Source organism: Ancylobacter sp. IITR112, from assembly GCF_041415945.1.
Taxonomy (GTDB): Bacteria; Pseudomonadota; Alphaproteobacteria; order Rhizobiales; family Xanthobacteraceae; genus Ancylobacter.
Genome location: NZ_JBGCUS010000001.1, coordinates 1249137 through 1301908, shown reverse-complemented (window position 1 = coordinate 1301908; position 52772 = coordinate 1249137). Strand labels below are relative to the sequence as shown.

Sequence of the window (52772 nt, the reverse complement as noted above, 5' to 3'; positions counted from 1 at the left end):
CGCCCACATCGACTGCGACGCGTTTTATGCCGCGGTGGAGAAGCGCGACAACCCCGCGCTGCGCGACCGACCCGTGATCATCGGCGGCGGCAAGCGCGGCGTGGTGTCGACCGCCTGCTATCTCGCGCGGGTGACGGGCGTGCGCTCGGCCATGCCGATGTTCAAGGCCCTCGCCCTCTGCCCGGAGGCCGTGGTGATCAAGCCCGACATGGCGAAATATGTCGCTGTGGGCCGCCAGATCCGCGAGCGCTTCCTGCGACTCACCCCGCTCGTCGAGCCCCTCTCCATCGACGAGGCGTTTCTCGATCTCGCGGGTACCGAACTGCTCCATGGTGAAAGCCCGGCGCGGGCGCTCGCCCGGTTGGCCCGGTCGGTGGAAGCCGAGATCGGCGTCACCATTTCCATCGGCCTCGCCCCCAACAAATTTCTCGCCAAAATGGCCTCCGAGCTCGACAAGCCGCGTGGCTTCGCCGTGATCGGCGCACAGGAGGCGACGGAATTCCTCGCGCCGCGAAGTGTCGGCGCCATTTGGGGAGTCGGCAAGGCGACCCAGGAACGGCTCGCGCGCGAGGGATACCGCACCATCGCCGACCTTCAGGCTGCCGACGAGACCACGCTTGCCCGCCGTTTCGGCAATGAAGGGTTGCGGCTCTGGCGGCTGGCGCGCGGCATCGACGCCCGCACCGTCAATCCCGAACGTGAGACCAAAAGCGTCTCGACCGAGACCACCTTCGACACCGACATCGCCGATTTCCGGACGCTGGAGCAGGAGCTCTACCGCCTGACCCGCAAACTCTCGGATCGGCTGAAACTCGCCGACCTCGCCGGCCGCACCGTGACGCTCAAGCTGAAGACCGCCGATTTCCGGCTGATCACCCGATCGCGCTCACTTGAAGACCCGACGCGCCTCGCCCACCGCATCTTCGATCATGCCCGCGAACTACTCGTCCGCGAAACCGATGGGCGGCGGTTCCGGCTCATCGGGGTCGGCGTGTCCGAACTCGCCGACCCCGCGCTGGCCGATCCGGCCGATCTCGTCGACACCACCGCCACAAAGCGCGGGCTGGCGGAGCAGGCGACCGACGCGCTGCGGGCACGCTTCGGCAAGGCGATCATCGAGCGCGGCATCGCCCTCGACGCGGGGCGCCGGCACGGGCCGGAGCAGCCGCACCGCAACCGGCCGGACGATGAGGAGGGCGAGGGCGCGCCTACTGGGCGCACTCCTCCTTCGGCAGCGCCTCGTAGGAAATGAGCGTGCCGTTCAGCGCGAACTCGCCATAATCGAGCTTGAGCTTGCGGCTCACGCCATTGTCGAACATGTCGAAGCTTATGACGTAATCGGGGGTCTGGCTGGCGCCGCCGCGCTCGAAATAGCTGATGGTCACGGGAAAGCGGGGACGGCCCGCCAGGTCGCCGGTCATGGCCGCCTGTTCGAGCCCCTTGGCGTCCGTCGTTCCCCGGCCGATGACGGCGAGGGTATCATAGACCTTTTTCGCGTCCGGCGAGCCGTCGAAGACCGGAGCCTCCAGCACCGCCTCACCGCTTTCCGCGCTGGAGATCAGCCTCAGCACATGCTGCGTGGGCAGCAATATGTTCTTGCCGAGCATGACGGTCTCGGCCTCCGGCTTGGTCGCCCTCACCGTCAGTTCGCCATCCTTGCGCTCGGCCACGCCATCGGCTTCCTCGGTGGTTTCGCCATTGATGCGGTTCGAGACGCGGAAGCGATAGGATTTGCCCTCGCCATCCTCCCAGGTCGCGGTCGACACCGCGCTGTTGACCCGCCCGCCCTCGGTTGCCAGTTGGGTGTCCTGCCGCAGTTGGACGGAATAGCCGGCGCAGGCGCTGCCGCGCATCTCGTAGACGATGCGCCCTTCGGCACCATTGATCCGAGTGCCGGATTTACTGGCGTCGAGCGACACCGCGTAGGTGGCACGGTGCGGTGAAAGCTGGATCGCCATGGCCGGCAGGGCGGACGCGCCGAGCAGAAGGGCGGCGACGGCAAGGCGGGAGAGAGAGGCGGACGGCATAGGTGAAACAGCTCCTCGCAGACATCAGTCGCAGCTTGCGAATGGCGAACCGATCCGCCAAACATCACCGATCGAAAATGGCAATTGCAGGTCGGTTGCCGCTCATTGGCCGTCGCATGCCACGCCAGCATGCGCGCGTGAAGATAGCAGGAGAACCCCATGTCCGGAACGGTTGAGGCCAAGCTCGCGGCCCTCGGCATCACCATCCCTGCGGCCAGCGCCCCGGCCGCGAATTATGTGCCCTTCGTCATCAGTGGCAACCAGTTGTGGATCTCCGGCCAGATCTCGATGGCCAATGGCAACTTCATGACCGGCAAGCTCGCCGGCGAGCCCGATATCGAAGCGGGGCGCGCGGCCGCCCGCCAGTGCGGCATCAATCTGATCGCCCAGATCAAGGCGGCGCTGGGCGATCTCGACCGGGTGAAGCGGGTGGTGAAGCTGGTCGGCTTCGTCAATTCGGGACCGGACTTCACTGACCAGCCCAAGGTGGTGAATGGCTGCTCCGACCTGTTCGTCGAGGTGTTCGGCGATGCCGGGCGGCACGCGCGCTCGGCCGTCGGCGTGGCGCAACTACCGTTCAATGTCAGCGTGGAAGTGGAAGCGGTAGTCGAGTTCGCCTGAGGCATACACATGGCCCGCAACGGCGCCCCCAACGCACCGGACTGGCTTACCGCCCGGCCGATCGCCCATCGCGCGCTGCATGATGCGGCGCGCGGCATCATCGAGAACACGCCATCGGCCGTCGAGGCGGCGATGGCGCGGGGCTACGCTATCGAGGTCGACATCCAACTCGCCGCCGATGGCGAAGCGATGGTGTTTCATGATGACACTCTGGAGCGGCTGACACTGGCGGAAGGGCCGGCCAAGACCCGGACCGCCGCAGAGCTGAAAGCGATCGCGCTGCGCGGCACCACCGACCGGATGATGACGCTGGCGGAACTGCTCGCCCGCGTTGACGGACGGGTGCCACTGGTCATTGAGCTGAAGAGCCATTTTGACGGCGACACCGCCGTCGCCGCCCGCGCCGCGGAGATTCTCGCCGACTATGAAGGCCCGGCAGCGCTGATGTCGTTCGATCCCGCCTTGGTCGCCGCCATCCGCGAATTGGCGCCGCATATTCCGCGCGGTATCACCATGGAGCACCGCTACGACGACCCGGAGTGGGATATTCTCAGTCCACAGACCAAGCAGGAATGGGGCACGCTGCTGCACCTGCCCCGCACGCAGCCCGACTTTATCGCCCATTATGTGAAGGAGCTGCCGTCGGCAGCCGTCGACGCCGCCCGCCAGCAGCGCCCCATGCCGCTGCTGACCTGGACCGTGCGAACGGAGGAAGACCGGATGACAGCCGCCCGCCATGCCGACCAGATGATTTTCGAAGGCTTCCTGCCATAGAAAGCGGGGCCTCTTTCCCGATCGCGTGAGCGCCCTTGCCGCTGCCCCCGGGGGCAGCGCACAATAGCGATCCCGTCACTGCGCCGCCGTCGTCGAGCCCCTCCCAGAATGTCTGACGAAACGTTTCGCCTGCGCGTCGAGAGCGACATAGCTTCGCTTCGATACGACGCATGGGACCGCTGCGCCGCCGCTTCGGACAACGAGTCAGGATCGGTCGGCAACCCATTCGTCAGTCACGCCTTTCTCTCCTCTCTGGAGGAATCCGGCTCCGTCGGCGCGGCGACGGGATGGCTGCCGCAGCATCTCGTGCTGGAAGGGTCGGAAGGCGAGATTCTCGGCGTCTGCCCCGCCTATCTGAAGTCGCACTCACAGGGCGAATATGTGTTCGACCATGGCTGGGCCGAGGCGTTCGAGCGCGCTGGTGGGCGCTATTATCCCAAGCTTCAGGTCAGCGTGCCCTTCACTCCCGCCACCGGCCCCCGGCTGCTGGCCGCCAATGGCGCGCAGGCGGAAACGGTGCGGCAAGCGCTCGCTGGCGGTCTGGTCGCTCTGGCGAAGCTGCGGCAGGTCTCGTCCGTTCATGCCACCTTCCTCGCGCCGGCCGATAGTGAGGCTCTGGAGGCAGAGGGCTTCCTGCCGCGCATGGACCAGCAGTTCCACTGGCGTAATGAAGGCTACGCTGATTTCGAGGCGTTCCTGGACGCCCTCGCCTCGCGCAAGCGCAAGCAAATACGCCGCGAGCGCCGGGAAGCGCTGGAGGACGGCGTCACCATCCATTGGCTCACCGGCTCAGACCTCACGGAGGAGGTTTGGGACGCCTTTTTCCGCTTCTACATGGAAACCGGTTCGCGCAAATGGGGCCGCCCCTACCTCACCCGCAGTTTTTACTCGCTGATCGGCCAGCGCATGCCGGAACGCATCCTTCTGGTCATGGCCCGGCGCGCCGGCCGCTGGATCGCGGGTGCCATCAACTTCATCGGCGCCGACGCGCTTTACGGCCGGCACTGGGGCGCCATCGAGCATCACCCCTTCCTGCATTTCGAGGTCTGCTACCATCAAGCCATCGACTTCGCGATCCAGCATCGTCTGCTCCGGGTGGAGGCTGGCGCGCAGGGGGAGCACAAGCTGGCGCGCGGCTATATGCCGGTGATCACCCGATCGGCCCACTTCATCGCCGATCCTCAGTTCCGCGCCGCCGTCGCGCATTATCTCGAGCGCGAGCGCCGTTACGTCGCCGAGGCTGGCGCGGAACTGAGCGAGCTCGGCCCGTTTCGTCAGCAGGTCGAGGCCGAGCGCGGCGACGAGCCTTGACCGGCGCAGGGCCGCTTGCGATCAGGAGGTGCCTACAGGGAGGAACCCATGGCCTACGATCCCGCCAACATCTTCGCCAAGATCCTGCGCGGCGAGATTCCCGCCTACAAGATCCATGAGGACGATCACGTTCTCGCCTTCCTCGACATCATGCCCCGCGCGGCGGGGCACGCGCTTGTCATCCCTAAGGCGCCGGCCCGTAACCTGCTGGATGTGGCGCAGGGCGACCTCTCCGCCGTCATGGCGGTGGCACAGCGAATCGCGCAGGCGCAGATGAAGGCATTCGCCGCAGAAGGCATCACCGTGACCCAGCACAATGAGAAGGCCGGCGGTCAGGAGGTTTTCCATCTCCATGTCCACGTCATCCCGCGCCATGTGGGCGTGGAACTGCGCGCACCGCTTTCCTACAAGGAGACCCCCGAGGTGCTGGCGGCGCAGGCGGAAAAGCTGCGGGCCGCGCTCAGGGATTGATCCCGAGCCACCAGGCGCCCGCCACCAGAACCGCTTCGGCGGTGAGCACGCCGGCGAGCACCGAGCGCCGCACCGCCAGGAAACCGGCGATGCCGCTCGCCACGGCGCCGATGCGAAGCGCGAGCGGCAAGGCGACCAGTGCGCCGCTCGGCACCAGCAGCAGGCGCGCGACCACGGCCGCGAGCAGCGCGGTCGCCACCGCCTGCACCCACTGCATCCACACGCTCTCAGCGTCGATGCGGCGTCCGAACAGCACGCCCAGCACGCGCCAGACCTCATTCGGCAGAAAGCCGATGAAGATCACCAGCAGCATGGCGCCAGCCTCCGTGGAATGAAGGCTCATGCCTGTCGCCCGGGCAGATGGCGGGCAAGAAAGAAGGCCAGCGTGCCCCCGCCCACGCCGGCCCAGAACAGGTCCAGCCCGCCGGGCGAATTGGCGACCAGGGGGGAGATGGCGGCCCCCAGGCCGATGGCCAGCCAGTCGACCGCCTGCCGGGCGTTGCGCACCAGCAAGATCGCGAAGGAGATCGGCGTCAGCAGCAGCAGCGCCACCGCCAGCGGGCCCGGCAGGGCGCCGGTGAGGAAGTAGCCAAGAGCCGTGCCGGCCATGCTGAGTACCGTCAGGCCGAAGCCGAGGCCGGCCGCGTAGCCGGGCCGCCCGTCTGGCGCCACCTTCGGCAGGAGGCGGAAGCCCTCGACCCAGACCGTCATGGCGACGAAATGCGCGCAGAGCAGTTCCCAACCGAGACGCGGCCGGGGGCCGCGCATCAGCGGCATCAGCGAGACCACCATGGGCAGCAGCCGCACGCCGGAGAGGCAGACGGCGACGGCGAGCGCCGGGAGCGACGCTCCGGTGGCCAATCCGCCGACCAGGATCACCTGCGCCGGCAGCGCCCAGACCAGCAGCGTCGACAACAGGCCGGCACCGATGGGAAAGCCGAGATCATGCAGCAAGCCGCCAAATCCGATGAAGGTCGCGAGCAGAACCAGGCCGGGCGTGGATATGGCGCCTCGCATCCCGCGCGCAAACCAGCGCGCCGAACCGGCGGGGTCGAGAGATCGGGAATCCGGGGACGGCATCATGTGAACTCGCCACGGCGTTCTGCGGCGCCGCCCCCCGGGCGTCAAGCGAAACGATGGGTGGGCGCCGCATGGCTGCCATGAGCCAGCGCGCGCCACCGCAAGCCTCGCGCGGCACCCCACCAAGCGCGTCGAAAACGAAACCGCCCGCGACGAAATCGCGGGCGGTTGCTTTGTTCCCGTTACCTCGGCGCCGCGGTCACGCCTTGACCAGCGGCACCTTCGGCACTTTCGAACTGCCCGGCCGGGCGCGGCGCGCCGTTGCCGGCCCCGCCTTCTTCGCCTTGGTGGCCGGTGCCTTGCGGCGCGGCGCCCGCTTTTCCTCCGGCGGCTCGATCTTTTCCGGCTTGGGCGTCACCGGACCTTCGGGGAACTCGAAGGCCAGCGCAGTCTCGCCGTCATCGTCGGTCTGCAGCACCACACGGACATGACCGCCATTGCGCAGCTTCCCGAACAGCACCTCATCCGCCAGCGGCTTCTTGATGTGCTCCTGGATCACCCGGCCCATCGGCCGGGCGCCCATCTGCTGGTCGTAGCCACGCTCCACCAGCCAGGCGGTTGCCTCGTCCGACAGCTCGATGGTGACGTTGCGATCCGCGAGCTGAGCTTCGAGCTGCAGCACGAACTTCTCCACCACCAGCGCGATGATCTCGTTGGTGAGGTGGGCGAACGGGATGATCGCATCGAGGCGGTTGCGAAACTCCGGCGCGAACAGACGGTTGATCGCCTCCACATCGTCCCCCTCACGCTTCGAGCGGGTGAAGCCGAAGGCGGACTTCGACAGATCGGCGGCGCCCGCATTGGTCGTCATGATGAGAATGACGTTACGGAAATCCACCTGCTTGCCGTTGTGGTCGGTCAGCTTCCCGTGGTCCATTACCTGCAGCAGGATGTTGAACAGGTCGGGATGCGCCTTCTCGATCTCGTCGAGCAGCAACACGCAATGCGGGTGCTGGTCGATGCCATCCGTGAGCAGGCCGCCCTGGTCGAAGCCGACATAGCCCGGAGGCGCGCCGATCAACCGCGAGATCGTGTGCCGCTCCATATATTCGGACATGTCGAAGCGCAGCAGTTCCACGCCGAGGCTGGAAGCGAGTTGCTTGGCAACCTCGGTCTTGCCCACGCCCGTCGGGCCCGAGAACAGATAGGAACCGATCGGCTTTTCCGGCTCGCGCAGACCCGCCCGCGCCAGCTTGATCGCCGAGGCCAGCGCCTCGATCGCCTTGTCCTGGCCGTAGACCACGCGCTTGAGCGTCGTCTCCAGCGCCGAGAGGATTTCCGTGTCCGACTTCGAGACGGATTTCGGCGGGATGCGGGCGATCGTAGCGATGGTCGCCTCGATCTCCTTCACGCCGATCGTCTTCTTCCGCCGGCCCTCGGGCAGCAGCATCTGCGCCGCGCCCGACTCGTCGATGATGTCGATCGCCTTGTCCGGCAGCTTGCGGTCGTGAATGTAGCGTGCGGAAAGTTCGACCGCCGCCTTGATGGCGTCGTTAGTGTAGCGCAGCCGGTGGTAATCCTCGAAATAGGGCTTCAGACCCTTGAGGATCTCGATCGCGTCCGGGACGGTCGGCTCCGGCACGTCGATCTTCTGGAAGCGGCGGACCAGCGCGCGGTCCTTCTCGAAGTACTGCCGGTACTCCTTGTAGGTGGTCGAGCCGATGCAGCGCAACGTGCCTGCGGCAAGAGCGGGCTTGAGCAGATTGGAGGCATCCATCGCCCCGCCGGAGGTCGCGCCGGCGCCGATCACTGTATGGATCTCGTCGATGAACATGATGGCGTCGGGATAGGCCTCGATCTCCTTGACGACCTGCTTGAGGCGTTCCTCGAAATCGCCCCGGTAGCGGGTGCCGGCGAGCAGCGCGCCCATGTCGAGCGAGAAGACCGTGGCTTTGGCGAGGACATCGGGCACCTCGCCAGCGACGATGCGGCGCGCCAGACCTTCCGCTATGGCAGTCTTGCCGACGCCGGGGTCGCCCACGAAAAGCGGGTTGTTCTTGGAGCGGCGGCAGAGCACCTGAATGGTGCGCTGGATTTCGCTGTCGCGGCCGATCAGCGGGTCGATCTTGCCCTCGCGCGCCTTCTTGTTGAGGTTCACGCAATAGGCGTCGAGCGCATCGGCCTTCTTCTTGGTGTCCTCCCCGGTCTTCGTCTCCGTCTCCTCCTCGGCGCCGCGGACGGGTCGACTTTCCGACATGCCGGCGCGCTTGGCGATGCCGTGGCTGATGTAGTTGACCGCATCATAGCGGGTCATGTCCTGCTCCTGCAGGAAATAGGCCGCATGGCTCTCGCGCTCGGCGAAAATGGCGACCAGCACATTGGCGCCGGTCACTTCCTCGCGGCCCGAGGACTGCACATGGATGACGGCGCGCTGAATGACGCGCTGAAAACCGGCCGTCGGCTTGGAGTCCTCGCCAGCGTCCTGAACAAGATTATCGAGCTCGGTGTCGATATATTCGACCAGATTGCGGCGCAGCTTGTCGATGTCGACATTGCAGGCCCGCATCACCGCCGCAGAATCCTGGTCGTCCACCAGGGACAGAAGCAGGTGCTCCAGCGTCGCGTATTCGTGGTGGCGTTCATTGGCGAGCGCGAGGGCCCTGTGCAGCGACTGCTCGAGGCTTCGGGAGAAGGTGGGCATCGGGACCTCTTCGTTTAGCCGTCGCGGGGCGTCACTTTTTCTCCATGACGCACTGCAAAGGATGCTGGTGCTTGCGCGCGAAGTCCATCACCTGCGTGACCTTTGTCTCGGCCACTTCGTAGGTGAAGATACCGCACTCCCCCACGCCATGCTGATGCACATGCAGCATGATCTGGGTGGCTTCCTCCCGGTCCTTGCTGAAAAAGTGCTCCAGCACATGCACGACGAACTCCATTGGCGTGTAGTCGTCGTTGACCAGGAGCACCCGGTAGAGATTGGGCCGCTTGACCTGCGGCTTGGTGCGCGTGATGACCGCCGTGCCGGGCGCGTTGTCTCCCCGGCGGCGACGTTCGTCGTCGGCCATCATGATCTCACGCGGCGGAACATAGGCGTGGTCGGTCATTCATGCTTTCTCCAACCGGCGAACCGGCCTTTGTCAGCTATAATATGTATGCCCCCCCGCTCACGCCAGAGGGGCGGGCGGAACCGACTGTCGCATTCCGGTGACAATTCCATGAGGCCGGAGCCCTGAGCACCCCCCCGCAGCCCCGCAACCGCCCGCAGACTGGCCGTTCAGCGCAACGAAAAAAGGCCCGACGCAGCGGCCGAGCCTTTTGAAAATACCGGATCAGCCCGAACTCCCGTTCCGCGCCGCCCGCCCCGGACACTTGTCCGGGGTATGCCGTGTCAGGAGGGCTCAGCCGCCCACGTCACTTGGTGACGGAGGTCTTGGCGAGCACGCTCTCATACGGCTTGTAGGTTTCCTTGGCGAGATCGGCGTAGAGTTCGCCCATCTTGGTCGCCTGGGCGACGAAGCTCTCATAGGCACTCTTGAAATAGTCGGACTGAATCTCGACCGCCTTGTCGAGGGTCTTCGCCCCGAACAGCTTTTCAGCCGCGGCCGTGCCTTCCTCGAAGGACTTCTTCGAGTAGTCCGCCACCTCGACCGCAATGGTCTGGACACCCTTCGACACGGTGCCGAAGCTCTTGACCGCGAGTTCGAGATTGTCCTTGCCGACCTTCTGGATGTCGTCAAAATTCTGCAGCATGAGCCCGCTCCTGTGGTGTTCCGTCACGCGCCGCCGATCCGCTGCACGTGCCCGCCCGGGAATTCTCCCTTAAATTCAGATAATGCACCGCACCAAAAGCGTCAAGAAATTTGTGCGCCGCAACAAGACGCTGCGACACGCAGGCCCCGCACCATCTTCACGCCATATCAACAGGGTTGATGGGCCGTCTTTACGACTCTGTAACCCTGCGCTTTTTAAGCTTTGGGAAGTGATGGTTCGGCAGGGTTCCTTAACGGTCGGAGCCTTCGCAGGGGCAGCAACGCTTCCCCGCAGCGGCCTCCTGCCTGACGAATGGGTTGTGTTCCGGCACCTGTGCCGGCAGCGAGTAGCGGGACGAACAGATGCGGGTTCCGAAGATGGTCGGCACCACTTTCATGCGTGCCGCCGTGGCGGTTTTGGCAGTTTCACTTCTCGGCGCCGGCGTCGCGGAAGCCGCGGCCAAGAAGAAGAAGACCGTCCGCTCAAAGTCGGCGGTAACACGCACCGTTGCGAGCACCGGCACCTGGCAGCGCGGCTATTCGCACATTGTGGTCGACGCCAATACCGGGCGCGTGCTTGACGCCGACAATGCCGACTCGCTGCGCCACCCCGCCTCCGTCACCAAGGTGATGACGCTCTATCTGCTGTTCGAGCAGCTTGAGAGCGGCCGCATGCGGCTCAACACCCCGCTTCGCGTTTCCTCTTACGCCGCTGCGCAGCAACCCTCCAAGCTGGGCGTGAAGGCCGGTTCGACGATTGTGGTCGAGGATGCGATCAAGGCCCTGATCACGCGCTCCGCCAATGATGTCGCCGTCGTCATTGCCGAAAACATTTCCGGTAGTTCGTCCTCCTTTGCCAGCCTGATGACCCGCCGCGCCCGGCAGCTCGGCATGTCGCGCACGGTGTTCAAAAATCCGAACGGCCTGCCCAGCACCGAGCAGGTCACCACCGCCCGCGATCTCGCCACGCTCGGCCGCGCCATTCAGGAGCGTTTCCCGAAATATTACGGCTATTTCGAAATCCGCAGCTTCCAGTATCGCGGCGTCGCCATCCGCAACCACAACCGCCTGCTCGGTCGTGTGGATGGCGTGGACGGCATCAAGACCGGCTATACCAACGCTTCCGGCTTCAACCTGCTGACCAGCGTCAAGAAGAACGGGCGCTATGTCATCGCCGTGGTGATGGGCGGCTCCAGCGCCGCCTCGCGCGACAACCGCATGGTGGAGCTGATCAACGAGAATCTCGGCAAGGCGCAGGCCGGCCGCCAATTGGTGGCCCGCATGAGCAGCCCGCCGCCCGGCGCCTCGGCCGACGACGCCATCGCCCCAGTCGCGCTGGCGGACGAAGCCCCGGCCGCGCCCAAGACCATTCCGGTGCCGACCAGCAGTCCGCGCGTCGCCATGGCCTCCATGGTCGCCGATCCGGCGGTAACCGCCTCGATCCCGACGCCCGCACCCTCCCCGGCCCGTCCGCCTCAGGCCGTGGCGAGCGCGCCGGCCGCCGAAGCGCCGCCCGTTGGCTCTGTCGCCCCCATCGTGCCGGTGGCCGTCAAGACGGTGGCCGTGGCGCGTCCGAGCCAGCCGGTGGCCGGATTCAGCAACCAGCCCGGCATTCTCGGCACGCTGTCCTTCACCAATAACGGTTTCATTTCGGACGCCTCCGAAGCCCCGGCCGCGGCGCCGGCCCAGCGGGCAATCCGCCAGCAGGTTCAGGTGGCGAGCGCCGGGCCCATCGACATTCCCCGCCAGGATGCCGAGACTGCCGAACAGGCTGCCGCCCCGCGCGCGGGCTGGGCGATCCAGATCGGCGCCTTCGGCTCCGAGGCCGATGCCCGCGCCCAGATCGCCAAGGCGCAGAAGAAGGCCGGCCGCGTTCTCGCCAAGGCGGACGCCTATACGGAACAGGCTGTGAAGGGCTCCACCCGCATTGTGCGCGCCCGTTTCGCCGGCTTCGACGCCGAATCCGCCGCCCGTGCCGCCTGTGCGACCCTGAAGCGCAGCGACTTCGGTTGCATGGTGTTTCGCAACTAATCCGGGGGGATGAGGTCAATGGCGGTCGAGCAGGACATCCTTCGCTTCGTTTACCCGGGCAGCGAGATAGTTCGACCCGCCCTGGTCGGGATGGAGTTTCTTCATAAGGGAACGGTGAGCCTGGCGGATCTCGTCCGCCCCCGTCCCCGGCTCAAGCCCCAGGATCTGGTAGGCCTCCTCTTCCGTCATCGCACCGCGGCGCGGCGGGTCAGCGCGCCGCCTGCCCGCATGTCCGTCCACGTTCTCACGCCAGCCGGGCGACCGGCGGTCAAGATAAGCTTCGAGTAGCTGGCGGCTCTCGGTATCGACATCGAGCGCGAGGCGGGCAAGGCTCGGAACATCGAGGGCATCGAGCGCGGCACCGGCCAGCGGTCCGTTGATCACCTTGCCGCCGAGCCGGCCGCTGTCATGGTCGAGTTCCATGTCCAGAAACGCCGTTCGCACGGCGGACGTTCGCCCTTCACGAGGCTCGCTCCGCCCGGAGCTGAACACCTTGCGAAGGTCCCAGCCGAACAGCGACAGGCCGAAAATACCGAGCGGCAGCGCCGTTTCGAGATGGCCGCGCATGCCGAGAAAGCCTGCTATGAGAATGAGCGCCCCGCCCCCTACCCGTCGCCCGAGTTGGGCGAGAACCGCCGGGTTGGCACGGCCAAACGCCTTCAGAGCGTAATAGAGCAGCGCGACGATCGCCGCTCCGATCAGCAGATTGATCATCGCGTGTCCTGCATGGCGGAAATCAGCCGTCGCGCCCCCGGCGACGCCCCGGCCAGCGCCGCGAGGGCCTTAGCCCCGCCGGCGGCATAGGAGGCAGCGGCGCGCAACAACGCCCGCAGCTCCGCGGAAGCGCCGGCATCGAAGCGGCAAAAGGCGCCCTTGGTCAGGCGCGCAATCTCGCGGAAGGCGCGTTCGGCGGCGGGATCGCCCCCTTCCTGGAACATGAAGGCGGGCACGCCCCGCAGCGCCAGCGGACCGGCCTCGGCGCAGAGCGCGTCGATATTCTCTTCCATCGCGTCGCCGACGAAGACCAGCGCCCCGACGGGCCCCGTGGCAGCCTGCCCGGCAGCATGGTTCAACACCCGGCCGATCTGGGTCCGCCCGCCCTGGCATTGGATGCGCGCCATCAGCGCCCCCAGCTTCTTCCCGTCGCTCATCCAGGGTGAGGCGCGGCATTCGCCGAGGCCGCGATAATAGACGAGTTGCATGTCCAGCCCGCCGATGCGGGCCGCCTCCTCGAACATTTCCGCTTGCAAGGCACAGGCGAGATCCCAGGTCGCTTCCCGGCTCATCGTTGCGTCGAGGCCGAAGATCAGCCGGCCCCTCCGCTCGGCGGCGAGCGGGGCGCGACGCTCCAGTTCCGCGAGGAAGGCAGCCGTATCGGCGGAAGGCCGAGCCGGCTGCGTTGAAGCGCGGTTCGTCGGTGTAGTCTTCTCGTGCGCCATGCGGGTTCCCGATGCGGATTCGCGGCGAGTGTAGCGGCGGAGCGGGCGTGCCGAACAGCCCGCTCGCCAAGGCTTGACCGGCGAATCCTTGGCACGGACGCAAGTGGACCGTCCTGATTGACCCCGGTGCCGGCTCTGCTAGCTTCCGCCGCCCGATGACAGGGATGTTCGAGATGACCGAGACCCGTGCCCTGCGCAGCGTCCACACCGTCGCCGCGCTGCGCGACCAGATCAGGCACTGGCGGGCGCATGGGGAGCGCATTGCCCTGGTGCCCACCATGGGCGCGCTGCATAGCGGCCATGTCGCCCTGATGCAGGCAGCCCGCGAAAAGGCTGATCGGGTGGTGGTGACGATTTTCGTCAATCCCACCCAGTTCGCCCCGACGGAAGATCTCTCGCGCTACCCGCGAACGCTTGAGGCCGATCTCGACAAGGCCGACGCGGCGGGGGTGGCGCTGGCCTTTGTGCCCGATGTCGCGGCGATGTATCCCGCAGGCTTCTGCACCACCATCAGTTTGACGGGACCGGCGCTGGGTCTCGAAACCGATTTTCGCCCCACTCATTTTGCTGGTGTCGCCACCGTGGTCGCCAAGCTGCTGATCCAGGCGCTTCCCGATGTCGCGCTGTTCGGGGAGAAGGACTACCAGCAGCTTCAGGTCATCAGCCGGCTCGCCCGCGATCTCGATCTGCCGGTCGACATTGTCGGCGTTCCCACCCTGCGCGAACCCGACGGCCTCGCCCTTTCCTCGCGCAACATCTATCTGTCCCCGGCCGACCGGGCAGCCGCGCCGGCGCTGCATCAGGCGCTCAGTCGCGCCGCACAACGCATCTCCCGCGAGACCGTGATTGCCCCGGCGATCGACGAGGCCCGCGCCGCCGTTACGACGGCCGGCTTCGCACTGGATTATCTGGAGGCCCGTCACGCCGAGACACTGGCGCCGATCGCGTCGACGGCGGAGGGGCCGGTCCGCCTGCTCGTCGCGGCGCGGATCGGTACCACCCGCCTCATCGACAATGTCGCGGTCCCGGCCTAGCGTTTTCGAACGAAGCGGATACCGGTCCGCGTGGAGAAAACCGGTAAGAGCAAAATCCTTTCACCGTGTCCGTGAAGCAGTGAAAGTATCGAGCCGGCATTAAGCGATCGTTACGTAAGCGATCGCCATTCCGATGATGACGAGGCCCAACCCGACACCCAGCACATAACGCATCGGCTTCACTTCGGCCGCCTGGCGCTCCTGGGTTTCGGCCTTCACCACCACCTCGCCATTTTCGACCACGCGGCGATCATCCGCGTCGACATGGGTCATTCCTTCGGGGTTCGTCTGGCTCATGGCAGCATCCTTTCGCGTGTTCCTTTGGGAACAACGTTCGAAAGCGGCTTGGGGTCCATCAGCCGTCAGAGAAGCCCGAGCGCGCGCAACTCCCGCCGCAGATCGTCCGGCAGCGCGCGAGCGTCGCCCGTCGGGGCGAGGTCCGGCGGCGCCTCGCCGGCCGAAAGGTAGCGCCATCCCTGGAAGGGCCGGTTCGGCCGTGGCTCGACCCGATGCACCGTCGGATCGAGCACAAGATGGCAACGCCGGACACCGTCACCATCCACGAAAGGTCGGATGCCGGTGAGCAACTGCCGGCAGGCGACCTCCCCCTTGATCACCCAGTAGAGCGAGCCCCCCTGCAGCAGTTCGGCGGTGCGGGTCGGCACCATGCGCGTAGTGTGGACCTGCTCAGCCACCTGTCGGCGCGCCACCTTGTCAGCAAGCGATTCGGCGATCCAGGCTTCGAGATCTTCGACGGAGACGGCGCCGACGCACAGTTTCAACAGGTGGAGCGGCATGGCAGGGTCCGGATGCGGGCCTCGGTCTATACCCGTTTCACCACCGGCCAGTCGACCTCGTCTTCCGCCAGCGTGCCGGTCTCCTGCAGCGCCGCCTGTTTCCACGCCACAAAGGCGGGGTGGGCGTGGATCGCCTCGACATAGGCGGCGGCGACCGGATCGACCTCGATGGCATAGGTGCGCAGACGCGTCGCCACTGGCGCGTACATCGCATCGGCACCGGAGAAGGCGCCGAACAGAAAGTCGCCCCCGGCGCCGAACCGCGCCCGGGCCTCGCCCCAGCGACGCAGGATGCGGCGCACATCCTTCAGCGCCTCATCGGGAAAGGCGCGAGGCTCGACCGGACGCCAGAGATTCATCGGCGCCACGCTACGCAACGCGCCGAAGCCATTGTGCATTTCCGTGGCGAACGAACGGGCATAGGCACGGGCGGCGGGCGCGGCCGGCCAGATCCCCTTGTCGGGGAATCGTTCGGCGAGATGCTCCAGAATCGCGCTGGATTCCCAAACCACCGCGTCCCCGTCGATCAACACCGGCACCTTGCCGGCGGGAGAAAGGGCGCGGATGCGATCCTTGAAGTCCGGCGCATCGAGAGGCACCAGTTCTTCCTCGAACGGAATGCCCAATGCCGTCATCGCCAGCCAGGGCCGCAGCGACCATGACGAGTAGTTCTTGTTCCCGATGATGAGTTTCATTACCGCGCGCACTCCCTGATCCCGTTGCGGAGGCAGAGTCAGACATTTGATGCGGCGGTGCAAACGCAGGGAAATGATGGCCGCGATCATTACGGGTGATCGACAGAACGCATGTCCGACACGATAACGGCCCGGCCTTTGCGGGCCGAGCCGTGTCACGCAACATCTATGTCAGCCGTCGAGAGTTCCGGCGTCAGCCGGCGGCGACCTGGGCCGCCTGGAATCCCCCGAACAGGTAGATCAGGGCGATCGCCGTCAGGAAAGCAGCCACAGCCCAACGGGCAACTCCCCAACAGGAGCGCTCGGGAATGGAATTCATGATGATCCTCGGAACGTCACGTTCACCGCGATGCGCCAACCGACCATCGGTGTAAGGGCGCGATCTGAAACACTATTTAATAAATCGTTACGACGTTCGCAACCGCGAAATTGCCACATTCCGCCGCGGCGCATGCAGAACTGCCCTGCCCGGCCTGCATGGCCAGCCCCCTCGACAAGGCGGGCATTGACCGGTTGAAAGCCCGCTTCATGACGGGCACGCTCGCGGCGGCGCAACAGCGCGCGGGAACGGCCGGAAAATGCGGGACCATGATGCTCGGCTTCACCTCGACTGACGCGATCGCCGTCTCGGCCTTTTGTCTCGCCTGGGTCGCCTATCACGTGGTGATGGAGGGAAGCTGGGCGGAACGGCGCACGCTGAACCGGCGGATGGATGCCTATCGCCACCAGTGGATGCTGCAGATGCTGGCGCGGGAGAACCGCATCGTCGATGCGCAGATCATCGCGGCCCTGCAGAATGGCACCGCCTTCTTCGCCTCGACCTCTCTGCTGGCGATCGGCGCGTCGCTGGCGGTGCTGCAGTCGACCGAGGCGGTGATGGCGCTGTTCCGCGACCTGCCTTTCGGCCCCCAGAACCGCACAAGCTGGGAATTGAAGACGCTCGGCCTGACGCTGATCTTCGCCAATGCCTTCTTCAAATTCGCCTGGGCCTATCGCTTGTTCAACTACTCGACCATCCTGCTCGGCTCGACACCGCCGCCATCCGAGGCGGGAACGCCGCAGGCCCAGGCCCATGTGGTCAAACTGGCGCGGATGGCGACCATCGCCGGGCGGCACTTCAATCGCGGGCAGCGCGCCTTCTTCTTCGCCATCGCCTATCTCGGCTGGTACATCAATGGCTGGGCGCTGATGGCCGCAACCTTCGCCATCTTCCTCGTGATGATCAACCGGCAATTGGGCCGGGATTCGCAGTGGGTACTCGACAATGACGGATAGCTCTTCCCGCCCCTCCGAAGAGGCTGTCGAGGCGGCGATCCTGTCGGTCGCCGGCCAGCCCGGCGCGGCGAAGACGGTCACGCCGGAAGAGATCGCCCGCAGCGTCGCCACCGGACCCGACTGGCAGAGCCTGCTCCCCTCGGTGCGGCGCGGCGCCCTGCGGCTCGCCGAGGCCGGCCGTCTGATCCTCTATCGCAAGGGCAAGCCGGTGACGCCGGCGGAGCTGCGCGGCGTCTACCGGCTCGGGCTGCCGCCGGAGGCCTGATCCGGCAGCGGGGCGGGAAACGGGCTGCCGATGCGGCCGGTCAGGTAGTACACGGCCAGCCCGAGCCATTCATGCACGGCGAGGTCGAAAGCGTTCAAGCCATAGGCAACGGACCGGAACAGACGCCAGCGGTCTGACGGGCCGGCGGTACGGTAGTCGACGGGATAGGCGATGACGGGAAAACCGGCACGACGGAACACGCCCACTGCCCGCGGCATATGGAAGGCGGAGGTCACGAGCAGCCAGTTTTCGTCGGGCCGCGGCTGAACCAATTGCTTGGCGAATCGCGCGTTTTCCGCGGTGTTGCGGGCCAGAGGCTCGAACATGACCCGATCCTCCGGCAGGCCGATCTGCGGCAGCGCCAGGCGGACCACGCTCGCTTCACCGAGCCTCCGGTCCTCCGGGCCGCCGCCGGTGAAGACGACGCGCGCGTGCGGATAGCGGCGCGCCAGTTCCCCCATGGCCAGCACGCGCTCGGCCGAATCGGCGAAAGAGGGCTGGCCGCGCGCGGCGGTGATGCGCGCCTGTTCGCCTCCGCCCAGCACGATGATCCCGTCGATCCGGCGCCCATCCTCGACGTAAGCGGGAAAGCGCGATTCGAGCGGCAGGAGCAGCATGCGCGCCAGCGGGCTCAGGCCGAACAGGAGCAGCCCACCCACGCCAAGCGCCACCAGGGTCGCGCCGGCCGATGGCCAGCGCAGCCAGACGATGAGGCCGGCCGCCGCGAGCACGGTGAGAAAGGTCGAGGGAACGGCGACCAGCCAGATGGCCTTGGACAGGGTGTAAAACAACGGTGCCCCTCACTCTGCCGCGCCGCAACAGCGGCGCCTCTGTCGGTCGGCCATCAGAACCACAGTGACGCGATGCCGAGAAACGCGAAGAAGCCGACCACATCGGTAATGGTCGTCACGAACGGGCCGGACGCCACCGCTGGATCGACCTTAAGCCGGTCCAGCGCCAGCGGCACCAGAATGCCGCCAAGGGCTGCGGCCGCGAGATTGATGATCATGGCAAGGGCGATGACGAAGCCGAGATCGGCAAGCCCGAAACGGGCGAATACCACGGCCGCCATGATGACAGCGAACACGACACCGTTGAACAGCCCGACCAGCAGTTCGCGCGCGATCACCCGGCGGGCATTGCTGGCCCGGAGTTCGCGCGTGGCGAGCGCGCGCACCGCCACGGTCATCGTCTGCGTGGCGGCATTGCCGCCCTGGCTGGCGACAATCGGCATCAGCACGGCAAGCGCCACCATGCGCTGCAGCTCTCCTTCGAAGAGCGCGATGACGAAGGAGGCGATGTTGGCGGCAATCAGGTTCAGCAGCAGCCAAGAAAACCGGCTGCGGGCGATATACCAGAAGCTGTCGGACAGTTCTTCGTCACCAGCCACGCCGCCCAACGCCTTTAAGTCCTCGTCGGCCTCTTCCTGGATCACGTCGACAATGTCGTCGACGGTGAGCACGCCGACGAGACGGCCGGCCTCATCGACGACCGGGGCGGAAATGAGATTGTAGCGCTCGAACACGCGCGCCACATCCTCCTGGTCGTCTGTGGCATTGACGACGTGGCGGTCCGGCGTGACCACATCCCCCAGTTTGGCGCCGCGCTTGGTGCGCAGGAGACGGTCGAGCGGGACCGACCCGTCGAGCCGATAGGTGGCGTCGACGACGAACACCTCGAAAAAGGTCTCCGGCAACCCCTCGGTCTCGCCGATATAGTCCAGCGTCTGGCCGACGGTCCAATAAGGCGGCAGCGCGATGAACTCCGTCTGCATGCGCCGGCCGGCGCTTTCCTCGGGATAGTCGAGGCTGCGCTGCAGCGCCGCGCGCTCCGGGATGGAGAGGTTGGAGAGAATCTCCTGCTTGTCGGCATCGTCAAGGTCTTCGAGAATGTAGACCGCGTCGTCAGAATCGAGGTCGCGCATGCCCTCGACGACGGTCTGCGTCGGCAGCGCCTCCAGAATCTGGACGCGCGCAGTCTCATCAAGCTCGGTCAGGGCGGTGAAGTCGAAATCGCTGCCCAGCAGTTCGATCAGCTTCGGCCGGTCCGCCGCCGGCAGCGCTTCCAGCAGGCGCGCCACGTCGGTTTCATGCAGGTCGCGCAGGATAGCGCGCAGCGCCTCCACATCGGCGGCATCAATGGCACCGACCACCGCCTCGACGAAACCGGGCGCCTCAGTCGGATCGCTGTCGTGTTCCGGTCCGCGCAACGGGGTGGCGAGATCGGCCTCTTCGCGCATGCCCTACTCCGGAGCGGGTGTGTCAGGGGAAGGAACGGCTCGGCCCGCAGCGGAAACGATGCGCGTTCACATGTAAGTTGGTGTTACTGAAGAGTCGGCTGGGGGACAATTCCCCAAGCCGCTTGCGGTTTCGCGCTACCGGAACTTTGTTGAAGGAGCCCGCCATGGCGGAGAGGGCAGCGACCCGGTTGTTCGTAAGCGGCGGCGTGCAGGGCGTCGGCTACCGCGCCTGGCTGGCGCGCGAAGCCGGTAGGCGCGGGCTTGAGGGCTGGGTCCGTAACCGGCAGGACGGCCGGGTGGAAGCGCTGGTGATCGCCTCGCCGGCCGCCCTGGCGGAGTTTCTGGACCTCTGCCGTCGCGGCCCTTCGGCCGCGCGCGTTACCGACGTGGCAGCGCAGGAGGAAACAGCGCCCGAATCCGACGCGACTGGCGTTTTCGCCATCCGCCCGACCCTTTAAGCCGACCTGTCCTCAATCACCGTCGGCCCGAAAACCGTCTCAAAGCTGCGGCGCAAAGCGAGATCGGCGTCGTCCATCGTCACCGGCCGGCCGAGATCGACGAGGCTGGTGACACCATGCTCGCGCACGCCACAGGGCACGATGCCGCCGAAATGGCTGAGGTCGGGCTCAACATTCAGCGAGATGCCATGCAGCGTTACCCAGCGGCGGACCCGAATGCCGATTGCGGCGATCTTGTCCTCGCCGGAGCCGGCCTTCTCCGGACGGCGAACCCAGACGCCGACCCGATCCTCCCGGCGCTCGCCGCGCACATTGAACGAATCGAGCGTGGCGATAAGCCATTCCTCCAGCGCGGCGACATAGCGGCGGACATCCGGCTCGCGCCGCTTGAGGTCCAGCATCACATAGGCAACCCGCTGACCCGGCCCGTGATAGGTGAACTGCCCTCCCCGACCGGTCGGGAAGATCGGGAACCGCCCCGCATCGACAAGGTCTTCCGGGCGGGCGCTGGTGCCGGCGGTGTAGAGCGGAGGATGTTCCAGCAGCCAGACGAGTTCGTCCGCCGCGCCGGCGGCAATGGCCTCGGCCACCCGGTCCATTTCCGCCAGCGCCTCGGGATAGGGCACCGGCGCTGACGACACCCGCCAGCGCACCGGGGCGGCGCCGGGTCTGGGCAACAGCAAGGGCCGCAGGGCGTCGCGGGCAATGGGAGGCGAGGCGGGAGCGGGCATGGGTTCCATGGTCGATACATAATGGCTGCGATCGCCGCTGTCGCCTCTCCCCGCCGGCACGCGCCGCACAACTGTCCACAGGCGAGCCGGGCGGCGTGGCGGCTCTTGTGGACCCCTGATCCATCTGCTAGACGATCCCCCGCTCGCTCTGGACGCTGACGAAGCAGCCAGCGACGGCGATGCGGTCGTGGCGGAATTGGTAGACGCGCTGCCTTGAGGTGGCAGTGGGTAACACCGTGGAGGTTCGAGTCCTCTCGACCGCACCAAATCATCCGGCAACGGAACACACGGCGGCCTTCGGGCCGCCGTTGTCGTTTCCGGGACCGGGAACCGTCCCCGTAGGGACCGGCCGCGCTATTGCACGGCCGCAGTCCTCGGGGGCGCCGGCACGATGTGCACAACGCGGTAGCCCTTTTCTTTCAGCGCGACGAGGAAGGCCGGCAGCATCTTGGCGGTCTGGCCCCGCGTATCATGGAAGAGGATGATACCCCGTCCCGCATGGTCGAGACGGGCCATGACCAGCGTCAGCTGCTCGTCCGGTGTCATAGGGTTCCAGTCGGACGCCCAGAGATCGGCGCCGAACACGCCGATACCGCGCTGTTTGAGATAGTCGAGCAGTTCGGGCGAGGCGCCAAAGCCGGGAAATCGGAAAAAGGGCACGCGCGGCGCTGCCCCGCTGGCACCATAGGCCGCGCGGTCATCCGCCCTGAATCCCTTCTCGATATCGGCCACGGCCTTGTCATAGGGGATGTCGGCCAGCGTCATCGGGTGGGTCATGCTGTGATGCGCCACCGTGTGTCCTTCGGCAATCTCCCGGCGCACAAGATCAGGATGGGCGGCGGCATTGCGGCCGATGACGAAGAAGGTGGCCCGCACGCATTCGCGCGCCAGCGTCTTCAGCACCGACGGAGTCGTGGCGGGCAGCGGGCCGTCGTCGAAGGTCAGCACGACTTCGCGGTCGGCGAGGTCGAGCGTCTGCGGGAAGTGTTTCGTCCCCACCTGCAGGCCGGCCGGATCGACCACCAGCACGCGCGACGTGCCGAGCCTGCCGTCGCAGTCGCCGGCCCGGGCGGCTGTCGCTCCCGCACACACCGCCAGAACAAGCGCGAGCCGGATGACAGGGTGCATGGCGATGAATCCAGGGTGAAACGCGGCCCCTGCCTAGCCGATCGCCGCGCGCCGCGCCATGGCTCGTGCCGCGCGTCCCACGCGTCCCAGCCCGCTGCCCGCCGCATGGCTGCCCGGCGGCACGCGCGTGACGCCCTCAGCTTTCCGGGGCGTCGACGATCGGGTCGTAGTGGGAGGCATCGAAGCCGAGCACATTCCAACTCTGCTGCATATGCGGCGGCAGCGGCGCGGACACATCGATCAGCCTGTCGCCGCGCGGATGCGGAATGACAAGACGCCGCGCCAGCAGATGCAGCCGGTTCTGCAGGCCGCCCGGCAGCGGCCAGTTCTCCACGTTGAAATATTTAGGGTCGCCGACGATAGGATGGCCGATATGGGCGGCATGGGCGCGCAGTTGATGGGTGCGGCCGGTGACCGGCTTCAGCGACAGCCAGGCGAGCTTCTGCGCCGCGTGGTCCACCACGGCGTAATAGGAGATGGCGTGGCTCGCCTCATCCTCGCCGTGGCGGGCGACGCGCATTTTCTCCGCCGCCTCATCCTTGGCGAGATAGGTGGAGATGCGCCCCTGCGCCGGCCGGGGAACGCCCGGCACCAGCGCCCAGTAGACCTTGCGCGCCGCGCGCGAGCGAAAGGTCTTGGCCAGCGTCGAGGCGGCGAGCCGCGTCTTCGCCACCAGCAGGATGCCCGACGTGTCCTTGTCGATGCGGTGGACCAGACGCGGCTTCTGGCCGTCGCTGCCGCGCAGCGCTTCCAGCATGCCGTCCACATGGCGGTAGGTGCCCGAGCCGCCCTGCACGGCGAGGCCGAACGGCTTGTTCAGCACCAGCACGTCGCGGTCCTCATACAGCGTCATGTCGCCGAGAGCGCGCGCGTCCTTGTCGTCGGCGCTCGCGCGGCGGACGGCCGGCGCGGCCAGCCCCTCCTGGTCCGCAGCGGAGGGCGCGCGCGGCGCACGCGGCGGCGGCGCCTCGCCCCGCGCCAACGCCTCCTCCGCCTCCAGGTGCTCGGCGGCGGAAAGCTGCGGCTTCTCCTCCAGCGGCGGAATGCGGATGGCCTGGCCGGCAGAAAGGCGCGTATTGGTCTTCACCCGTCCGCCTTCGACCCGCACCTGCCCGCTGCGCAGCAGCTTCTGCAGATGGCCGAAGGACAGATCGGGATAATGGGTCTTGAACCAGCGGTCGAGCCGCATGCCCTCTTCATCCGCGTCGACGCGGCGTGTCTCAACGGCCATGATGTGGGTACTCCTTGCCCCTGCACATAGCCGAGACCGGCCCTCACGTCACGCGAGAGCGCGCATGATCGCCAGACCGGCGAACACGCCAACCAGCGCGAGCGCAATGGAGCCTGCGACATAAAGCGCCGCCAGCCCGATCTCGCCGCGCTGCACCAGCAGCGCCGTGTCGAGCGAGAAGGTGGAGAAAGTGGTGAAGCCACCGAGAATGCCGGTGATGACGAAGGCGCGGGCGTGCATGGTCCAGCCGCCGCTGGCGAGGAAGGTCAGCCAGCCCGCGACCAGGCCGATGGCGAAGCTGCCGACAATGTTGATGGTCATGGTTCCATAGGGAAATCCCATGCCGAACATGCGCATCGCCGTCAGCCCGATGGCATTACGCAGCACGCCGCCAATGCCGGCGCCGATAAAGATCAGAAGAATGCTCTGCACGCCGCTCGCCCCGCTCGCTCTGGCCTCGAGCCTGATACGATCAGGGCAATCAACCTGATCGCTGCATCAGTCCCCAAATCATTGATAGAGCCTGTTTGCCCACCCGATTGCGACGCGATCAGATCGAAACGTGCCCTAAGTACCGCCCCGCCGTTCAAGCCGAAGCCGCGCCCAATAGTCCAGGCGCTTCTTCACCTCCCGCTCGAATCCGCGCTCATTCGGCACGTAAAACTCTACCCTCGGATCGCCGGCAATTTCTTCCGGAAAGAAGGATTGGCCGGCAAAGGCATCCGGGAAGTCGTGATCATACTGGTACCCGGCGTGGTAGCCGAGTTCCTTCATCAGCTTGGTCGGGGCGTTGAGAATGTGCTTGGGCGGTGCCAGCGAACCCGTCTTCTGCGCCAGAGCCAGCGCCGCGTTGAAGGCGGAATAGGCGGCATTGGATTTCGGCGCCGTGGCGACATAGGCAATGGCCTGGGCAAGGAAGAGCCGCCCTTCCGGCCAGCCGACACGCTCGAACGCTGTCCATGCCGCCACCACCTGCGGCATCGCCTGCGGATCGGCCATGCCGACATCCTCGGAGGCGGCGCAGCACAGGCGGCGGAAGACGGTGGACGGATCCTCGCCGCCGGTAAGCATGCGGGCGGCCCAATACATGGCGCCGTTCACATCCGAACCGCGCAGGCTCTTATGGAAGCAGCTCAGCAGATTGTAATGCTCATCCTGCCCCTTGTCGTAGATCGGTGCCCGCTTCTGCATCGTCGCTGCGAGAGCTTGGATATCGAGGTCCGGCCCGTCCGGCAGCGCCAGCAATTCTTCGGCGAGGCCGAGCAGATAGCGCCCATCACCATCGGCCATGCCGGCCAGCGCCGCGCGGGCTTCCGCCTGCAGCGGCAAGCGGCGCCCCTCCAGCGCCTCGGCGCGCTGCAACAGCCGCTCGATAGCGTCGGCATCAAGCGCCTTGAAGACGAGCACCCGGGCCCGCGACAGCAGCGCCGCGTTCAGCTCGAAGGAGGGGTTCTCCGTCGTTGCCCCGATCAGAGTGATGGTGCCGTCTTCCATGACGGGCAGAAAGCCATCCTGCTGCGCGCGGTTGAAGCGATGGATTTCGTCGACGAAAAGCAGTGTGCCCTGCCCGATCGCCCGCCGCCCCCGCGCGGCCTCGAACACCTTCTTGAGATCGGCAACGCCGGTGAAGATGGCGGAGACCTGCTCGAAATGCAGGTCGGTCTCACGCGCCAGCAGGCGCGCAACAGTGGTCTTGCCGGTGCCGGGCGGGCCCCAGAAGATCAGCGATCCCAGCGAGCGGTTGGCGATCATCCGGGTGAGCGCACCGCCCTCCCCCGTCAGATGTTCCTGCCCGACCACCTCGCCGAGTTTCTGCGGCCGCAGGCGGTCCGCCAGCGGCCGGGGCGCGGCGCTCTCAAGTCCGGCAGAGGCGAACAGATCGGCCAAGGTCGCCTCAGCCCGGCAGCAGGGCGGAAATGACCCGCCCGCCGCGCTGGAGCGTCACCCGCCATGCCCGCGCCGGCAGACGGGTGATCCGCTGCAGATCGGCTGTCGTGGCGATGGCCGTGCCGTTGATGTCCATGATCACGTCCCCGGCGCGGAAGCTGGTGCGCTGGGCCGGAGAACCCTCCTCCACCGACACGATCACCACCCCCTTGACGGCATCCACCGTGCGCATCTCTTCGATGACCGCCGGCGAGACATTGACCACCGTCGCGCCCGCCAGCGGTGAACGGCCGGTCAGAGTGATTTCCTCGCGCGGCACGGTTTCCGGCGCCGCCGCCAGCGCCACCTTCAGCACCATCGGCTTGCCCTGCCGAACGATGCCGAGATCGACCGAGCCGCCGAGCGGCCGGGTGGCGAAGCGGAAGCCGAAGGCGTCGGGGTCGTCGACCTCCTGCCCAGCAACGGCAATGATCAGGTCCCCGGCCCGCAGGCCCGCCTTCTCGGCCGGGCTGCCGGGAAAGATGTTCTGCACCAGCGCCCCAGTCGGGCGCGTCACGTCGAGCCCCTCGGCGATATCCGGCGTCACCTGCTGCAGGTCCGCTCCCAGCCAGGGGCGGCGCACCACCTTGCTGCCCGCCAGCGCCGATTGCAGCACGACGCGCACCATGTCCGCAGGGATGGCGAAGCCGATGCCCTGCGAGCCGCCCGAGCGCGAAAAGATCGCCGTGTTGATGCCCACCACGCGCCCCGCCCCATCCACCAGCGCGCCGCCCGAATTGCCGGGATTGATCGCGGCATCGGTCTGGATGAAGAAGCCGTAATCGGTGATACCGCGCTGGGTGCGGGCAAGGGCGGAGACGATGCCCTGCGTCACCGTCTGCCCTACGCCGAACGGATTGCCGATGGCGAGAACGATATCGCCGACCTGAAGGTCGTCGGAGGAGCCGAGCGTGGCCGAGGGAAAATCATCCTTGCCGCCCTTGATCTTCAGGATGGCGATGTCGGTGCGCGGGTCGCGCAGCATCACATCGGCATCAAACTCGCGCTTGTCCGACAGCGCGATCCGGATCTCATCGGCACCGTCAATGACATGGTTGTTGGTGACGACGATCCCCGAGCGATCGACCAGCACGCCCGAGCCGAGCGACTGCTCGACACGCTCGCGCCGCCGGTCGAGTCCCGGCACGTCGGGCGAGCCGCGATCGCCGAAGAAACGGCGGAAGAACGGGTCATCGAGCAGCGGGTTGTTCCGCGGCGCGGTCTTCTGCGCATAGACATTGACGATGGCCGGCGCCGTGCGCGCGACCACGGGCGCGAAGCTGAGGCCGATTTCGGCCCGCGAGGCCGGCACGCGCGGCCCACCGGCCCCGGGGGACTGCGCCAGAGCCGGGGAGACGAAAAGGGCGGCGACGACGAGGAGAGCAAAGCGTTTCATGGCGCCAGATATAATCCCCAGCCTGCGGCGGAGAAAGGGCGGCCGCAGGCTCGCCCCCGCGCTCCGACCAAAAGAAAAGGGGCAGCCAAGCCGCCCCTTCCCGCATTCACTAAAGCGCGCACACACTCAGGCGGCGGCGGCTTCCGCCGCCTTGGCCGCCTCGTGGCGGGCCAGATCAGCGGCGCCCTTGGCCGACTCATCGCGATCGACCAGCTCGATCACGGCGATGGCCGCCGAATCGCCATGGCGGAAGCCCGCCTTGATGATGCGGGTGTAGCCGCCATTACGCTCCTTGTAGCGCGGGCCGATCACGTCGAACAGCTTGCGCACGACGGCGACATCGCGCACTTCGGCGATCGCCTGACGACGGGCGTGCAGGCCGCCACGCTTGCCGAGGGTGATCAGCTTTTCCACCACCGGGCGAAGATCCTTCGCCTTCGGCAGGGTGGTGACGATCTGCTCATGGGTGATGAGCGCCTGCGCCATATTGGCAAACATCGCCTTGCGGTGCTCGGCGGTGCGGTTGAACTTGCGATACGTCTTGCCGTGGTTCATGGCAAAATTCCTACATGCGGCGGCTTTCGAGCCGGGAGAGTTGGGTAACGGCTCGAACGCCGCTCAATGCTCAATAGTGATCTTCGAACCGCTTGGCGAGATCCTCGATGTTCTCCGGCGGCCAGCCCGGCACTTCCATGCCGAGATGCAGGCCCATGCTGGCGAGCACTTCCTTGATCTCGTTCAGCGACTTGCGGCCGAAGTTCGGGGTACGGAGCATCTCCGCCTCGGTCTTCTGGATCAGGTCGCCGATATAGACGATGTTGTCGTTCTTCAGGCAGTTCGCCGACCGCACCGACAGTTCCAGTTCGTCCACCTTCTTGAGCAGCGCCGGGTTGAAGGGAAGCTCCTGCATCACAGGGCTTTCCGTCTCGCGCTTGGGCTCTTCGAAGTTGACGAAGATTTCGAGCTGGTCCTGCAGGATACGCGCAGCATAGGCAAGCGCGTCCTCGGGGCCGACCGAACCATTGGTCTCGATGGTGAGGGTCAGCTTGTCATAGTCGAGGATCTGGCCCTCGCGGGTGTTCTCGACCTTGTAGGAGACCTTCTTGACCGGCGAATAGAGGCTGTCGACCGGAATCAGCCCGATCGGCGCGTCCTCGGGACGGTTGCGGTCCGCCGCAACATAGCCCTTGCCGGTGTCGACGGTGAATTCCATGCGGATTTCAGCGCCGTCATCGAGCGTGCACAACACGAGCTCGGGGTTCAGCACCTGCACGTCACCCACGGTCTGGATGTCACCGGCGGTGACGACGCCAGGGCCCTGCTTCTTCACGACCATACGCTTGGGGCCATCGCCGGCCATCTTGATGGCGATGTCCTTGATGTTGAGAACGATGTCGGTCACGTCCTCACGCACGCCCGGAATGGACGAGAACTCGTGCAGCACCCCGTCAATATGCACGGAGGTCACCGCCGCGCCCTGGAGCGACGACAGCAGGATGCGGCGCAGCGCATTGCCGAGCGTCTGCCCAAAGCCGCGCTCCAGCGGCTCGGCGACCACGGTCGCCAGGCGCTTCGGGTCGCTGCCGAGCGAGACTTCAAGCTTCTCGGGCTTGATCAGCTCTTGCCAGTTCTTTTGAATCACGACGTCACCCTTGATTTCGACGGTGCCCCGGACTCCCTGCCCGGCAACTTGCCCGCAGCGGCGCGGGGAAGACCGAAGACAGCGGCCCCTGCGGCGCCGAGGGCGCCGCTGGATGATTAGGCGTCAGACGCGCCGACGCTTGCGCGGACGGCAGCCATTGTGCGGGATCGGCGTCACGTCGCGGATCGACGTGACGGTAAAGCCCGCCGCCTGGAAGGCGCGAAGCGCCGATTCGCGCCCCGAACCGGGACCGGAAACCTCGACCTCGATGGTGCGCATGCCGTGATCGGCAGCCTTGCGGGCGCAATCCTCGGCGGCGACCTGCGCCGCATAGGGCGTGGACTTGCGCGAACCCTTGAAGCCCATGGCGCCCGCCGACGACCAGGCAATGGTGTTGCCCTGCGCATCGGTGATGGTGATCATGGTGTTGTTGAACGACGCATTCACATGCGCGACGCCGGAGGCGATGTTCTTGCGCTCACGGCGCTTAATGCGGGCAGCTTCTTTAGCCATAGACTTCGGATCCTTCGGGCGCGCCCGTCATTCCAGGCGCTCGGGATTAGAGAAAACGAATGCGCCGGTCGCCCGGGGCGCCGGCGCGGAAAAGCGGGCTCACGCCCGCTCCCCTCACTTCTTCTTGCCGGCGATCGCCTTGGCCGGACCCTTGCGGGTGCGGGCATTGGTGTGCGTACGCTGACCGCGCACCGGCAGACCGCGACGATGGCGCAGGCCGCGATAGCAGCCCAGGTCCATCAGACGCTTGATGTTCATCGACACTTCGCGGCGCAGATCACCCTCGACCAGATAATCGCGGTCGATGGTCTCGCGAATCTGCAGGACTTCCTGGTCGGTCAACTGATTGACGCGACGATCGAGCGGGATACCGACCTTCTCAACGATATCAGCCGCGTTCTTGGCGCCGATGCCGTGAATGTACTGAAGCGCAATGATGACGCGCTTGTTGGTCGGGATGTTAACGCCTGCAATACGAGCCACGTCGCTCTCTCCATGTGGACCGGACGAACCGGTGATGAAAACGCCCCGCGCCGGTGGAGGCCGGCCCTTGCGGGGATACGCACGAGGCCGCCCGACATCCGCTACGTGATGTCGATCAGCGGCACCCGCTTGAGTGAAGCGCGGCACATAGAGCGATTCCGCTCATCTGTCAAGCCGCCCCTTGTGTTCACGCCAGTTCGACCACGTCGGCAATGGCCTTGGTCACCTCGTCGATCGGCTTCATGCCGTCGATCGTCGCCAGCATCCCGCGCCCAGCATAATAGGGCGCAACCACGGCGGTATCGCGGTTGTAGGCTTCGAGCCGGGTCTTGAACACTTCCGGATCGTCATCCTTGCGCACCGGCTCGCCGCGCGCGGCGGTTTCACGGGCACGCTGCATGATGCGGTCAACCAGCTTGTCCTGGTCGACCTTGAGCTCGATCACCGCGTCGAGCTTCAGGCCCTTCTCGGCGAGAATGCGATCGAGCGCCTCCGCCTGGGCAACGGTGCGCGGGAACCCATCGAGGATGAACCCCTTGGCGCAGTCCGACTGGTCGATCCGGTCGGAAATGATGCCGATCACGATCTCATCCGAGACCAGATTTCCGGCATCCATCACCGCCTTGGCCTTCAGGCCGATCGGCGTCTCGTTGCGGACGGCTTCGCGCAGCATGTCGCCGGTCGAGAGCTGCACGATCCCGTGCCGCGCCACCAGGCGCTGCGCCTGCGTCCCCTTCCCCGCGCCCGGCGGTCCGAGCAGTATCAGCCTCATCGGCGCTTCCCCCTGAGCTTGGCCTTCTTGACCAGCCCCTCATATTGGTGCGCCAGCAGATGACCCTGAACCTGGGCCACCGTGTCCATGGTCACGCTGACCACGATCAGCAGCGACGTGCCGCCGAAATAGAACGGGACCGCGGCGTAGGAGATGAGAATCTCCGGGAAGAGGCACACAATCGCTAGGTAAGCCGCACCGATGACCGTGATGCGAGTCAGCACATAGTCGATATACTCGGCGGTGCGCTCACCCGGGCGAATGCCCGGGATGAAGCCGCCATGCTTCTTCAGGTTGTCCGCCGTCTCGGTCGGGTTGAACACGATGGCGGTGTAGAAGAAGCAGAAGAACACGATCAGCAGCACATAGAGCAGCATGAACAGCGGCTGGCCGTGGCCGATCAGCGTCGTCACTGTCGTCAGCCAACCCGGCCCGGAATTCTGCATGAAGCTCGCGACGGTGGTCGGGATCAGCAGCAGCGACGAGGCGAAGATCGGCGGAATCACGCCCGACGTGTTCAGCTTCAGCGGCAGGTGCGAGGACTGGCCCTCATACACCTTATTGCCGACCTGACGCTTCGGGTACTGGATCAGCAGCCGACGCTGCGCCCGCTCCATGAACACGATGAACATGATGATGCCGACGGCCATCAGAATCACCGCCAGGATGATGCCGGTGGACAGCGCGCCCTGCCGGCCGAGTTCCAGCGTGTTGGCGATCGCCGAGGGCAGTTCGGCCACGATGCCGGCGAAGATGATGAGCGAAATGCCGTTGCCGATGCCGCGCGAGGTAATCTGCTCACCAAGCCACATCAGGAACATGGTCCCGCCGGTCAGCGTGATCACCGTCGAGATGCGGAAGAACCAGCCGGGATCGGACACCACGGCGCCAGAGCCCTCAAGACCGACGGCGATGCCGTAGGACTGGAACACGGCGAGCACCACGGTGAGATAGCGCGTGTACTGGTTGATCTGCTTGCGGCCGGACTCGCCCTCCTTCTTCAGCGCTTCCAGCGTCGGCGAGACGGTGGTCAGCAACTGAATGATGATGGAGGCCGAGATGTACGGCATGATGTTCAGGGCGAAGATGGCCATGCGCGAGACGGCGCCGCCCGAGAACATGTTGAAGAGGCCGATAATGCCCTGCTGCGCCGTGCGGAACACATCGGCGAGCGCATCCGGGTTGATACCGGGCATGGGGATGTAGGTGCCCAGCCGATAAACGAGAAGCGCACCCAGGGTGAACCAGATGCGCTTCTTCAGTTCGTCGGCTTTTGCCAGAGCACCGAAGTTGAGGTTTGCCGCGAGCTGTTCTGCTGCCGAGGCCATGGTGGCTCCGCTCCTCGTCTGTGCCCTGTAAGGTCTGTACGGCCTGACTTAAGCGTCAGGCCGCCGTTTCGCCAGCCGCAGCCTTGGACGCGAGAAGCGCCACCGAGCCGCCGGCCTTCTCGATCGCCTCGACCGCCGACTTGGTGGCGTGGGCGACTTCAAGCGTCACCTTCGCCGTCAGCTCACCGGAGCCGAGCACGCGCACGCCGTCCTTGGCGCGGCGCAGCACGCCCGCCTCGACCAGCGCGGCCTGCGTGATCGCCGCCTTGGCGTCCAGCTTGCCGGCGTCGATCGCGGTCTGGATACGGCCGAGGGAAACCTCGTTCCAATCCAGCGCGAAGATATTGTGGAAGCCGCGCTTGGGCAGACGACGATGGATCGGCATCTGGCCGCCCTCGAAGCCCTTGATCGCGACGCCGGTGCGCGAGGTCTGACCCTTCACGCCGCGGCCCGCGGTCTTGCCCTTGCCCGAACCAATGCCACGGCCGACGCGCATGCGCTTCTTGCGGGCGCCGGAATTGTCCTTGATCTCGTTAAGGCTGCTCATCGCCAGTCTCCTACAGCGCCGTCACGCTTCGACGACGCGGACGAGGTGGCGAACCTTCTGGATCATACCACGCACGGCCGGGGTGTCTTCGAGCGTCGAGCGACGCCCGAGCTTGTTGAGGCCGAGACCGATCAGCGTCGCGCGCTGGTCATCGGGACGGCGGATCGGGCTGCCGGTCTGTTCGACCGTGACCGTATTGGTGCTGTTCGCCATGATTAGCTTCCCTACCTCTCAGGCGCTCAGTCGGTCGCTTCAACGTCGTCGACGCGACGGCGGGACTGAAGCTGCGACACCTTGAGGCTGCGGCGTGCCGCGACGAGACGCGGGCTGTCCTGGTTCTTCAGTGCCTCGAAGGTCGCGCGGACCATGTTGTACGGGTTGGACGAGCCGAACGACTTCGCCACAACGTCCTGCATGCCAAGCGTCTCGAAGACGGCGCGCATCGGGCCACCCGCGATGATGCCCGTACCGGCCGGGGCGGCGCGCAGGATGACCTTGCCGGCGCCGTGATGGCCATGCACGTCATGATGCAGCGTCCGACCCTCGCGCAGCGGCACGCGGATCAGCGCCCGCTTGGCGGCTTCCGTCGCCTTGCGGATCGCTTCCGGCACTTCACGGGCCTTGCCGTGACCGAAACCGACGCGACCCTTCTGGTCACCGACGACCACAAGAGCGGCAAAGCCGAAGCGACGGCCACCCTTCACCACCTTCGCGACACGGTTGATGTGGACCAGCTTGTCCACGAACGTGTTGTCGCGATCCTCGCGTTCACGCTCACGTTCACGAGCCATGATCATATCCTTCGTTCTGCGGGGGATCCCGCTCGTGATCTCAGAAGTTGAGACCGCCCTCACGGGCGGACTCGGCGAGCGCCTTGACGCGGCCGTGATAGATGAAGGCGCCGCGGTCGAAGACCACGTCCTTCACACCGGCCGCGACGGCGCGTTCCGCCACGAGCTTGCCGATCGCCTGGGCCGCCGCGATGTCCGCGCCGGTCTTCAGGCTTTCCCGCAGGGACTTCTCGAGCGTGGAGGCGGACGCAAGCGTCACGCCACGCGCATCGTCGATGATCTGCGCATAGATGTGCTTCGACGAGCGATGCACCGAGAGGCGCGGCCGCCCGTTCGCCGTCGTGCGGAGAGCACGGCGGACACGCGCCTTGCGGCGCTCGGTAGCGTCCTTGTACTGAGCCATGATTCGGGTCCGTTACTTCTTCTTGCCTTCCTTGCGGAAGATGAACTCACCCGCGTACTTCACGCCCTTGCCCTTATAGGGCTCGGGGCCGCGATAGTCGCGAATCTCGGCGGCGACCTGACCAACCTGCTGCCGGTCGATACCGCTGATGACGATTTCGGTCGGCTTCGGGGTCACGATCTGGATCCCTTCCGGGATCGGATAGTTCACGTCATGGCTGAAGCCAAGCGCCAGGCTCAGATTCTTGCCCTGGACGGCGGCACGGTAGCCGACGCCGCTGATTTCGAGCTTCTTCTCGAAGCCCTTGGTCACGCCTTCGACCAGATTGGCCACCAGCGTGCGGGACAGGCCCCACATCGCCTTGTGGCGGTTGGTCTCGCCGTTGAGGGCGAACAGGAGGGCCCCGTTCTCCATCTTGACCGAGATCTCGTCGACAACCGTGGTCTCGAGCGCCCCCTTGGGGCCCTTGACCTTGACCGTCTGACCTTCGATCGACGCGGTGACGCCGGCCGGAATGGTGATGGGGGCTTTACCGATCTTGGACATGTGCTCTCTCTCCTCCCCGATCAGAAGACCGTGAAGAGGACCTCGCCGCCCACGTTCTTCTCGCGGGCTTCGTGGTCCGCCATCACGCCCTGCGGCGTGGAGACGACAGCGACGCCAAGGCCGTTGGCGACGCGGGGAAGGGTCTTGACGGAGGAATAGACCCGCCGACCCGGCTTGGAGACACGCGAAATCTCGCGGATCACCGGCTCGCCGTCAAAATACTTGAGCTCGATCTCGAACTCGGTACGGCCATTGACCGGCTCAGACGCCGAATAGCCGCGGATGTAACCCTCGGCCGCAAGCACCTCCAGCACGCTGGCGCGCAGGCGCGAGCCCGGCGTGGAGATCTTTTCCTTGCGGCGCATCTGCGCGTTGCGGATGCGGGTGATCAGATCGCCGATCGGATCAGTCGTGGACATGGATCGACCCTCCTCACCAGCTCGACTTGACGAGCCCAGGGATCTGTCCCTGGGAACCGAGCTCGCGCAGGGCGATACGGCTCATCTTCAGCTTGCGATAATAGGCGCGCGGACGGCCGGTGACTTCGCAACGGTTGCGAATGCGCACCTTCGCCGAATTGCGCGGCAGTTCCGCCAGCTTGAGAACCGCGGCGAAGCGCTCCTCGATCGGCAGTTCCTTGTTGCTCACCAGGGCCTTGAGACGCGAACGCCGGCCCGCATAGCTCTTCACGAGCTTGCGGCGGTGTTCGTTCTTTTCGACCGAGCTCTTCTTGGCCATATGATCTTGCTCCTAGTCTCCGCGTTTGGGGCCCTGCCCCACAGCCGGAAGGGGATGCTTACTGACGGAACGGGAAGTTGAAGGCCTTCAGAAGCGCGCGCGCCTCTTCGTCCGTCTTCGCCGTCGTGCAGACGATGATGTCCATGCCCCACATCTGATCAACCTTGTCGTAGTTGATCTCGGGGAACACGATATGCTCCTTGATGCCCAGGGCATAGTTGCCGCGGCCGTCGAAGCTCTTCGGGTTCAGGCCACGGAAGTCGCGGACGCGCGGCAGGGCGATGTTCACCAGGCGGTCGACGAACTCGAACATGCGGGTCTTGCGAAGGGTAACCTTCGCGCCGACCGGCTGGTTCTCGCGCAGCTTGAAGTTCGAGATCGCCTTGCGGGCGCGGGTGACAACCGGCTTCTGGCCGGCGATCAGCGCGAGGTCCGCGGCGGCGGTCTGCACCTTCTTGGTGTCGGCAGTGGCTTCGCCCACGCCCATGTTGATGACGATCTTCTCGATCGTCGGCACTTCCATGGGGTTCTTGTAGCCGAACTGTTCGATCATCTTCTTGCGGACGACATCCTCATAGAGGGACTTCATCCGCGGGCTGTAGCTGGTCTCAGCCATCGATCTTCTCCCCCGAGCGCTTGGCGACGCGCACCTTGGTGCCGTCCGCCTGCACAAGGAAACCGACGCGGGTCGGCTTGCCATCCTTCGGATCGGCGATCGCGATGTTCGACAGGTCGAGCGGGGCCTCCTTGGAGATGATCCCGCCTTCCTGGTTCGCGCTCTGCCGCTGGTGACGCTTCACGAGGTTGACGCCGCGCACACGCGCGGTGCCTTCCTTCGGCAGCACCTCGAAAACCTCGCCCGTGCGACCCTTGTCGCGGCCGGTGAGAACGACGACCTTGTCGCCCTTCTTGATCTTAGCGGCCATCACAGCACCTCCGGCGCCAGCGAGATGATCTTCATGTGGTTCTTCGCGCGGAGCTCGCGCGGAACCGGCCCGAAGATACGGGTGCCGACCGGCTCCTTGTTGTTGTTGATCAGCACGGCCGCATTGCGGTCGAAGCGGATCACCGAACCGTCCACGCGACGGATGTCCTTGGCGGTGCGAACGACAACCGCCTTCATCACGTCGCCCTTCTTCACGCGGCCGCGCGGAATAGCTTCCTTCACCGACACCACAATGATGTCACCGACATGGGCATACTTGCGCTTCGAACCGCCAAGCACCTTGATGCACATGACGCGACGCGCACCGGAATTGTCCGCCACGTCGAGATTGGTCTGCATCTGGATCATGACGCACCTATTTCTCGCAAAAACCGCGCGCAGCCGTCACCGGCGCGCGCCCCTCAATCCCGTTTCCGGGCGCTCAGACTTCAGCCCGCTTCTCGCCCTGGACCACGATCCAGTTCTTGAGCTTGGACAAGGGGCGGTGCTCCTCGATCCAGACGGTGTCGCCTTCCTTCCAAGCGTTCGCCTCGTCATGGGCGTGGTACTTCTTGGAACGGCGGACGGTCTTCTTCAGCAGCGGATGGGTGAAACGGCGCTCGACCCGGACCACGACGGTCTTGTCCTGCTTGTCGCTCACCACGACGCCCTGCAGCAAACGCTTCGGCATCGCCCTCTCCTCACTTAGCCTTGGCCGCGGACGCGGCCTTCTGCGCCTGGATGGTCTTGACCCGCGCGATGTCGCGACGGATCTGACGCACCCGCGCCGTGTTTTCGAGCTGGCCGGTGGCCTTCTGGAAGCGCAGGTTGAACTGCTCCTTCTTCAGGCCCAGAAGCTGGTCCTGCAGCTCGTCGGCGGTCTTCGTCCGAATGTCGGAAGCCTTCGTCATCTGTCCCTCCGTCACTCAGCGATGCGCTCGACGAAACGCGTCTTGATCGGCAGCTTCGCAGCCGCCAGCCGAAGCGCTTCACGGGCGACATCCTGGCTCACGCCATCGATCTCGAACATGATGCGGCCGGGCTTGATCTTGGCAGCCCAGAAATCGGGCGCGCCCTTACCCTTACCCATGCGGACTTCGGTCGGCTTCGAAGACACCGGCACGTCCGGGAAGATGCGAATCCACACCCGGCCCGCACGCTTCATGTGACGGGTGAGCGCGCGACGCGCGGCTTCGATCTGACGCGCGGTGACGCGCTCCGGCTCCATGGCCTTCAGCCCGAACTGGCCGAAATTGAGGTCAGTCCCGCCCTTCGCAACGCCGTGAATACGGCCTTTGAACTGCTTGCGGAACTTCGTGCGCTTTGGTTGCAGCATGTCGCGCCTCTTATTCCTTTATCAATCTGCTCACGCCGCGTCGCGACGCGACGGGCGACCACCCGAGGAATCACCTTCCGCCTGGCGCTTGTCCTGCGCCATCGGATCGTGTTCCAGGATCTCGCCCTTGAAGATCCAGACCTTGACACCGCAGGTGCCGTAGGTCGTGAAGGCGGTGGCCGTACCGTAATCCACGTCCGCGCGCAAGGTGTGAAGCGGCACGCGCCCTTCACGATACCATTCGAGACGCGCGATTTCCGCGCCGCCGAGGCGGCCGGAGCAGTTGATACGAATGCCTTCCGCGCCCAGACGCATCGCCGACTGGACCGCGCGCTTCATGGCGCGACGGAACGCCACACGGCGCTCAAGCTGCTGCGCGATCGATTCGGCAACCAAGCGCGCGTCGATTTCCGGCTTCCGAATCTCGACGATGTTGATGAAGACTTCCGAGTTGGTCATCTCGGAGACCTTCTTGCGCAGCTTGTCGATGTCCGCGCCCTTCTTGCCGATCACCACACCCGGACGAGCCGAGTGGATGGTGACGCGGCACTTCTTGTGCGGACGCTCGATCACGATCTTGGAGACCGCGGCCTGCTTGAGCATCTTCTGCAGCGCTTCACGGATCTTGATGTCCTCGTGAAGCAGCTGGCCATACTCGCCCTTGCCCGCGAACCAGCGCGAGTCCCAGGTGCGGTTGATGCCGAGCCGCAGCCCGACCGGGTTGACCTTCTGACCCATCAGGCCTTCTCCTCGACTTCACGCACCACGATGGTGATATGCGAGAACGGCTTCTCGATCCGGCTCGCACGACCACGGGCGCGGGCCGCGAAGCGCTTCATGACCAGGCCCTTGCCGACATGCGCCTCGGCGACGATGAGATCGTCGACATCGAGCTCATGATTGTTCTCGGCATTGGCGATGGCCGATTCCAGGCACTTCTTCACGTCGCCGGCGATCCGCTTGCGCGAGAACTGAAGGTCGGCCAGAGCGGTCGCGACCTTCTTGCCCCGGATGAGACCGGCGACGAGGTTGAGCTTCTGGGGGCTGACGCGAAGGTTACGCGCAACCGCCTTGGCTTCCGTATCCGCGAGCGTGCGCGGACGAGCTGCCTTTCCCATGACCCTGCCTCTACTTCCGCTTGGCTTTCTTGTCCGCCGCATGCCCGTAATAGGTACGGGTAGGGGCGAACTCGCCGAACTTGTGGCCAACCATGTCCTCGGAAACCGAAACCGGGACGTGCTTGTTGCCGTTATAGACGCCGAACGTAATCCCCACGAACTGCGGGAGGATAGTGGAACGGCGGCTCCAGATCTTGATAACGTCGTGACGACCCGACGCGCGCGCGGCATCCGCCTTCTTGAGCAGGTAGCCGTCGACGAACGGACCTTTCCAGACCGATCGAGACATAGTTCAGTTTCCCTCGCTCACTTCTTGCGGGCGTGCCGGCTGGACACGATGAACTTGGTGGTCGACTTGTTCTTCCGGGTCTTCTTGCCCTTGGTGGGGAAACCCCAGGGCGTGACCGGATGACGGCCACCCGAGGTGCGGCCTTCGCCGCCGCCATGCGGGTGATCGACCGGGTTCATGGTGACACCGCGGTTGTGCGGACGACGGCCGAGCCAGCGCTTGCGGCCAGCCTTGCCGAGATTGGTGTTCATGTGGTCCGGGTTCGACACGGCGCCGACCGTCCCCATGCACTCCCCATGGACCAGACGCTGCTCGCCCGAGTTCAGGCGAACGATGACATAGCCCTGGTCGCGGCCGACGATCTGCGCGTAGGAGCCGGCGGACCGGGCGATCTGGCCGCCCTTGCCGATCTTCAGCTCGATATTGTGCACGATCGTGCCGACCGGCAGATTGCCGAGCGGAGCCGCGTTGCCCGGCTTCACGTCGACGCTCTTGGCCGCGATCACCTGATCGCCGACCGCGAGGCGCTGCGGCGCCAGGATGTAGTTCAGCTCACCGTCCTCATACTTGATGAGGGCGATGAAGGCCGTGCGGTTGGGATCGTACTCGATCCGCTCCACCGTCGCCGCCATGTCGCGCTTGGTGCGCTTGAAGTCGACGAGGCGATAGGCCTGCTTGTGCCCGCCGCCACGGAAGCGCACGGTCACCCGGCCGGTGTTGTTGCGGCCGCCCGCCTCCGACTTGCCCTCGGTCAGCGTCTTGACCGGCTTGCCCTTGTACAGGGCCGAGCGGTCGACGATGACAAGCTGGCGGAGGCTCGGCGTTACCGGCTTGAAGGTTTTGAGCGCCATGTCTCTGGTCCCTTAATTCCGGCTCACAGACCCGTCGTGATGTCGATGGAGTGCCCCTCGGCGAGGGTCACGACCGCCTTCTTCACGTCGCTCTGCACGCCCTTGCGGCCCTTGAAGAACTTCGTCTTCCCCTTGCGGACCAGCGTGTTGACGCTCTCGACCTTGACATCGAAGAGCTTCTCGACCGCTTCCTTGATCTGCGGCTTGGTAGCCGTCAGAGCAACCTTGAAAACGACCTTGTTGTGCTCGGACGCCATCGTGGCCTTCTCGGTGATCACCGGGGACACGATCACGTCGTAGTGGCGCGGATCGAGACTCATTTGAAGCGCGCCTCCAGAGCGTCGACAGCCGCCTTCGTCAGAACCAGGGTCTGACGGCGCAGGATGTCATAGACGTTGATGCCCTGGACGGGCAGCACGTCGAGATGGGTGACATTGCGCGAGGCGAGGCCAAAATTGGCATCCACCTCGGCACCGGACACGACCAGAGCGTTCGACAGGCCGAGCCCCGCCAGCCGCTCCTTGAGCAGCTTGGTCTTGGGCTCGGACAGCACGGCGTCATCGAGGACGACGATCTGCTGCTCCTTGGCCTTGGTCGACAGCGCGTGCCGCAGGGCCAGCGCCCGCACCTTCTTCGGCAGGTCGCTCGCATGGCTGCGCGAGACCGGACCGAACGCCTTGGCGCCGCCGCGGAACTGCGGAGCGGAAGCCGCGCCGTGGCGAGCGCCGCCGGTGCCCTTCTGCTTGTACATCTTCCGCTTGGTGCGGTTGACATCGGCGCGCGACAGGGTCTGGTGCGTACCAGCCTGGCGACGCGACAACTGCCACACCACGCAGCGGTGCAGAATGTCCTGGCGCGGCTCGAGACCGAAGATCTCGTCCGACAGCGTCACGGAGCCGGCTTCGGCCCCTTCGAGAGTCTTGACGGCGAGTTCCATCACACGTTCTCCTCGGCCGCAGCCTCGGTCGCGGGCGCAACGTCAGCCGCCGGCTCGTCACTGGACGCTTCCGCGCCCGGGAGACGGAACTTGCCAGGCTTCGGCGCCGTCTCCGGCAGCTTCTTCTTCACGGCGTCGGCGACCAGGATCCAGCCACCCTTGTTGCCGGGGACCGCACCCTCGACCGCGATCAGGCCGCGCTCGACATCGGTGAGCACCACCTTGAGGTTCTGTGTGGTCACGGTCTCATGGCCCATATGGCCCGGCATCTTCTTGTTCTTGAAGGTCTTGCCGGGGTCCTGACGACCGCCGGTCGAACCGATCGAACGATGCGAAACCGACACGCCGTGGGTGGCGCGCAGACCACCGAAATTGTGGCGCTTCATACCACCGGCAAAGCCCTTGCCGATGGAGGTGCCCGTCACGTCGACGAACTGGCCGACCACGAAATGGTCGACGGTCAGCTCGGCACCGACCGGAATGAGGTCGGTCTCCTCGACGCGGAATTCCGCCATCTTGCGCTTCGGCTCAACCTTCGCCACGGCGAAGTGGCCGCGCATGGCGCGGGTGGTGTTCTGCGGCTTCGCCTGGCCGACGCCGAGCTGGACGGCCGTGTAGCCGTTCTTCTCGAGCGTACGGTGGGCAACCACCTGGCAATTATCGACTTTCAGCACAGTGACCGGAACATGTTCACCTGCATCGTTAAAGATGCGGGTCATGCCGACCTTCTGGGCGATGACGCCTGACCGCATGGCCGTGTCCCTTCGCCTTCTCTCAGAGCTTGATCTCGACGTCGACACCCGCGGCGAGGTCGAGCTTCATCAGCGCGTCCACCGTCTGGGGGGTCGGGTCGACTATGTCCAGCAGACGCTTATGCGTCCGCATCTCGAACTGCTCACGGGACTTCTTGTCCACGTGGGGAGAACGATTGACCGTGAACTTCTCGATCCGCGTCGGAAGCGGAATAGGCCCGCGAACCTGGGCGCCCGTGCGCTTGGCCGTCGAAACGATTTCGCGCGTCGAGGCATCCAGGATGCGGTGATCGAACGCCTTGAGGCGGATCCGAATATTTTGGCCGTTCATTGACTTCAGGCTCCCAGAGGGCTCGTCAGTCGGGCTCAGTAACGAGCTCCACGAAAAAGGGGCGCAGGCGTTCCCGCGCCCCTCGGGATTGTCGATGTCACTCGATGATGGAGGCGACGACGCCGGCGCCTACGGTGCGGCCGCCTTCGCGGATGGCGAAGCGCAGCTTCTCTTCCATCGCGATCGGGACGATCAGCGCCACGTCAACCGTGATGTTGTCGCCCGGCATCACCATTTCCGTGCCTTCCGGCAGGGTCACGATGCCCGTCACGTCCGTCGTCCGGAAATAGAACTGCGGACGGTAATTGGTGAAGAACGGCGTGTGACGGCCACCCTCTTCCTTCGTCAGGATGTAGGCTTCCGCCTTGAACTTCGTGTGCGGCTTCACCGAACCCGGCTTGCACACCACCTGGCCGCGCTCCACGTCCTCGCGCTTCGTGCCGCGAACAAGGATGCCGACATTGTCGCCGGCCTGGCCCTGGTCGAGCAGCTTGCGGAACATTTCCACGCCGGTCACCGTCGTCTTCACCGTCGGGCGGATGCCGACGATCTCGACTTCCTCGCCGACCTTGATCACGCCGCGCTCGACGCGGCCGGTCACCACCGTGCCGCGGCCCGAGATCGAGAACACGTCTTCGATCGGCATCAGGAACGGCAGGTCGACCGGACGCTCCGGCTGCGGAATGTAGCTGTCAACCGCTTCCATCAGCTTCAGGATGGCGTCGCGGCCGAGCTTCGGATCGCCGTTCTCAAGCGCCACCAGCGCCGAGCCACGGATGATCGGAATGTCGTCGCCGGGGAAGTCGTACTTCGACAGCAGCTCGCGCACCTCGAGCTCAACCAGCTCAAGCAGTTCCTCGTCGTCGACCATGTCGCACTTGTTGAGGAACACCACCAGAGCCGGAACGCCGACCTGGCGCGCCAGAAGGATGTGCTCGCGGGTCTGCGGCATCGGGCCGTCCGCCGCCGACACGACCAGGATCGCGCCGTCCATCTGCGCAGCGCCAGTGATCATGTTCTTCACATAGTCGGCGTGGCCGGGGCAGTCGACATGCGCGTAGTGACGGTTCGTCGTCTCGTACTCGACGTGAGCGGTCGAGATCGTGATGCCGCGCGCCTTCTCTTCCGGCGCCTTGTCGATCTGGTCGTACGCCGTGAACGTCGCGCCGCCCGTCTCCGCAAGAACCTTCGTGATCGCTGCCGTCAGAGACGTCTTGCCATGGTCAACATGGCCAATCGTCCCGATGTTGCAGTGAGGCTTCGAACGGTTGAACTTCTCTTTGGCCACGGGGCTCTCCGTCGGTCTTATCTATGTGGATACGAAATCGCTTCAGAAACGCAGGCCGACGCTCACGCGTACTTGGCCTGCACCTCCTGAGCGACGTTCGACGGCACCTGCTCGTAGTGGTCGAACTGCATGGTGAAGGTAGCGCGGCCCTGCGAGAAGGACCGGAGCGTGTTGACGTAGCCGAACATGTTGGCGAGCGGCACCATCGCGTTCACGACGTTCGCATTGCCACGCATGTCCTGGCCCTGGATCTGGCCACGACGGGAGTTGAGATCGCCAATGACCGAGCCGGTATAGTCTTCCGGAGTCACGACCTCGACCTTCATGATCGGCTCAAGCAGCACCGCGCCGCCCTTCTGCAGGGCTTCACGGAACGCGGCACGCGAGGCGATTTCGAAGGCGAGCGCCGACGAGTCGACTTCGTGATAGGCGCCGTCGATCAGGTCCACCTTGACGTCGACAACCGGGAAGCCGGCCAGCACGCCCGAACCGAGCACGCTTTCCAGGCCCTTGGTCACGCCGGGGATGTACTCCTTCGGCACCGCGCCGCCGATGATCTTGCTCTCGAAGGCGAAACCCTTGCCGACTTCATTCGGCTCGACCACGAACTTCACCCGGGCGAACTGACCGGTACCGCCGGTCTGCTTCTTGTGGGTGTAGTCCACTTCGGTCTTGCGGGTGATCGTCTCGCGATAGGCGACCTGCGGCGCGCCGATATTGGCGTCGACCTTGTAGGTACGCTTCAGAATGTCGACCTTGATGTCGAGGTGCAGTTCGCCCATGCCCTTGAGGATGGTCTGGCCGCTCTCGAAGTCGGTCGACACGCGGAACGACGGATCCTCCGCCGCCAGCTTCGCCAGGGCGAGGCCGAGCTTTTCCTGGTCGGCCTTGGACTTCGGCTCGATCGCGATCTCGATGACCGGCTCGGGGAATTCCATCTTCTCGAGGATGACGGGCTTCGCCGGGTCGCATAGCGTGTCGCCGGTGCGGACTTCCTTGAGGCCGGCGAGAGCGACGATGTCGCCCGCATAGGCTTCCTTGATGTCCTCACGGTTGTTCGCATGCATGAGCAGCATGCGACCGACGCGCTCCTTCTTGTCGCGGGTCGAGTTCAGAAGGCCCATGCCGGCCTCGAGCTTGCCCGAATAGACGCGGCAGAAGGTGATCGTGCCGACGAAGGGGTCGTCCATGATCTTGAACGCGAGCACCGACAGCGGATCGGCGTCCGACGGCTTGCGATCGGTCTCTTCTTCGGTGTTGAAGTCGATACCCTTGATCGCGCCGCGGTCGATCGGCGACGGCAGGAAGTCCACCACAGCGTCGAGCAGGGGCTGCACGCCCTTGTTCTTGAACGCCGAGCCGCAGAACACCGGGTTGAACACGCGGCCGATGACGGCCTTGCGGATCAGACCCTTGAGCGTCGCCTCGTCCGGCTCAACGCCGTCGAGATAGGCCGACAGCACGTCGTCGTCGAGTTCGACAGCCGCTTCGAGCAGCTTGCCGCGATACTCAACCGCCTGGTCGAGCAGCTCGGCCGGGATCTCTTCGTCGTGATACTTAGCGCCGAGCTCTTCATTGTCCCACACGACCGCCTTCATGCGGACCAGGTCAATGATGCCCTTGAAGTTGTTCTCCGAACCGATCGGAAGCTGGCAGCACACCGGCTTGCCGTCGACGCGGTCGACGATCATCTCGACGCAACGGAAGAAGTCGGCGCCGGTCTTGTCCATCTTGTTGACGAACACGATGCGCGGAACATTGTACTTGTCGGCCTGGCGCCACACGGTCTCGGTCTGGGGCTCGACGCCCTGATTGCCGTCGAGCACGCACACCGCACCGTCGAGCACGCGCAGCGAACGCTCGACTTCAATGGTGAAGTCGACGTGGCCGGGCGTGTCGATGATGTTCAGGCGCTTGCCCTGCCAGAAAGCGGTCGTCGCGGCCGACGTGATGGTGATGCCGCGCTCCTGCTCCTGGGTCATCCAGTCCATCGTGGCAGCGCCATCGTGGACTTCGCCGATCTTGTGGCTCTTGCCGGTATAATAGAGGATCCGTTCCGTGGTCGTGGTCTTGCCGGCATCAATGTGGGCCATGATGCCGAAGTTGCGGTAGTCTTCGATAGCGTGCGTGCGCGACATATCAGATCCTCGTACCGGCTCTCGTCATCACCAGCGATAGTGAGAGAAGGCCCGGTTGGCCTCCGCCATGCGGTGCGTGTCTTCACGTTTCTTCACGGCCGTGCCGCGATTGTTCGAGGCGTCGAGCAGCTCGCCCGACAGGCGCTCAACCATCGTCTTCTCGTTGCGGGCGCGGGCGGCAGTGATCAGCCAGCGGATCGCAAGAGCCTGGCGACGCTCGGGGCGCACCTCGACCGGCACCTGATAGGTGGCGCCGCCGACACGGCGGGAGCGCACCTCGATGGCCGGGCTCACATTGTCGAGCGCCTGGGTGAACACACCGAGCGGCTCGGACTTGGCGCGGTTCTCGACGAGGTCGAGCGCACCGTAGACGATCGCCTCGGCGACCGACTTCTTGCCGTCATACATGACGGCGTTCATGAAGCGGCTCAGCACCTCGGACCCGAACTTCGGATCGGGGGTGACCTCACGGCACTCTGCACGATGACGACGGGACATCGCTCAAATCCTCACTTCGGCCGCTTGGCGCCGTACTTCGACCGGCGCTGCTTGCGGTTCTTGACGCCCTGCGTATCGAGCACGCCGCGCAGGATGTGATAGCGCACGCCGGGAAGATCCTTGACGCGGCCGCCGCGGATCATCACCACGGAGTGTTCCTGCAGGTTGTGCCCCTCGCCGGGGATGTAACCGATGACTTCATAGCCATTGGTCAAACGAACCTTCGCGACCTTACGAAGCGCCGAATTCGGCTTCTTCGGGGTCGTCGTATAGACGCGGGTGCAAACGCCGCGCTTCTGCGGGCTCGCCTGCAGCGCCGGAACCTTGTTCCGGGCCTTCTGGGCTTCCCGCGGCTTGCGGATCAGCTGGTTGATCGTCGGCACGTGTCTCGCCTTCGTCTCGCTGCGCTGGAACAGGAATGTCCCGCGCTAACCCAATTTCCGCGGCCACAACCGCATTCTTCTCTCGACGGATCGGAACCTTCAGCACATACCGGACAGTCTGCGAACGAAAGAAGCGCCGCCGGCCAGGAACTGGCCGAGGGCGCTGAACGTTCAGAGGATCACGCGACACCCCATTGGGGCGCCAATTGCGCGATCATGCGCCGGATTTGGTCGTGCATGCGTTCCGGCAGCGTCTTGATGTTCTGTGTCCAGACAGGGTGTCCGAACGCGGCAACATCAACCGCCTGCCGTGAAAGTACGCGCCTTCTACGCGGCGACTCGCCGTTCGTCAACCCTTAACCGCGAGTTTGGCGGCTCACAGCCCCGTGCGAGGCGTTGGCGGCGTTAGATTTCGTCCATGACACCCCGGGCGCAACATTATGCGCCGCCTTTCGCCCTCCCCCGGGCTCGCAGCAGAATCGCCGGGCCTCCGGCGCGGGAAAGCGACGGGCCAGGCGGGCGGGCCGCCGCCATGATTCCCACCCGGCCGATTCCCCAACGGAAAAGGGCCGCTCGTCGCCGAGCGGCCCTCCCCCTACTTTGCAGCATCGACCGCGCCGGTCACTCAGCGGCGGCGGGGCCTTCCAGACGCGGGGCGTTCGACGCCGCGCCGTCCTGTTCGTTCTGCGCCGCGATCAGATCGTCGCGGGTGGTCGCGGTCACGCGCAGCTTCGCCATCTGGGCGCCGGTACCCGCCGGGATGAGGCGGCCGACGATGACGTTCTCCTTCAGGCCCGCGAGGTCGTCGGACTTGCCGTTGACCGCCGCCTCGGTGAGCACGCGGGTCGTCTCCTGGAAGGAGGCGGCCGAGATGAAGGAGCGCGTCTGCAGGCTCGCCTTGGTGATGCCGAGCAGGACCGGATGACCGGAGGCAGGCTTCTTGCCCTCGGCGATCAGCCGCTCATTGATCTCGTTCAGCTCCGACGCGTCGATCTGCTCATTGGTGAGCAGGTCGCTTTCGCCAGCGTCGTCGATCTCGACCTTCTGCAGCATCTGGCGGACGATCACCTCGATGTGCTTGTCGTTGATCAGCACGCCCTGCAGCCGGTAGACCTCCTGGATCTCGTTGACGAGATAGGCGGCGAGTTCCTCGACGCCCTTGATCGCCAGGATGTCGTGCGGCGCCGGGTTGCCGTCGACGATGAAGTCGCCCTTCTCGACGAGGTCGCCATCCTGCAGGTGGATGTGCTTGCCCTTCGGGATCAGGTACTCGGCCGGATCGTCATTCGAGTCCTGCGGCTCGATGCTGACGCGGCGCTTGTTCTTGTAGTCCTTGCCAAAGCGGATCGTGCCGGAGATTTCGGCGATGATCGCCGCATCCTTCGGACGACGCGCCTCGAACAGCTCCGCCACGCGCGGCAGACCGCCCGTGATGTCGCGGGTCTTGGCCGATTCCATCGGCACGCGGGCGAGCACGTCGCCGGCCTTGATGGTCGAGCCGGGATCGGCGGAGAGGATCGCGTCCACCGGCAGCGTGTAGCGGGCATCGCCGCCGCGCTGCAGCTTCAGCACCTTGCCATCCGCCCCCTTGACCACCAGGGCGGGCCGGAGTTCCGAACCGCGGCCGGTGCGCCAGTCGGTGACGACGCGCTTGGCGATACCGGTCGATTCGTCGACCGTCTCGCTGAGCGAGGCGCCTTCGACCAGGTCCTCATAGCCGACGATACCCTCGACCTCGGTCAGGATCGGGCGGGTATAGGGGTCCCACTCGGCGATGCGCTGGCCGCGCTTGATCGCGTCACCCTCATCCACCTTCAGCTTGGCGCCGAACTGGATGCGGTGCGAGGCGCGCTCCGTGCCGTCGTGATCGACGATCAGGACGGACAGGTTGCGGCTCATCGCGATCAGCTCGCCATCCGAGTTCCGCACCACATTGCGGTTGCGGATCTTCACCGTGCCTTCGAACGAGGCCTCGATGAAGGACTGCTCGGAGAGCTGCGCCGCGCCGCCGATGTGGAAGGTGCGCATGGTGAGCTGGGTGCCCGGCTCGCCGATCGACTGCGCCGCGATGACGCCGACCGCCTCGCCCATGTTCACCGGCGTGCCGCGGGCCAGATCGCGACCGTAGCAGGTGCCGCAGACGCCGTTCTTGGCCTCGCAGGTCAGCACGGAGCGGATCTTGATCTCCTGCACGCCAGCCTTGGAAATGCGCTCGACATCCGCCTCGTCCATCATGTGGCCGGCCGGCACGATGATATTGCCGGTCGCGCCCTCGATCACGTCCTCCGCCGCAGTGCGGCCGAGCACGCGCGAGCCGAGCGTGGCGACGATGTTGCCCGCGTCGATGATGGCGCGCATGGCGATGCCATTGGTGGTGCCGCAGTCGCGCAGGGTGATGATGCTGTCTTGCGCCACGTCGACCAGGCGACGGGTCAGATAACCCGAATTGGCGGTCTTCAGCGCCGTGTCGGCCAGGCCCTTACGGGCACCGTGCGTCGAGTTGAAGTACTCGAGCACGGACAGGCCTTCCTTGAAGTTCGAGATGATCGGCGTCTCGATGATCTCGCCCGACGGCTTGGCCATCAGGCCGCGCATGGCGGCGAGCTGGCGCATCTGCTCGCGCGAGCCGCGCGCGCCGGAATGCGCCATCATGTAGATCGAGTTGATCTGCTTCTCGCGGCCCGTCGCCGGGTCCTTCTTCACCGCCGAAATCTCGGCCATCATCTCGTCGGCGAGGCGCGCGGAGCACTTGCCCCACGCGTCCACGACCTTGTTGTACTTCTCGCCCTGGGTGATCAGGCCGTCATTGTACTGCTGCTCATATTCCTTGGTGAGCGCACGGGTCTCTTCGACCATGTCCCACTTCTTGGACGGCACCACCATGTCATCCTTGCCGAAGGAGATGCCGGCGCGGAAGGCGTTGGAGAAGCCGAGCGTCATGATGCGGTCGCAGAAGATGACCGTCTCCTTCTGACCGCAATGGCGGTAGACGGTGTCGATCATGTTCGAGATTTCCTTCTTGGTCATCAGCTTGTTGACGACGTCAAAGGGAGTCTTCGCGTTCTTCGGCAGGAGTTCGCCGAGCTTCATGCGGCCGGGGGTGGTCTCGTAGATCTTCGGGGCCGGATTACCGTCCTCGTCGACGCCGATATACCGCCCGCGCACCTTGGTGTGCAGGGTGATGGCCTTGGCCGCCAGCGCATGGTCGATCTCGCCCATATTGGCGAAAGCCATGCCCTCGCCGGGCTCACCTTCGCGCATCATGGTGAGATAATAGAGGCCGAGCACGATGTCCTGCGACGGCACGATGATCGGGGCGCCGTTCGCCGGGTGCAGGATGTTGTTGGTCGACATCATCAGCACGCGCGCTTCAAGCTGCGCCTCGATGGACAGGGGCACATGCACCGCCATCTGGTCGCCGTCGAAGTCAGCGTTGAAGGCCGAGCAGACCAGCGGGTGAAGCTGGATCGCCTTGCCTTCGATCAGCACCGGCTCGAACGCCTGGATGCCCAGGCGGTGCAGGGTCGGCGCGCGGTTCAGCATCACGGGATGCTCGCGAATGACCTCGTCGAGGATGTCCCACACCTCGGGACGCTCCTTCTCGACCAGCTTCTTCGCCTGCTTCACGGTCGCGGACAGGCCCTTCGCGTCGAGGCGCGAATAGATGAAGGGCTTGAACAGCTCCAGCGCCATCTTCTTCGGCAGGCCGCACTGATGCAGCTTGAGCTCCGGACCGACCACGATCACCGAACGGCCGGAATAGTCGACGCGCTTGCCGAGCAGGTTCTGGCGGAACCGGCCCTGCTTGCCCTTCAGCATGTCGGCGAGCGACTTCAGCGGGCGCTTGTTGGCGCCGGTGATGACGCGGCCGCGGCGGCCATTGTCGAACAGCGCATCGACCGCTTCCTGAAGCATGCGCTTCTCGTTGCGGATGATGATGTCCGGCGCCTTCAGCTCGATCAGCCGCTTGAGGCGGTTGTTGCGGTTGATGACGCGGCGGTAGAGGTCGTTGAGGTCGGAGGTCGCGAAGCGACCGCCATCCAGCGGGACCAGCGGGCGCAGGTCCGGCGGGATCACCGGGACATGCGTCAGGATCATCCATTCCGGCTTGTTGCCGGATTCCTGGAAGGCCTCGACGATCTTCAGCCGCTTGGCGAGCTTCTTCGGCTTCAGCTCGGTGGTCGCCTCGGCGATCTCCTTGCGCAGATTGCCGGCGATCTTTTCCAGATCCATGCCGCGCAGAATCTCGCGGATCGCCTCGGCGCCGATCAGCGCGGTGAACGAGTCATCGCCATATTCTTCCTGAGCGCGCAGATAGTCCTCTTCCGAGAGGAGCTGACGCTCCTTCAGCGGCGTGAGGCCCGGCTCGATGACGCAGTAATACTCGAAGTACAGGATGCGCTCGAGGTCCTTCAGCGTCATGTCGAGCAGCAGGCCGATGCGGCTCGGCAGCGACTTCAGGAACCAGATATGCGCGACAGGGGCGGCGAGCTCGATATGACCCATGCGCTCGCGGCGCACGCGCGACAGCGTGACTTCCACGCCGCACTTCTCGCAGATGATGCCCTTGTACTTCATGCGCTTGTACTTGCCGCACAGGCACTCATAGTCCTTGATCGGACCGAAGATGCGCGCGCAGAACAAGCCGTCACGCTCGGGCTTGAACGTGCGGTAGTTGATCGTCTCGGGCTTCTTGATCTCGCCGAAGGACCAAGACAGGATCTTCTCCGGACTCGCGATCGAGATCTTGATCTGATCGAAAGTCGGCGCCGGCGCTGCCGGGTTGAAGAGATTCATGACCTCTTGATTCATCGCCGTCTCCTTCGGCTGGACCCCGCCTCCGCCGCCGCGGCTTGCTGGGGTCACGGAAAAGTCTGGTCTGTCGCGCGATCGAAAAGGCGGACGCGACCTGCGCGCCCGCCCTTGGTATCAGTCGGTCATTCGGCCGCTGGCAGGCTCTCGCCCGGGGTCGGCACCGCCGAGAGCGTCTTGGAGTTCATCAGCTCGACATTGAGGCCGAGCGAACGCATCTCCTTCACGAGAACGTTGAAGCTCTCGGGAATACCCGCCTCGAAGGTGTCGTCGCCGCGCACGATGGCTTCATAGACCTTGGTGCGGCCCGCGACGTCGTCCGACTTCACGGTGAGCATTTCCTGCAGCGTGTAGGCGGCGCCATAGGCTTCGAGCGCCCACACCTCCATTTCGCCGAAGCGCTGACCGCCGAACTGCGCCTTGCCGCCCAGCGGCTGCTGGGTGACGAGCGAATACGGGCCGATCGAACGCGCATGGATCTTGTCGTCGACAAGATGATGCAGCTTCAGCATGTAGATGTAGCCGACCGTCACCTTACGGTCGAACTGCTCGCCGGTGCGGCCGTCGAACAGGGTCGACTGCGCCGACTTGTCGAGGCCCGCCAGTTCCAGCATGTGCTCGATATCCGCCTCGCGGGCGCCGTCGAACACCGGGGTGGCGATCGGCACGCCGCGGCGCAGATTCGAGCCCAGCTCGACCAGACCGTCCTCGTCGAGCGAGGCGATGGTCTCGTCCTTGCCGTAGATCTTGCCGAACGCATCCTTCAGCGGGGCAATATCCTGCGTCTGCCGGTAGCCTTCGATGGCACGGTCGATGACCCTGCCGAGGCCAGCGCAGGCCCAGCCCAGATGCGTCTCAAGAATCTGCCCGACATTCATGCGCGAGGGCACGCCGAGCGGATTGAGCACCATGTCGACCGGGGTACCGTCCTCCAGGAACGGCATGTCCTCGACCGGGACGATGCGCGAGACCACACCCTTATTGCCGTGCCGGCCGGCCATCTTGTCGCCCGGCTGGATCTTGCGCTTCACCGCGATGAAGACCTTGACCATCTTCATCACGCCGGGCGGCAGCTCGTCGCCGCGCTGCAGCTTCTCGACCTTGTCGAGGAAGCGCTGCTCCAGCCGCTTCTTGGACTCGTCGTACTGATTGCGGATCGCCTCCAGCTCGCTCATGAGCTGATCATCCGCGACAGCGAACTGCCACCACTGGCTGCGCGGGAACTCGGTCAGCACCGTGCGGGTGAGCACCGTGTCCTTCTTGAAGCCCTTGGGGCCGGCGATGCCGGTCTTGCCGTCCAGCATCTCGGCCAGGCGGCCGAAGACGTTGCGGTCGAGGATCGCCTGCTCGTCGTCGCGGTCCTTGGCGAGGCGTTCGATTTCCTCGCGCTCGATCGCCTGGGCGCGCTCATCCTTGTCGACGCCATGGCGGTTGAACACCCGCACTTCGACAACCGTACCGGTGACGCCCGGGGGAACGCGCAGCGAGGTGTCGCGCACGTCTGCCGCCTTCTCGCCGAAGATGGCGCGAAGCAGCTTCTCTTCCGGCGTCATCGGGCTCTCGCCCTTCGGCGTGATCTTGCCGCAGAGGATGTCGCCCGCCTGCACTTCGGCGCCGATATAGACGATGCCGGCTTCGTCGAGATTCTTCAGCGCCTCTTCCGACACGTTCGGAATGTCGCGCGTGATTTCCTCCGGACCGAGCTTGGTGTCGCGGGCCATCACCTCGAATTCCTCGATATGGATCGAGGAGAAGATGTCGCCCTTGGAGATGTTCTCCGACAGCAGGATCGAGTCTTCGAAGTTGTAGCCGTTCCACGGCATGAAGGCGACGAGGATGTTCCGGCCGAGGGCGAGATCGCCGAGATCGGTCGAGGGACCGTCAGCGATGATGTCGCCCTTGCGCACGCGGTCGCCCACGCGCACCAGCGGACGCTGGTTGATGCAGGTCGACTGGTTCGAGCGCTGGAACTTCTGCAGCCGGTAGATGTCGACGCCCGACTTCGACGGATCGTTCTCTTCCGTCGCGCGGATGACGATACGGGTCGCGTCCACCTGGTCGACAATGCCGGTGCGGCGGGCACCGATGGCGGCGCCGGAGTCGCGGGCGACCACAGACTCCATGCCCGTGCCGACGAAGGGGGCATCGGCGCGAACGAGCGGCACCGCCTGGCGCTGCATGTTCGAGCCCATCAGCGCGCGGTTGGCGTCGTCGTTCTCAAGGAACGGGATGAGCGCCGCAGCGACCGAGACGAGCTGCTTCGGCGACACGTCCATGAAGTCGACGCGGTCGGGCGTGACCAGCAGAACGTCGCCGGCGTGCCGGCAGACGATCAGATCTTCGGTGAAGCGGCCTTCCGCGTCGAGCGGGATATTCGCCTGCGCGACGTAGTACTTCCCCTCCTCCATGGCGGAGAGATAGACCACCTCGTCCTGCACCTGGCTGTCCTTCACGCGGCGATAGGGCGCCTCGATGAAGCCGTACTTGTTCACGCGGGCGAAGGTGGCCAGCGAGTTGATCAGGCCGATATTCGGGCCTTCCGGCGTCTCAATCGGGCAGATACGGCCATAGTGTGTCGGGTGCACGTCGCGCACCTCGAAGCCGGCGCGCTCGCGCGTCAGACCGCCCGGGCCAAGCGCCGAGAGACGGCGCTTGTGGGTGATTTCCGACAGCGGGTTGGTCTGGTCCATGAACTGCGAGAGCTGCGACGAACCGAAGAACTCGCGCACCGCC

General features: G+C 65.4%; 63 protein-coding genes and 1 tRNA gene (2 of these 64 cut by a window edge). 11 read left to right on the top strand and 53 right to left on the bottom strand.

Features of this window, described 5'->3' with window-relative positions; all coding sequences use genetic code 11:
• Nucleotides 1–1252 carry the 3' portion of a DNA polymerase IV gene (locus AAC979_RS05935; protein WP_371345901.1) on the top strand. The gene continues 119 nt to the left of window position 1, outside the view, so only the last 1252 of its 1371 coding nucleotides appear in the window; its start codon lies off the left edge, out of view; its stop codon occupies nt 1250–1252.
• On the opposite strand, the gene AAC979_RS05930 is transcribed toward AAC979_RS05935, so the two are convergent.
• The gene (locus AAC979_RS05930) at nt 1209–2027 is read right to left on the bottom strand and encodes a cell envelope integrity EipB family protein (protein WP_371345900.1); all 819 of its coding nucleotides are present in this window, start codon (nt 2025–2027) and stop codon (nt 1209–1211) included. The genes AAC979_RS05935 and AAC979_RS05930 overlap by 44 nt on opposite strands.
• Before the next feature lie 159 nt (nt 2028–2186).
• Here AAC979_RS05930 and AAC979_RS05925 point away from each other — a divergent pair, with 159 nt between their 5' ends.
• The 4 genes from AAC979_RS05925 to AAC979_RS05910 all read left to right on the top strand — a co-directional run bounded on the left by AAC979_RS05925 (nt 2187) and on the right by AAC979_RS05910 (nt 5204).
• The gene (locus AAC979_RS05925; RefSeq protein ID WP_371345899.1) at nt 2187–2648 is read left to right on the top strand and encodes a RidA family protein; all 462 of its coding nucleotides are present in this window, start codon (nt 2187–2189) and stop codon (nt 2646–2648) included.
• 9 nt (nt 2649–2657) lie between these two features.
• Nucleotides 2658–3422, top strand: coding sequence for a glycerophosphodiester phosphodiesterase family protein (locus AAC979_RS05920; RefSeq protein ID WP_371345898.1), 765 nt, complete (start codon nt 2658–2660; stop codon nt 3420–3422).
• Between the two features lie 108 nt (nt 3423–3530).
• On the top strand, nt 3531–4733 hold the full coding sequence (locus AAC979_RS05915) for a GNAT family N-acetyltransferase (protein ID WP_371345897.1): 1203 nt from the start codon (nt 3531–3533) through the stop codon (nt 4731–4733).
• Between the two features lie 48 nt (nt 4734–4781).
• Entirely contained in the window at nt 4782–5204 is a 423-nt protein-coding gene (locus tag AAC979_RS05910) for an HIT family protein (protein WP_371345896.1), read from the top strand.
• Here AAC979_RS05910 and AAC979_RS05905 read toward each other — a convergent pair.
• The 5 genes from AAC979_RS05905 to AAC979_RS05885 form a co-directional block, all read right to left on the bottom strand.
• Nucleotides 5194–5547, bottom strand: a complete 354-nt coding sequence (locus tag AAC979_RS05905) for an AzlD domain-containing protein (protein WP_371345895.1) — start codon at nt 5545–5547, stop codon at nt 5194–5196. The two genes, AAC979_RS05910 and AAC979_RS05905, sit on opposite strands and share 11 nt — an antisense overlap.
• Nucleotides 5544–6287, bottom strand: coding sequence for an AzlC family ABC transporter permease (locus AAC979_RS05900; protein WP_371345894.1), 744 nt, complete (start codon nt 6285–6287; stop codon nt 5544–5546). The genes AAC979_RS05905 and AAC979_RS05900 overlap by 4 nt, the downstream gene beginning before the upstream one ends.
• 196 nt (nt 6288–6483) lie before the next feature.
• Nucleotides 6484–8925, bottom strand: a complete 2442-nt coding sequence (gene clpA, locus AAC979_RS05895; RefSeq protein ID WP_371345893.1) for an ATP-dependent Clp protease ATP-binding subunit ClpA — start codon at nt 8923–8925, stop codon at nt 6484–6486.
• A gap of 31 nt (nt 8926–8956) precedes the next feature.
• Nucleotides 8957–9328, bottom strand: coding sequence for an ATP-dependent Clp protease adapter ClpS (gene clpS, locus AAC979_RS05890; protein WP_371345892.1), 372 nt, complete (start codon nt 9326–9328; stop codon nt 8957–8959).
• A 307-nt stretch (nt 9329–9635) separates the two neighbouring features.
• The gene (locus AAC979_RS05885) at nt 9636–9974 is read right to left on the bottom strand and encodes a phasin family protein (protein ID WP_371345891.1); all 339 of its coding nucleotides are present in this window, start codon (nt 9972–9974) and stop codon (nt 9636–9638) included.
• Nucleotides 9975–10336: 362 nt separating this feature from the next.
• Here AAC979_RS05885 and AAC979_RS05880 point away from each other — a divergent pair, with 362 nt between their 5' ends.
• Nucleotides 10337–12004 (top strand): SPOR domain-containing protein, encoded by a 1668-nt coding sequence (locus AAC979_RS05880; protein ID WP_371345890.1) that lies wholly within the window; start codon nt 10337–10339, stop codon nt 12002–12004.
• Between the two features lie 15 nt (nt 12005–12019).
• On the opposite strand, the gene AAC979_RS05875 is transcribed toward AAC979_RS05880, so the two are convergent.
• Nucleotides 12020–12718 (bottom strand): DnaJ domain-containing protein, encoded by a 699-nt coding sequence (locus AAC979_RS05875; protein ID WP_371345889.1) that lies wholly within the window; start codon nt 12716–12718, stop codon nt 12020–12022.
• Nucleotides 12715–13443 (bottom strand): VWA domain-containing protein, encoded by a 729-nt coding sequence (locus tag AAC979_RS05870; RefSeq protein WP_371345888.1) that lies wholly within the window; start codon nt 13441–13443, stop codon nt 12715–12717. The genes AAC979_RS05875 and AAC979_RS05870 overlap by 4 nt, the downstream gene beginning before the upstream one ends.
• A 173-nt stretch (nt 13444–13616) precedes the next feature.
• On the opposite strand from AAC979_RS05870, the gene panC reads away from it, so the two are divergent.
• A complete protein-coding gene (gene panC, locus AAC979_RS05865; protein ID WP_371345887.1) occupies nt 13617–14477 on the top strand; it encodes a pantoate--beta-alanine ligase in 861 nt (286 codons plus the stop codon).
• Between the two features lie 99 nt (nt 14478–14576).
• Here the strand turns inward: panC and AAC979_RS05860 are convergent, their stop codons facing one another.
• The 4 genes from AAC979_RS05860 to AAC979_RS05845 all read right to left on the bottom strand — a co-directional run bounded on the left by AAC979_RS05860 (nt 14577) and on the right by AAC979_RS05845 (nt 16288).
• A complete protein-coding gene (locus tag AAC979_RS05860; protein WP_371345886.1) occupies nt 14577–14774 on the bottom strand; it encodes a hypothetical protein in 198 nt (65 codons plus the stop codon).
• 65 nt (nt 14775–14839) lie between these two features.
• Entirely contained in the window at nt 14840–15274 is a 435-nt protein-coding gene (locus AAC979_RS05855; RefSeq protein WP_371345885.1) for a DUF1489 family protein, read from the bottom strand.
• A gap of 26 nt (nt 15275–15300) precedes the next feature.
• Nucleotides 15301–15969 carry a glutathione S-transferase family protein gene (locus AAC979_RS05850; protein WP_371345884.1) on the bottom strand — a complete coding sequence of 223 codons (669 nt, stop codon included), beginning with the start codon at nt 15967–15969 and terminating at the stop codon, nt 15301–15303.
• 193 nt (nt 15970–16162) lie between these two features.
• Entirely contained in the window at nt 16163–16288 is a 126-nt protein-coding gene (locus tag AAC979_RS05845) for a hypothetical protein (protein WP_371345883.1), read from the bottom strand.
• A gap of 272 nt (nt 16289–16560) precedes the next feature.
• On the opposite strand from AAC979_RS05845, the gene AAC979_RS05840 reads away from it, so the two are divergent.
• Complete coding sequence (locus AAC979_RS05840) at nt 16561–17244, top strand: DUF599 domain-containing protein (protein WP_371349008.1); 684 nt, start codon at nt 16561–16563, stop codon at nt 17242–17244.
• A complete protein-coding gene (locus AAC979_RS05835; RefSeq protein WP_371345882.1) occupies nt 17234–17509 on the top strand; it encodes a DUF3253 domain-containing protein in 276 nt (91 codons plus the stop codon). Before AAC979_RS05840 ends, AAC979_RS05835 begins: the two co-directional genes overlap by 11 nt.
• Here AAC979_RS05835 and AAC979_RS05830 read toward each other — a convergent pair.
• Together AAC979_RS05830 and mgtE are read right to left on the bottom strand one after the other, a co-directional pair.
• Nucleotides 17479–18300, bottom strand: a complete 822-nt coding sequence (locus tag AAC979_RS05830) for a YdcF family protein (protein WP_371345881.1) — start codon at nt 18298–18300, stop codon at nt 17479–17481. The two genes, AAC979_RS05835 and AAC979_RS05830, sit on opposite strands and share 31 nt — an antisense overlap.
• A 53-nt stretch (nt 18301–18353) precedes the next feature.
• The gene (gene mgtE, locus AAC979_RS05825) at nt 18354–19748 is read right to left on the bottom strand and encodes a magnesium transporter (protein ID WP_371345880.1); all 1395 of its coding nucleotides are present in this window, start codon (nt 19746–19748) and stop codon (nt 18354–18356) included.
• Nucleotides 19749–19912: 164 nt separating this feature from the next.
• Here mgtE and AAC979_RS05820 point away from each other — a divergent pair, with 164 nt between their 5' ends.
• Nucleotides 19913–20206, top strand: coding sequence for an acylphosphatase (locus AAC979_RS05820; protein ID WP_371345879.1), 294 nt, complete (start codon nt 19913–19915; stop codon nt 20204–20206).
• On the opposite strand, the gene lipB is transcribed toward AAC979_RS05820, so the two are convergent.
• The gene (gene lipB / locus AAC979_RS05815; protein WP_371349007.1) at nt 20203–20937 is read right to left on the bottom strand and encodes a lipoyl(octanoyl) transferase LipB; all 735 of its coding nucleotides are present in this window, start codon (nt 20935–20937) and stop codon (nt 20203–20205) included. The genes AAC979_RS05820 and lipB overlap by 4 nt on opposite strands.
• Before the next feature lie 181 nt (nt 20938–21118).
• On the opposite strand from lipB, the gene AAC979_RS05810 reads away from it, so the two are divergent.
• Nucleotides 21119–21203: transfer RNA gene (locus tag AAC979_RS05810), tRNA-Leu, on the top strand.
• Nucleotides 21204–21291: 88 nt separating this feature from the next.
• On the opposite strand, the gene AAC979_RS05805 is transcribed toward AAC979_RS05810, so the two are convergent.
• From AAC979_RS05805 to rpoB, 38 genes are all read right to left on the bottom strand, one after another.
• Entirely contained in the window at nt 21292–22065 is a 774-nt protein-coding gene (locus AAC979_RS05805; protein WP_371345878.1) for a polysaccharide deacetylase family protein, read from the bottom strand.
• 136 nt (nt 22066–22201) lie between these two features.
• Nucleotides 22202–23296 carry a pseudouridine synthase gene (locus AAC979_RS05800; RefSeq protein WP_371345877.1) on the bottom strand — a complete coding sequence of 365 codons (1095 nt, stop codon included), beginning with the start codon at nt 23294–23296 and terminating at the stop codon, nt 22202–22204.
• Between the two features lie 48 nt (nt 23297–23344).
• Nucleotides 23345–23728: a fluoride efflux transporter CrcB gene (crcB, locus tag AAC979_RS05795; protein ID WP_371345876.1), complete on the bottom strand. Its 384-nt coding sequence runs from the start codon at nt 23726–23728 to the stop codon at nt 23345–23347.
• A gap of 135 nt (nt 23729–23863) precedes the next feature.
• Nucleotides 23864–25183, bottom strand: a complete 1320-nt coding sequence (locus AAC979_RS05790; protein WP_371345875.1) for a replication-associated recombination protein A — start codon at nt 25181–25183, stop codon at nt 23864–23866.
• Nucleotides 25184–25190: 7 nt separating this feature from the next.
• Nucleotides 25191–26618: a DegQ family serine endoprotease gene (locus tag AAC979_RS05785; protein ID WP_371345874.1), complete on the bottom strand. Its 1428-nt coding sequence runs from the start codon at nt 26616–26618 to the stop codon at nt 25191–25193.
• Nucleotides 26619–26744: 126 nt separating this feature from the next.
• The gene (gene rplQ, locus AAC979_RS05780; protein WP_244376902.1) at nt 26745–27173 is read right to left on the bottom strand and encodes a 50S ribosomal protein L17; all 429 of its coding nucleotides are present in this window, start codon (nt 27171–27173) and stop codon (nt 26745–26747) included.
• Nucleotides 27174–27243: 70 nt separating this feature from the next.
• Nucleotides 27244–28275 (bottom strand): DNA-directed RNA polymerase subunit alpha, encoded by a 1032-nt coding sequence (locus AAC979_RS05775; protein WP_371349006.1) that lies wholly within the window; start codon nt 28273–28275, stop codon nt 27244–27246.
• A gap of 108 nt (nt 28276–28383) precedes the next feature.
• Entirely contained in the window at nt 28384–28773 is a 390-nt protein-coding gene (rpsK, locus tag AAC979_RS05770) for a 30S ribosomal protein S11 (protein ID WP_018390623.1), read from the bottom strand.
• Nucleotides 28774–28887: 114 nt separating this feature from the next.
• Complete coding sequence (rpsM, locus tag AAC979_RS05765) at nt 28888–29256, bottom strand: 30S ribosomal protein S13 (protein ID WP_244376904.1); 369 nt, start codon at nt 29254–29256, stop codon at nt 28888–28890.
• Nucleotides 29257–29443: 187 nt separating this feature from the next.
• Complete coding sequence (locus tag AAC979_RS05760; RefSeq protein WP_371345873.1) at nt 29444–30028, bottom strand: adenylate kinase; 585 nt, start codon at nt 30026–30028, stop codon at nt 29444–29446.
• On the bottom strand, nt 30025–31356 hold the full coding sequence (gene secY / locus AAC979_RS05755; protein WP_371345872.1) for a preprotein translocase subunit SecY: 1332 nt from the start codon (nt 31354–31356) through the stop codon (nt 30025–30027). The genes AAC979_RS05760 and secY overlap by 4 nt, the downstream gene beginning before the upstream one ends.
• A gap of 55 nt (nt 31357–31411) precedes the next feature.
• Entirely contained in the window at nt 31412–31903 is a 492-nt protein-coding gene (gene rplO, locus AAC979_RS05750; protein ID WP_371345871.1) for a 50S ribosomal protein L15, read from the bottom strand.
• 21 nt (nt 31904–31924) lie between these two features.
• The gene (rpmD, locus tag AAC979_RS05745; protein WP_371345870.1) at nt 31925–32116 is read right to left on the bottom strand and encodes a 50S ribosomal protein L30; all 192 of its coding nucleotides are present in this window, start codon (nt 32114–32116) and stop codon (nt 31925–31927) included.
• Nucleotides 32117–32142: 26 nt separating this feature from the next.
• The gene (rpsE, locus tag AAC979_RS05740) at nt 32143–32694 is read right to left on the bottom strand and encodes a 30S ribosomal protein S5 (protein WP_371345869.1); all 552 of its coding nucleotides are present in this window, start codon (nt 32692–32694) and stop codon (nt 32143–32145) included.
• Between the two features lie 40 nt (nt 32695–32734).
• Nucleotides 32735–33097, bottom strand: coding sequence for a 50S ribosomal protein L18 (rplR, locus tag AAC979_RS05735; protein WP_371345868.1), 363 nt, complete (start codon nt 33095–33097; stop codon nt 32735–32737).
• Nucleotides 33098–33109: 12 nt separating this feature from the next.
• Nucleotides 33110–33643, bottom strand: a complete 534-nt coding sequence (gene rplF, locus AAC979_RS05730; RefSeq protein WP_371345867.1) for a 50S ribosomal protein L6 — start codon at nt 33641–33643, stop codon at nt 33110–33112.
• 20 nt (nt 33644–33663) lie between these two features.
• Nucleotides 33664–34062: a 30S ribosomal protein S8 gene (gene rpsH, locus AAC979_RS05725; protein ID WP_244376910.1), complete on the bottom strand. Its 399-nt coding sequence runs from the start codon at nt 34060–34062 to the stop codon at nt 33664–33666.
• Between the two features lie 13 nt (nt 34063–34075).
• The gene (gene rpsN, locus AAC979_RS05720; RefSeq protein ID WP_244376911.1) at nt 34076–34381 is read right to left on the bottom strand and encodes a 30S ribosomal protein S14; all 306 of its coding nucleotides are present in this window, start codon (nt 34379–34381) and stop codon (nt 34076–34078) included.
• Nucleotides 34382–34439: 58 nt separating this feature from the next.
• Nucleotides 34440–34997, bottom strand: coding sequence for a 50S ribosomal protein L5 (gene rplE / locus AAC979_RS05715; RefSeq protein WP_371345866.1), 558 nt, complete (start codon nt 34995–34997; stop codon nt 34440–34442).
• Nucleotides 34990–35307, bottom strand: coding sequence for a 50S ribosomal protein L24 (gene rplX, locus AAC979_RS05710; RefSeq protein WP_371345865.1), 318 nt, complete (start codon nt 35305–35307; stop codon nt 34990–34992). Before rplX ends, rplE begins: the two co-directional genes overlap by 8 nt.
• Complete coding sequence (rplN, locus tag AAC979_RS05705) at nt 35307–35675, bottom strand: 50S ribosomal protein L14 (RefSeq protein WP_018390610.1); 369 nt, start codon at nt 35673–35675, stop codon at nt 35307–35309. Before rplN ends, rplX begins: the two co-directional genes overlap by 1 nt.
• A gap of 73 nt (nt 35676–35748) precedes the next feature.
• Nucleotides 35749–35997: a 30S ribosomal protein S17 gene (gene rpsQ / locus AAC979_RS05700; RefSeq protein WP_244376913.1), complete on the bottom strand. Its 249-nt coding sequence runs from the start codon at nt 35995–35997 to the stop codon at nt 35749–35751.
• 10 nt (nt 35998–36007) lie between these two features.
• Nucleotides 36008–36217, bottom strand: a complete 210-nt coding sequence (gene rpmC, locus AAC979_RS05695) for a 50S ribosomal protein L29 (protein ID WP_244376914.1) — start codon at nt 36215–36217, stop codon at nt 36008–36010.
• 11 nt (nt 36218–36228) lie between these two features.
• On the bottom strand, nt 36229–36642 hold the full coding sequence (rplP, locus tag AAC979_RS05690) for a 50S ribosomal protein L16 (protein WP_371345864.1): 414 nt from the start codon (nt 36640–36642) through the stop codon (nt 36229–36231).
• 30 nt (nt 36643–36672) lie between these two features.
• Nucleotides 36673–37380 (bottom strand): 30S ribosomal protein S3, encoded by a 708-nt coding sequence (gene rpsC / locus AAC979_RS05685; RefSeq protein ID WP_371345863.1) that lies wholly within the window; start codon nt 37378–37380, stop codon nt 36673–36675.
• Nucleotides 37380–37760 (bottom strand): 50S ribosomal protein L22, encoded by a 381-nt coding sequence (gene rplV / locus AAC979_RS05680; RefSeq protein WP_018390605.1) that lies wholly within the window; start codon nt 37758–37760, stop codon nt 37380–37382. Before rplV ends, rpsC begins: the two co-directional genes overlap by 1 nt.
• Before the next feature lie 10 nt (nt 37761–37770).
• Nucleotides 37771–38049, bottom strand: a complete 279-nt coding sequence (gene rpsS / locus AAC979_RS05675; protein ID WP_018390604.1) for a 30S ribosomal protein S19 — start codon at nt 38047–38049, stop codon at nt 37771–37773.
• 17 nt (nt 38050–38066) lie between these two features.
• Entirely contained in the window at nt 38067–38900 is an 834-nt protein-coding gene (gene rplB / locus AAC979_RS05670; protein WP_371345862.1) for a 50S ribosomal protein L2, read from the bottom strand.
• A 23-nt stretch (nt 38901–38923) separates the two neighbouring features.
• A complete protein-coding gene (locus tag AAC979_RS05665; RefSeq protein WP_244376918.1) occupies nt 38924–39220 on the bottom strand; it encodes a 50S ribosomal protein L23 in 297 nt (98 codons plus the stop codon).
• The gene (gene rplD, locus AAC979_RS05660) at nt 39217–39837 is read right to left on the bottom strand and encodes a 50S ribosomal protein L4 (protein WP_371345861.1); all 621 of its coding nucleotides are present in this window, start codon (nt 39835–39837) and stop codon (nt 39217–39219) included. The genes AAC979_RS05665 and rplD overlap by 4 nt, the downstream gene beginning before the upstream one ends.
• Nucleotides 39837–40589 (bottom strand): 50S ribosomal protein L3, encoded by a 753-nt coding sequence (gene rplC / locus AAC979_RS05655; protein ID WP_371345860.1) that lies wholly within the window; start codon nt 40587–40589, stop codon nt 39837–39839. Before rplC ends, rplD begins: the two co-directional genes overlap by 1 nt.
• Nucleotides 40590–40611: 22 nt before the next feature.
• Entirely contained in the window at nt 40612–40920 is a 309-nt protein-coding gene (gene rpsJ / locus AAC979_RS05650) for a 30S ribosomal protein S10 (RefSeq protein ID WP_013166261.1), read from the bottom strand.
• 97 nt (nt 40921–41017) lie between these two features.
• Nucleotides 41018–42208, bottom strand: a complete 1191-nt coding sequence (gene tuf / locus AAC979_RS05645) for an elongation factor Tu (RefSeq protein WP_371345850.1) — start codon at nt 42206–42208, stop codon at nt 41018–41020.
• Between the two features lie 62 nt (nt 42209–42270).
• On the bottom strand, nt 42271–44346 hold the full coding sequence (gene fusA, locus AAC979_RS05640; protein WP_371345859.1) for an elongation factor G: 2076 nt from the start codon (nt 44344–44346) through the stop codon (nt 42271–42273).
• 27 nt (nt 44347–44373) lie between these two features.
• Nucleotides 44374–44844, bottom strand: coding sequence for a 30S ribosomal protein S7 (gene rpsG / locus AAC979_RS05635; protein ID WP_371345858.1), 471 nt, complete (start codon nt 44842–44844; stop codon nt 44374–44376).
• A gap of 11 nt (nt 44845–44855) precedes the next feature.
• On the bottom strand, nt 44856–45227 hold the full coding sequence (rpsL, locus tag AAC979_RS05630; protein WP_018390597.1) for a 30S ribosomal protein S12: 372 nt from the start codon (nt 45225–45227) through the stop codon (nt 44856–44858).
• 621 nt (nt 45228–45848) lie between these two features.
• Entirely contained in the window at nt 45849–50039 is a 4191-nt protein-coding gene (gene rpoC / locus AAC979_RS05625) for a DNA-directed RNA polymerase subunit beta' (protein ID WP_371345857.1), read from the bottom strand.
• A 125-nt stretch (nt 50040–50164) separates the two neighbouring features.
• Nucleotides 50165–52772, bottom strand: the 3' portion of a protein-coding gene (rpoB, locus tag AAC979_RS05620; protein WP_371345856.1) for a DNA-directed RNA polymerase subunit beta. The gene runs 1523 nt beyond the window's last position; 2608 of the gene's 4131 nt are visible here — the last part of the coding sequence; the start codon falls outside the window, past its right edge — the gene reads right to left on this strand; the stop codon is at nt 50165–50167.

What these genes read in the sequence shown, in the direction of transcription:
- fusA (WP_371345859.1), bottom strand. Translation starts at nt 44,346, where the DNA reads ATGTCGCGCACGCACGCTATCGAAGACTACCGCAACTTCGGCATCATG.
- AAC979_RS05835 (WP_371345882.1), top strand. Translation starts at nt 17,234, where the DNA reads ATGACGGATAGCTCTTCCCGCCCCTCCGAAGAGGCTGTCGAGGCGGCG.
- rpsE (WP_371345869.1), bottom strand. Translation starts at nt 32,694, where the DNA reads ATGGCTCGTGAACGTGAGCGTGAACGCGAGGATCGCGACAACACGTTC.
- panC (WP_371345887.1), top strand. Translation starts at nt 13,617, where the DNA reads ATGACCGAGACCCGTGCCCTGCGCAGCGTCCACACCGTCGCCGCGCTG.
- mgtE (WP_371345880.1), bottom strand. Translation starts at nt 19,748, where the DNA reads ATGCGCGAAGAGGCCGATCTCGCCACCCCGTTGCGCGGACCGGAACAC.
- rplF (WP_371345867.1), bottom strand. Translation starts at nt 33,643, where the DNA reads ATGTCCAAGATCGGTAAAGCCCCCATCACCATTCCGGCCGGCGTCACC.
- clpS (WP_371345892.1), bottom strand. Translation starts at nt 9,328, where the DNA reads ATGACCGACCACGCCTATGTTCCGCCGCGTGAGATCATGATGGCCGAC.
- AAC979_RS05880 (WP_371345890.1), top strand. Translation starts at nt 10,337, where the DNA reads ATGCGGGTTCCGAAGATGGTCGGCACCACTTTCATGCGTGCCGCCGTG.
- rpsS (WP_018390604.1), bottom strand. Translation starts at nt 38,049, where the DNA reads ATGTCTCGATCGGTCTGGAAAGGTCCGTTCGTCGACGGCTACCTGCTC.
- AAC979_RS05925 (WP_371345899.1), top strand. Translation starts at nt 2,187, where the DNA reads ATGTCCGGAACGGTTGAGGCCAAGCTCGCGGCCCTCGGCATCACCATC.
- rpsK (WP_018390623.1), bottom strand. Translation starts at nt 28,773, where the DNA reads ATGGCTAAAGAAGCTGCCCGCATTAAGCGCCGTGAGCGCAAGAACATC.
- rplX (WP_371345865.1), bottom strand. Translation starts at nt 35,307, where the DNA reads ATGGCCGCTAAGATCAAGAAGGGCGACAAGGTCGTCGTTCTCACCGGC.
- AAC979_RS05840 (WP_371349008.1), top strand. Translation starts at nt 16,561, where the DNA reads ATGCTCGGCTTCACCTCGACTGACGCGATCGCCGTCTCGGCCTTTTGT.
- rplE (WP_371345866.1), bottom strand. Translation starts at nt 34,997, where the DNA reads ATGGCTGAGACCAGCTACAGCCCGCGGATGAAGTCCCTCTATGAGGAT.
- lipB (WP_371349007.1), bottom strand. Translation starts at nt 20,937, where the DNA reads ATGCCCGCTCCCGCCTCGCCTCCCATTGCCCGCGACGCCCTGCGGCCC.
- rplD (WP_371345861.1), bottom strand. Translation starts at nt 39,837, where the DNA reads ATGGAACTCGCCGTCAAGACTCTCGAAGGGGCCGAAGCCGGCTCCGTG.
- AAC979_RS05785 (WP_371345874.1), bottom strand. Translation starts at nt 26,618, where the DNA reads ATGAAACGCTTTGCTCTCCTCGTCGTCGCCGCCCTTTTCGTCTCCCCG.
- AAC979_RS05855 (WP_371345885.1), bottom strand. Translation starts at nt 15,274, where the DNA reads ATGCCGCTCCACCTGTTGAAACTGTGCGTCGGCGCCGTCTCCGTCGAA.
- AAC979_RS05870 (WP_371345888.1), bottom strand. Translation starts at nt 13,443, where the DNA reads ATGGCGCACGAGAAGACTACACCGACGAACCGCGCTTCAACGCAGCCG.
- AAC979_RS05905 (WP_371345895.1), bottom strand. Translation starts at nt 5,547, where the DNA reads ATGAGCCTTCATTCCACGGAGGCTGGCGCCATGCTGCTGGTGATCTTC.
- rpsG (WP_371345858.1), bottom strand. Translation starts at nt 44,844, where the DNA reads ATGTCCCGTCGTCATCGTGCAGAGTGCCGTGAGGTCACCCCCGATCCG.
- rplV (WP_018390605.1), bottom strand. Translation starts at nt 37,760, where the DNA reads ATGGGAAAGGCAGCTCGTCCGCGCACGCTCGCGGATACGGAAGCCAAG.
- rpmC (WP_244376914.1), bottom strand. Translation starts at nt 36,217, where the DNA reads ATGACGAAGGCTTCCGACATTCGGACGAAGACCGCCGACGAGCTGCAG.
- AAC979_RS05920 (WP_371345898.1), top strand. Translation starts at nt 2,658, where the DNA reads ATGGCCCGCAACGGCGCCCCCAACGCACCGGACTGGCTTACCGCCCGG.
- AAC979_RS05930 (WP_371345900.1), bottom strand. Translation starts at nt 2,027, where the DNA reads ATGCCGTCCGCCTCTCTCTCCCGCCTTGCCGTCGCCGCCCTTCTGCTC.
- AAC979_RS05910 (WP_371345896.1), top strand. Translation starts at nt 4,782, where the DNA reads ATGGCCTACGATCCCGCCAACATCTTCGCCAAGATCCTGCGCGGCGAG.
- AAC979_RS05850 (WP_371345884.1), bottom strand. Translation starts at nt 15,969, where the DNA reads ATGAAACTCATCATCGGGAACAAGAACTACTCGTCATGGTCGCTGCGG.
- AAC979_RS05820 (WP_371345879.1), top strand. Translation starts at nt 19,913, where the DNA reads ATGGCGGAGAGGGCAGCGACCCGGTTGTTCGTAAGCGGCGGCGTGCAG.
- AAC979_RS05805 (WP_371345878.1), bottom strand. Translation starts at nt 22,065, where the DNA reads ATGCACCCTGTCATCCGGCTCGCGCTTGTTCTGGCGGTGTGTGCGGGA.
- rpsJ (WP_013166261.1), bottom strand. Translation starts at nt 40,920, where the DNA reads ATGAACGGCCAAAATATTCGGATCCGCCTCAAGGCGTTCGATCACCGC.
- rpsH (WP_244376910.1), bottom strand. Translation starts at nt 34,062, where the DNA reads ATGTCCACGACTGATCCGATCGGCGATCTGATCACCCGCATCCGCAAC.
- AAC979_RS05845 (WP_371345883.1), bottom strand. Translation starts at nt 16,288, where the DNA reads ATGAATTCCATTCCCGAGCGCTCCTGTTGGGGAGTTGCCCGTTGGGCT.
- AAC979_RS05875 (WP_371345889.1), bottom strand. Translation starts at nt 12,718, where the DNA reads ATGATCAATCTGCTGATCGGAGCGGCGATCGTCGCGCTGCTCTATTAC.
- rpsQ (WP_244376913.1), bottom strand. Translation starts at nt 35,997, where the DNA reads ATGCCGAAGCGTTTGCTGCAGGGCGTCGTGGTGAGCGACAAGCAGGAC.
- AAC979_RS05900 (WP_371345894.1), bottom strand. Translation starts at nt 6,287, where the DNA reads ATGATGCCGTCCCCGGATTCCCGATCTCTCGACCCCGCCGGTTCGGCG.
- AAC979_RS05915 (WP_371345897.1), top strand. Translation starts at nt 3,531, where the DNA reads ATGTCTGACGAAACGTTTCGCCTGCGCGTCGAGAGCGACATAGCTTCG.
- rpmD (WP_371345870.1), bottom strand. Translation starts at nt 32,116, where the DNA reads ATGGCGAACAGCACCAATACGGTCACGGTCGAACAGACCGGCAGCCCG.
- rplC (WP_371345860.1), bottom strand. Translation starts at nt 40,589, where the DNA reads ATGCGGTCAGGCGTCATCGCCCAGAAGGTCGGCATGACCCGCATCTTT.
- secY (WP_371345872.1), bottom strand. Translation starts at nt 31,356, where the DNA reads ATGGCCTCGGCAGCAGAACAGCTCGCGGCAAACCTCAACTTCGGTGCT.
- AAC979_RS05800 (WP_371345877.1), bottom strand. Translation starts at nt 23,296, where the DNA reads ATGGCCGTTGAGACACGCCGCGTCGACGCGGATGAAGAGGGCATGCGG.
- rpoC (WP_371345857.1), bottom strand. Translation starts at nt 50,039, where the DNA reads ATGAATCAAGAGGTCATGAATCTCTTCAACCCGGCAGCGCCGGCGCCG.
- rpsC (WP_371345863.1), bottom strand. Translation starts at nt 37,380, where the DNA reads ATGGGTCAGAAGGTCAACCCGGTCGGGCTGCGGCTCGGCATCAACCGC.
- rpsN (WP_244376911.1), bottom strand. Translation starts at nt 34,381, where the DNA reads ATGGCCAAGAAGAGCTCGGTCGAAAAGAACGAACACCGCCGCAAGCTC.
- AAC979_RS05665 (WP_244376918.1), bottom strand. Translation starts at nt 39,220, where the DNA reads ATGAGTCTCGATCCGCGCCACTACGACGTGATCGTGTCCCCGGTGATC.
- AAC979_RS05860 (WP_371345886.1), bottom strand. Translation starts at nt 14,774, where the DNA reads ATGAGCCAGACGAACCCCGAAGGAATGACCCATGTCGACGCGGATGAT.
- rplP (WP_371345864.1), bottom strand. Translation starts at nt 36,642, where the DNA reads ATGCTGCAACCAAAGCGCACGAAGTTCCGCAAGCAGTTCAAAGGCCGT.
- AAC979_RS05760 (WP_371345873.1), bottom strand. Translation starts at nt 30,028, where the DNA reads ATGAGGCTGATACTGCTCGGACCGCCGGGCGCGGGGAAGGGGACGCAG.
- rplB (WP_371345862.1), bottom strand. Translation starts at nt 38,900, where the DNA reads ATGGCGCTCAAAACCTTCAAGCCGGTAACGCCGAGCCTCCGCCAGCTT.
- rplR (WP_371345868.1), bottom strand. Translation starts at nt 33,097, where the DNA reads ATGGCTCAGTACAAGGACGCTACCGAGCGCCGCAAGGCGCGTGTCCGC.
- rplQ (WP_244376902.1), bottom strand. Translation starts at nt 27,173, where the DNA reads ATGAACCACGGCAAGACGTATCGCAAGTTCAACCGCACCGCCGAGCAC.
- AAC979_RS05885 (WP_371345891.1), bottom strand. Translation starts at nt 9,974, where the DNA reads ATGCTGCAGAATTTTGACGACATCCAGAAGGTCGGCAAGGACAATCTC.
- clpA (WP_371345893.1), bottom strand. Translation starts at nt 8,925, where the DNA reads ATGCCCACCTTCTCCCGAAGCCTCGAGCAGTCGCTGCACAGGGCCCTC.
- rplO (WP_371345871.1), bottom strand. Translation starts at nt 31,903, where the DNA reads ATGAGCAGCCTTAACGAGATCAAGGACAATTCCGGCGCCCGCAAGAAG.
- rplN (WP_018390610.1), bottom strand. Translation starts at nt 35,675, where the DNA reads ATGATCCAGATGCAGACCAATCTCGACGTGGCGGACAATTCCGGTGCG.